This is a genomic window from Sinanaerobacter chloroacetimidivorans, assembly GCF_018128545.1.
Taxonomy (GTDB): domain Bacteria; phylum Bacillota; class Clostridia; order Peptostreptococcales; family Anaerovoracaceae; genus Sinanaerobacter; species Sinanaerobacter chloroacetimidivorans.
Genome location: NZ_JAGSND010000018.1, coordinates 1 through 57,671, shown reverse-complemented (window position 1 = coordinate 57,671; position 57,671 = coordinate 1). Strand labels below are relative to the sequence as shown.

Below are 57,671 nucleotides of genomic sequence, written 5' to 3'. Positions count from 1 at the left end.
ATGCTGACGCATGTTCCGCATGGGGCTCTGCCCCCTATCGGCGGCATCTGACGATGCCTGTCACCCCCGGAACGGTGATCCGTATATCGCTCTATTTCAACATTAATCGTCAATTGCAGTAAAATCTACAAATCAGATATTTGTGATTTCTTTGCATAAGTTCGCCGACAATTTTTTTCAAAAATTGGGCGAGCTAGTATGCGATATACTCTAATCAGGAGATTCCATCTCCCGATACCCTCTTGGTCAGGGGTTCTCTCCCCTTTACTTTCATTAGATGCAAAAAAGTACCCTCGAGACCAACTTTGCTTCGAGGGTACTTTTTTACATTGGTGGAGAATAGGGGGATCGAACCCCTGACCTCCGCATTGCGAACGCGGCGCTCTCCCAGCTGCGCTAATTCCCCATAGTTTACAACTTTCCAGATTGTGTTATTTGCCTTTTCCTGGTTGGGGTTTCTTTGATGGCAGCTCCCACCGGATAAAATCCCGGCCTTACCCCTTAGCCGCCATGAGTTAAATATAGCACTCTGCCCTATAATTTTCAATTCTATTTTATAAATTTAATAAAATTTTTCCAGTAATTTATTAAGCAAAGTCAGAAGCTGTTTTACTTCCTCTTCGTATAAAAATACTGTCCCGGAGCAATAGGAATTTAGCTGCTCCGGGACAATTGTTTTCCCAGCTTTTACAGATTGGGAATATGAATGGCTCGTTTTTCCCCTGCCAATGCCGATTCTCTTACTGCCTCACCCAGCGTGGGATGGGCATGGATGGTGGAGATCAGCTCTTCCAGAGTGGCTTCCAGCCTGATTGCCAATGCCCCTTCGGTAATGAGATCCGTAGCTCTTGGCCCCAGGATATGCATTCCGAGAACCTCTTTATATTTTGCATCAGCAATGATTTTGATCATTCCCTCACCGCCGTTCATGATAAGTGCTTTGCCGTTTGCTGCCAAAGGAAACTTTCCAACAATATAATCAATCTTCTTTTCCTTTGCTTTTTCTTCTGTTAGTCCCACTGCGGCAAACTCAGGCTCCGTATAGACACAGGAGGGATTGGTTTGCTCCAGATAAACTCCTGCATGACCGAGCGCATGCTCTGCAGTGAGTTCTCCCTGTGCGGAAGCAATATGAGCGAGCATGACAGGACTTGCACAGTCTCCGATAGCATATACATTGGGCTGGCTCGTCTGCATCCATTCATTTACTGTGATTCTGCCCCGCTCCGTTTTAATATTTGCCTTCTGAAGCTGCAAGGACTCCGTATCAGCGCGCCTTCCCACGCAAACCAGAACCTTTTCACCTGAAATGACTTCTTCCTTGCCCTGGGCCTCCACCCGCACTCCGGCACACTTTTGCTGATCTTCGATGGACACCACCTTGGTAGCGGTAAGAATCTTAATCCCCTTTCGCTCCAAATTTTTTCTCACTATCCTTGTTAGTTCCCCATCCATCATAGGAAGAATCTCAGGCATCATTTCAACAATAGTGATTTTTGAACCAAAGGCAGAATAGGCAGTAGCCAGTTCAATGCCGATGACGCCTCCCCCTATGATCACCATAGACGAAGGTACCTCCTCCAAACTCAGCGCTCCGGCGCTGTCTATACAGCAAGGATGTTCAATACCTGGAATAGGAGGAAGAAAAGGAACAGAACCCGATGCTATGATGATTTTGTCAAAGGTAGCTGCTTGTACTCCATTCTCTGATCGAATCCGCAGTGTATCAGCTCTTTCGAATTCCGCAGTTCCCTTTATATATTTAATCTTATTTACCTTCATAAGCCCTGTAACACCGGAGACCAGCCGTTCTACCACTTCCGCCTTATGAGCCTGAACCTGCTTGAAATCAAGCTTGGGTTCTGCCATAATGCCGACATTGCTTCCGTTTTTGACCTCTTCATAAAGACCGGCACTGTGAAGCAGTGCCTTTGTAGGAATACATCCCACATTCAGGCAGGTTCCTCCCAGCTTATCCTTTTCAATCAAGGTGACCTCAGCTCCAAGCTGAGCGCCCCGTATAGCAGCCACATATCCTCCCGGACCGCCTCCAATTACTGCGATTTTTACCATAATTCCGCCTCCTATAGCATGAGCAGATATGGATTTTCCATATTCCTCTTTAACTGGGACAGAAATTGCGCAGCCACCGCTCCGTCCACAGCTCTGTGATCTGCCGTCAGAGAGACCTTCATCAAGGGCTTCATCACGAAAGTACCACCCTCATAGACAGGAGCTTTCTGAATGGTATTGACCCCTAAAATAGCCACCTCCGGCAAGTTGATAATGGGAGAAAAGCTCTCGATACCGTACATGCCCAAATTGGTGATGGTAAAGGTACCTCCCTGCAGGGCATCCGGAGCCAGGTTTCCGTTCTTTGCATCCTCCGACAAGGAAAGAAGCTCCGTTGAAATTTCCGTGATTCCCTTCTGATGAGCATTTCTGATCACTGGTACCAGAAGGCCATCCGGGAGTGCCACAGCAATTCCCATATTGACGTAGTTCTTGTAAATCAGGTTCTCTCCGTCTATGGTACAATTCAGCAGCGGAAATTCCAGCAGAGTTCTGGCTGCAATATAGGTTAGAATATCCGTATAGGATATTTTGATAGTTTCCTTTTTCATTCCATCTTTCATGGACTGGAGGGCTGACATGTCGATGCTGATGTCATAGGTTACCGTCGGGCAGGTACTGTGGCTGGCACCCATTCTCTTTGCAATAACCTTTCTCATAGCGCTCATAGGCACCACGGCCTCCGTCGCTCTTTGCTTCGGTTGCGGTCCCTGCTTCACAAAGGCAGCCACATCCGCCTTTGAGATCCTTCTGCCCTCAGCAGAAAGCTCAGTCAGATTCACATCTAGCTCAGCTGCCATCTTTGCCGCTACAGGGGTTGCCTTTACTTTGACAACTCCCGACGTATCTCCCCCGGATACCGGGAGATCCTCCTGATATTCCTCCACATCTTTCAAAATGATGCGTCCCTTGGGTCCTGTTCCCTGGATTTTTTCAAGGGTAATCTTTTTTTCCGCCGCCAGTTTTTTTGCAGCAGGAGATGCGATAATCCTCTCTGCTTTGCCGCCCTCTTTGGGTGTTTCCGCCGTGGTACCACCTGCTCCTGCCAGACCGCTGATATCCTCTCCGGCGGTTCCGATAATCGCCACCGGCTCCAGGCAGGGAGCAGTTTCACCTTCGGGTATGATAATTTTAAGAAGAATACCATCTTCTTTTGACTCAACATCGTTTGTCAGTTTATCTGTTTCTACTTCATAAAGGATTTCTCCCGCACGTACAGAGTCTCCTTCCTGTTTATGCCATTTTGCTATGATTCCTTCTGTCATTGTCAGACCCAGCTTCGGCATAACCAATACACTTGCCATCTATTTTTCCTCCTTACTAAGATTCCTAAATTAGGGCTTACCTTCCTTTCAAAATCAGATCTTCGGAAGCCGCTCCTGTCGGAACCGTCCCTCACGACAGGCCTTCTCCAGGGTTCCTCTGACGTCTACACGCCAGGGACCTTCTCTCGTGATGCGAAGGACCAGGGAATCTTCCTCACGCAGCAGCAGTTCCCGCTCTCCGTCAAGGGCTGCCATGCAGGTTCCCTTCCGCTGATATTCGTAATCCTGGTTCAGCATCAGCCTTCCATGCTCTCCCACACCAAATCCCTGCAGTAAACCTGCGGCTACCGGTGCAAGGACACCATCGGCGGAATGGTTTGCTTGCAGCAGATAGCCAAAGTCATCCTCCGGGGATACCATGGCAAGACTGCCCGGAATGGCTGAAAATCCAATACTGGCCGGATGACATCTTGTTACTGCAATCTCCCTGATTCGTCCAAGATCCCAAACGGCCCTGGCTCCTACACAATGGTCCATTGTAATCACTGCATCGATGAGGGCAATATCTGCAAGCTTTCCATTTACATAGAGTTCAATCCGTTTATCTTTGCAGCATACCTCCTTTGGGGAGGCTGCTCCTGCCGCAAAGGCTGCGGCCATGCCTGCCACCGTCCCCTCCACCATCATGGGGTATACATTGTTCGTTCCTGTGGAAACTGGCAGAATCGGAGTCTCCCTGATGCCCTTGGCTACTGCACGGCTGGTGCCGTCTCCTCCCAGAACGACTACACATCCGACTCCCAGCTCTTCCATTTTCTTTGCCGCTGCGGTGGAATCATGGGTACAGTCCTTGCAGGTCATCTCCAGCATCTTACATTCGGCCTGCAGCCTTCCTTCCGCTAAAAGCTCTTTCGTTACCCGCCAACCCATTTGAAAGGAATCTGGCATGAAAAAGATATGTCCTACCCCAAAACTTTGCGCCGCCAGCACGATCCGTTTCAGAATATTAATTTTCTCCTGATTATCGATTACCGTTGCATAGGACACCAGTCGCCGGATATCCTTCCCGGATGCCGGATTTGCAATGATCCCAATGGAAGTGCCCACTTATACGATCTCCTTTACGGCCTTTACCACATCCTTCGCATTCGGCAGCACATACTGCTCCAGGCATACGGCAAATGGAATCGGGGTGTTCAACGCGCCAATCCTGATGATAGGGGCATCCAAAAAATCAAAATATTCTTCGGAAATCATAGCGGAAATTTCTCCTCCATAACCACCCCGTTTATTTTCCTCCGTTATGATGACCACCCGGTGGGTCTTTTCCAGAGATGACCGTATCAAAGCCTTATCCAGCGGGTACAGCGTCCGTGGGTCCAGCACTTCGCAGCTGATTCCGTCCTTTTCCAGTTCTGCGGCAGCGGTCAGTGCTTCCTGAACCATTTTACCGGTAGCAATGACGGTGACATCGGTGCCCTGACGTTTTATATCTCCCTTTCCAAGAGGAATAGGGCTGAAATCGATGACCTCCCCTTTTTGTGCATACATAGCCTTATGTTCTACAAACATGACAGGATCATTATCATCAATGGCGGACAGCATCAGACCCAGAGCATCCTGGGGAGTGGAGGGATAAACCACCTTCAGTCCCGGAACGTGAGTGAGCCAGGCTTCCAGCGATTGGGAATGCTGAGCTGCTGCGGATACACCGCCTCCGGCCGGCAAACGTACTACCATGGGGAGGCTGATGTGTCCACCAAACATATACCGCATCTTGGCTGCCTGATTCACAAGCTGATCCATGCCCACCGTAAGAAAATCAATAAACATCAGCTCCGCAATAGGCTTCAGTCCCGTTGCGGCTGCTCCTACAGCACAGCCGATGATAACGCCTTCCGAGATCGGGGTGTCCCTTACCCGTTCCGCTCCAAATTCTTCATACATTCCGGCAGTAACACCAAAGCATCCGCCAAAGGCTCCTACATCCTCGCCGAATACCAATACATTCTTGTCTTCCCGCATTCTTATGCTCATACCTTCCCGGATTGCTTCACCATAGGTCATCTTCTTCATCGTACACGTACCTCCTCAATGATATCGTAATAAATATCCTCAACTGCTTTGGAAATCTCCGGTTCCGGGCTTTCAAGAGCAAAGGCTACCGCCTCTTCGATTTCTTTGTCAATAGATGCGTCAAGCTTCTGAATGGACTCCTTCGTCAAGATATTATTTTCGGTAACAAATCGGACGAGTTTTGGAATAGGATCTTTTTCCAGCCATTCCTCCTGCTCCTCCGTAGGCTTGTAAGAACCTGGATCTCCTTCAAAATGACCTCGGTGCCGGTAGGTTTTACATTCCAAAAGTGTAGGTCCAAGTCCGCTTCTCGCACGTTTTACCGCTTCCTCAGCCGCTTCGGCTACGGCAAAAATATCATTTCCGTCCACGGTAATTCCCGGAATGCCGTATGCAGCGCCCCGATCCGAAACATCCTTGATGGCCTGATGTTTTGCTTGACTCATGGAAATCCCGTAGTAATTGTTCTCACACACGAAAACTACCGGAAGCTTCCATACGCTTGCCAGATTCAGTGATTCGTGAAAGGTTCCTTGATTGGTGGAAGCATCGCCGAAAAAGCAGGCACACACTTGGTCCGTTCCCCGGTATTTTGCCGACAAACCAGCCCCCACAGCAATGTTGTGCCCGGCCCCTACAATTCCATTGGCGCCCAGGATCCCCTTTGAAGCATCCGCAATATGCATGGAGCCTCCTTTTCCCTTGCAGTATCCCGTGGACTTCCCGAAAAGCTCAGCCATCATAAATTTCAGATCTCCGCCTTTGGCAATAATATGTCCATGCCCCCGGTGGGTACTGGTGATATAGTCGTCTTCTCTGAGGTGCCTGCATACTCCCGTAGCCACCGCTTCCTCACCGATATATAAATGTACAAATCCCGGAATTTTTCCTTCTGCAAAAACATTCATGGCAGTAGTTTCAAATGCACGAATTTTCTTCATACTGATATACATATCTCGTATGACCTTCTCATTTACTTTCATCATTCTATCTCCTCTTTTCCATTCAATAATCCTTCCTGACCGATAATCCAGACCTCGATGCAGGCAACAGCCACTTCGATACTGTCATCCTTGTCCCCGAATCCCGGAAGGTAAAGGCCCGGGACCCGAAATCCTCCCTGGACCGCTTTCACGTTGACAGTTCCAACAGGCAGGCAGCGCTTCACCGATTCCTTTTGAATTTGATCAGGATCCGATACCGCTACCGTAACCTCCACTCTAACCTTTTCATCAAAATCCCGGATGTGCAGAACCTCCTCGAGACCGCACAGGCAGCTTTTTGAGATGGCATCATTTACCGCTTTCTGAGCCGCCTTGTTCACATCCTGGCCGTGAAAATCCATTCCAAGGCCAAATTCTATTATGTATCTGCCTATCTTCCCTCTCTCCTTTCCTTCTGTTTATTACCGACTTTATATAGCAGATATCATGCCAAGGCTCCAATGTATGTATCAATTTCGAAAAAATACTGAAGTCATCTAGGGGAAAAAGGAATTTTACTTACTTTACATAAGGAAAAAAAATAAGAAAAAGAATAATTCAGATAAAAAAAATATATTTCTTAAATTAATAAGAAATATATTTTCTCGTTTTCGTATATTTTTGTATCAGTGACTCGAAAAATATCTCACTTTCGTAAATTTCATTTAGATACTCTTACGAATTTCTCTTGTACTGATTCCGTACTTTTTTAGCCTGCGGTAAAGGGCTGCCCTGCTGATAGCAAGTCTTTCCGCTGCAAGGTCAACATTTCCGCCGCAGCCTCTCAGGATCTCCTGTATATTTTCTCTTTCAATCTGTTCCAGGGTCAATACACCATATCCTCCGGGTCCGTTTCCTGATCCCTGTAACTCTATAGTCTCCAGGGTATCATACAGCGGCACTTGGACCGAAAGGGTATCTCCCGTACTGATATAGAAGTTACGTTCAATGTAGTTCTGGAGTTCCCGGACGTTGCCGGGCCAGTTGTAGGACTGAAGATGCCTGATGAAGCTTTCCTCCATACTCTTTTTCTGTTCGGGATACCGCTCATTAAAATGTTCTAAAAACTGCAAGGCACAGTAAGCGATATCCTCCGGCCGTTCCCGAAGAGGAGGTATGTTTAATTTTAAAACGTTAAATCTAAAGTAGAGATCCTCCCGGAAGGTCTTCTGCAAAACTTCTTCCTTCAAATTCCGGTTGGTGGCCACAATAATTCTGATGTCCAGTTTCTTTTCATATTTACCTCCCAGACGCTGGACACTGTGAAGCTGTGCCACCCGCAGCAGCTTCGCCTGAAATTCCAGGGGCATTTCACCGATTTCATCCAGAAAAATAGTTCCGTGATCAGCTAGTTCAAATTTCCCCGGTTTTCCTTCCTTTAAGGCACCGGTAAAAGCTCCTTTTTCATATCCGAAAAGTTCGCTTTCCACCAGATCTCTGGGAATAGAGGAGGAATTCACCGCCACAAAGGGGCCTTCAGCACGATTGCTTGCGTTGTGAATCGCCTGGGCAAACAATTCTTTTCCGGTACCACTTTCTCCTTCAATTAGGATACATCCATCATATTTTGCATATTTTTTGGCCATTTGTATCGTCCGTTTCATCAACGGATCCTGGGCATAGATATGGTCAAAGGTGTAGGATGCATGGTTTCCGGTTACTTTGTTTACCGTTTGCAGCAAGCTTTCCAGCTTATTAAAGGAGACGGAAAAGCCGTTTAACTTTCCATCGGAAAGAATCGGAACCACGCTGGCACTGCAGGCAAATACCGGCTTATTCAGCTTCAGCTTGCAGTCCGTCCGGCTGTACTGCTTTCCTGACGTCCTCCATTCCGGATTATCCCAGGCAACCTCCGGCATAATATCTCGGAAGTCGTGATTTGACAATTCCTCCAATTGAATGTTCAGGATACTTTGAGCAGAACGGTTCATCCAAATGCTGCGAAAGGTATGATCCAGGAGAATAATACCGTCTGAGGAGCTGTCCAATGCGGTACGCATCAGTTCCATACTGTGCCTTTGCAAAATTTGAGTCTCAATGGCAAAAGACGCCGCCGTAACGATACCCAGTGAGTGGCTGTGAACGGCTTCCGCGCTGCCCGAAATGTTGATGCAGCCCACCACTTCGCCGTTGATACCGTGGATAGGGGCTGCAGAGCAGGTCCACTCATGGTGGGTAAGGCAATAATGTTCGGCTCCGCTCATCTGAATCTGTATATTCTGGTCCAGAGCAATGCCGATAGCATTGCTTCCCACCTCCTCATCACTCCAGAGCATTCCGGTCTCAAAGCACAGGTTTTCCGCCTTCTCATTAATGGTTCGATCACCGATAGTATCCAGGATATAGCCGCAGCTGTCTGTCAGCACCAATAAAAAATGTGAGTCTATTACAATTTGAAACAAATTCTTCATAATAGGGCCGGCGATCTCCATCAGCCACCGGTTTTCCTTCAGAATGCTTTTTAAAATAGAATCCGGTACCTTTTTCCCCCGCCCATCAAAGGGATCTACGCTGACCTGCCGGCATTTCCTCCAGGAAGCTGCCACTGCAGCCGGTACCTTCTCGTCCAGCTTATCATGATAGATAAAATCCTCCCACCGCCGCTTCTTTTCTTCCAGTGTCATTCTGCCCCCTCCTTATGTTATTTGTTTCTATATTATCGATTATGAGAATTTTATCACAAATTACATGGTTTCGGTTATATTATTTACGAAATTGATAAAAAAAGACAACCTGACTGCAATTGAATGATTGCCGGTTGCCCGTGGAGGAGAGAAGAATATATAAACAGTCAAAAGACTGGTTTCACACTTTATGATACTTTTTTAAATTCGCAGATAGGAAACTCCTACCTTTGACTGATCCAGACAGCATTTTCTACATTTTCATCAATCTCAGTATCAAACAGGATATCTGCGAAAAAGGTTTCACTACCTTCGAAATAATAATACTCTTCCATATTTTCAATCACTCCTTTCTTCTTTGCTATGGTTTCAGTATACTCTGCATATATTAGAATATGATTATAGTTTTGTTAATTGTTCTTAACATAAATTTTTTTTGAATCGTATTTAAATTTTTATATATCACGAATGAAAACTATAGTGTTTTTTTATTATAATGTTTTCAGAATATTATTTTATGATCTATAGAGATTTCTAGTATAAAAGGCAGCTGAAAGCTGCCTTTTATACTGTCCTGACTATTCAGAATTAAAAAATGGTGGGCGATATTGGATTCGAACCAACGACTTCCACCTTGTGACGATGGCACTCTAACCGGCTGAGTTAATCGCCCGCACACCATTGAAAACGGAATTGGAAAATATACCCTAATTATCTGCTCTTTTTTCTTTTCTGTCAATATCTTAAACCTACAAAAAATAAAATTTCCTGTTATTTGTTGACAGCAGGAAATTTTGGTTATAATATAAATATGATATCAAAATGATATCATGTCAGAATAGACAGAAAGGGGTTTTTTATATGTCTGATAATGCTACAACAATAGAGAAAAAATTACACTACGAGGAAATCATTCCAAAAGCATGGAACGGCATGCTCATGCTGATCGGAAACATTGTTCTGATGCTTGCCTCACTGGCAGGATTTATTTACGGTATGACTTTAATTTCCGTGTCCAATACGCCGCCTAACGTGGCCATTGTAGTAATAAGCGCCGTTTATCTTTTCCTCATCGGCCCCATCCTTTTCGGCGGACTGAAAATATTGAAACCAAACGAAGCTTTGGTTCTTACCCTCTTTGGAAAATATTACGGGACACTGAAGGGAGAAGGATTTTTCTTTGTAAATCCGTTTGTCTCTGCCTTTAATCCCGCAGCGGCTTCTTCTGCATCCGCTGCCTCCCAAGTGCTGGAACAGGCCGTGGGAACCACAGGGAAGCATGGTCAGGCAGCGGCAGCCTACAAGAGAAGCAGCAAGATCATTTCTTTAAAAACCATGACGTTGAATAATGAAAAACAAAAAATCAACGATGAACTGGGCAACCCGATTATCATAGGAATTGTGGTCATCTGGAGGGTAGTCAATACCGCGAAGGCTGCCTTTAATGTAGACAATTATACGGAATTTTTATCGATTCAATGTGATTCTGCTCTGCGGAATATTGTGAGGCTCTATCCATATGATGCCCCCGTTGAAAACGGTGAAAAATCTTTGAGGGGAAGCAGTCAGGAAGTAGCGGAGCGTTTGAAGGTGGAAATCCAGTCCAGAGTAGAAATTGCAGGGCTTGAAATCACCGAGGCAAGAATCACACATCTCGCCTATGCGCCGGAAATTGCGGCTGCAATGCTCCAAAGACAGCAGGCATCTGCCATCATCGCCGCCAGACAGATGATCGTGGAAGGTGCCGTTGGCATGGTAGAGATGGCCCTGGATAAATTAAATGAAAAAGAAATCGTTCAACTCGATGAAGAGAGAAAGGCTGCCATGGTCAGCAATTTATTGGTGGTCCTTTGCGGCAATAAAGAAGCACAGCCAATCGTAAACAGTGGTTCCCTTTATTAAAAAAATGTGCTATCTTATTAATATTATGGGCGGAATCCTTCCGCTAGGATCGATTTATTAATTTACACAGTCATCGATGGGGAGCTTATGGAAAGGCGGTATAATTTCAGATGGAAAATAAAGAGAAAGATAAAAAGCAATTGTTGCTGCGATTATCACCGTCTCTCTGGCAGGAACTGGCCGCCTGGGCGGAAGACGACTTTCGTTCCATCAATGGGCAAATAGAGTATCTCCTGACAGAATGTGTGAAGCAGCGCAAAAAAACGAGGAAAAATTCCGAGGAATAAAAAAAGGCAAGCTGAAAGACAAAATGATTTGTCAGAAGGCTTGCCTGTTTTATTATGAGATGCCAATGTCTACGCAAAGGATCTTTCCGCAATATCTTTGCGCTTTTTCTAACCTGTGGGCCGGTTTACATCGATGAAAGACAATGGTGTGGTCTGCAATGACGGTATCCGGATCAGCCTCGCCGGTATCTCCGTTCAGTCCGCTTGGAACATCCAAGGCGTAGATAACTCCAAAGGAACGGTTTATCAGTTTTGCCGCTTCCCTGGCCGATTCTTTCAGTTTCCCGTGATATCCCGTTCCGTAGATTGCCTCTACGATGATATCCGCTTCACCGGCGGACGTCAAATCGATCACCGGAATGGACAGCTCATCACACAGCTTCTTGTTTTTTACCGCATCCTCGGTTTTGGGTTCCCCATCCACCAGCACCAAGGTAACATTACCGCCCCCTTCAGATAACTTTCGGGCTGCAACAAAGCCATCCCCGCCGTTATTTCCTCTTCCGCAAAAAACAAGTACCCTTTTGCCCTGTATCTCTTCTCGACCCAGGATAAAATCCGAAGCGGCGGTGCCTGCATTTTCCATCATTTGATAATAGGATAGGCCCCCTTCTGCAGCTTTTCGCTCGATCTCTTTCATTTCTGCACTAGTTATAACATCTTCGTCGCCCAATTGCCCGTTTAACTCCTTATTTAGTTGTCCATTCCTCTGATCTGTCATCTCTTTTTGTGTAATCCCAGCCATCCAACCAGTTTCTCCTTTCCTAATTCAATAATAGTAATTTATAATAAGTACCCCCAATTTGATATCGGATTCCGGACGGATCTCCGACTTCCCCCGGTACCTGCCTTACCTTTTCTTTCTTTAACTGCTCAAAAGCCATTTTATATGCTGCCGTTCCCCGGATATCCGGATTCTCCTTCCTCAAGCTGTAAGCATACAGTTCCAGCTCTCCTGCGTATACCTCTCTGCCTCCAACGGTGGCGATGACCGTTCTGTCCTCAATCCAAAGCTCCGGATCAACCCCTCTTGCCGGTTTTGGAAGGGGGTTTTCAATAAATCCCCAACGGTCGTTTACCCTGATACCGATAAGGCCCTCGCTTGACGGTGTGACGGACCTGAAATTGGCAGGAAGAAGGATGTTTCCAAATCGATCCTTTAGTCCTTTCTTGACTAAATCATCACGAAAGATATCCTCCCCCGTTTCTTCGGTATAGATTTTCAGACCCTCATTGTAATCATATTCGAAATAATTTTCCTCCGGAACATATTCCAGGATATTGCCATTGCGGTCAATCCTCGCCCTTTCCCCGGTTTCAAGGGTCACCAGCGCGTAACCGTTTGTAAAGCTATGTGCATCCAAATAGCCCTGCTTGATGGTTTTCTCACCATTTTCATCAAGATAACAGAATTTATTAGATTCCTTATCATGTGCGGGGAAACATCCCTCACTGAAACCCTCCCAAATATCATACTTCTGATAAATGCTCTCCGGCAGCAGCAGCTTGCCTTGCTTGTCAAGGTAATTCCCGTGGGTTCTTTTATAATATTTTGGGTCCTTTACTTCTACGTAAGCATAGCCATCTGAATATTTACCGATCCATTCATAGTCGGTCTCAAACAATACCTTCCCCTGATCGTCAATGACGATCCACTGCCCGTCTCTTTTTACCGGGGCAACGCCTTCGTTAAAATCCATAGCGGAATCATAAATCATAGGGATCTTTTGCCGCCCCTCTTTATCAATGTACCCCCACTTGCCTTTCCTCTCCACCGCAGCCAGACCTTCGCTGAAATTCCAGGCGGAATCATATTGGAAAGGGATCACGGATTTGCCGGTTTTATCAAGGTAGCCATACTTGCCTTGCTCACTCAAAGGGACAAGTCCTTCTGTAAACTGCGGCCAGCTTCCTTCATATTCCGGTTCGAGGACCCAGTCAATGTTCTCCGTAATGCTGATCGGATCACTGTTTTTCCAATCCATATAGGACAGGAGTCCGAAGATAAAAGCCACAAGCAGGCAGAAGGCCACAATTCCTTGTGCAAGCTGGGTTTTCAGGTATCTTCGCTTGCGATCGTGGTCAGAAAAATAATCTTTATTTACCCGGAGCAGCGTCCATATTTCAAAAGCAATAATAAAAAAATAAGCGGCGATACAATAGGTAACCCAGAAAAGAAAAGGGAATTTCCTATTCTGAAAGAGCATACTGTTTGTAAATACAAAAATAAATACAGGGATGCCGGTATACCAGGGTCTCTTTAAATTAGCCCGGTCAAAAAAGAAAAGTTTTTTTAAAGTATCTGTTCTATGAGTTTTATTATTTTTATAATTTAGAGTTTTAGCAGCTCTTTGTTCTTTTTCGGTTTCTGCAGAAGAGGGCTTCTCTTTAAAAAGATACCCTTCCACCAGCTTGACGGGCAAAACAATTAAAATAACGATAAGCGCCAGATAAAAAGGTGCATTTACTGTAACCATGTTTTCCTCCTGCTTACTGAACCATGCATTCTACTTTCGTCCATTTTCCATTTTCGTACTGATAATAGCTTATGATGGTTGCCGTAATATCAGGAAGCGTAACATATACGAATTCTTCCGTTTTTAACACTCCCAGTTCCGGATTTACGGTAAAGGAATGTTGAAGCTCTTCATCGTCTCCTTCCAGAAAAGTGATTCTGGTTAGAGTTTTATTGATGGCTTCCTGCCCCCAGGTCTGATAGCCTTCCACGTCATAGGATGTTAAAGGGGCTAAAATATACTCTTCAGATTCCTCTTTCTCTCCATCAGGAAACTTTTGAAAGCCTATAGCCGCCACAGGGTAATCTTTCGGATATTGCTCCTGATCGTAGAGATAGGTGAAGGTACGGTTTTGCAAAGTCGTATCATTTCTATTTTGTATATCCTGCGGATCTATGATTTCAATTTTAGTGCTATTCTCCAGGGGGGATAGATCTATCTGCTGGAAATAATTGTTTTGCCAAGTATAAAGCTCCCAGTACCCGGCACCAAAGGGCATTCCCCGGTAATCGACGGATACCAGAAGGGAAACCGAATCCGTTCCCTCCAGATTTATAATCTGAAGTCCGTAATCAACACCGGGCTCTGCATCTTTCAGTACTTGCTTCTCATTCGTTCTTACATGCTGTTCCTCATACCTGAGCCTGGCATTTCTACCTTCCTCCGAAACCAACAAAGAAAAGCTTCGTTCCTCCTTTCCGTCCCCATCCAAATCCATCGGAACGGTTATTGAGAAATCTTCCATTTGTAACTTTCGGTTTCCGGACTCGTCTGCTTCATAAGCATCCGTACTCCGGCTCAGCAAAGGCATCTTCCAGATACCCTGAACGATCTCAAATCGGCAGGCCGAAAAAATCAATGTAAGAATTAACACCGTCGACAGAGAAAGAATCCCCTTTTTCTTTTTCTTTTTGTCAAAGATATGATGGATGCGCATTTTCATCATTTCTTTCCCACCATGAAAGTTGGTTGAAACCAAAGGCCCATGGTAATCATCCATCTGCATCAGCTCCAGAATTCTCTCGCTGTAGCGTTTTCTCATGTCATCGTCCGCATCTTTCAAGGCCTCTTCATCACAGGATATTTCGATATCCCTGTTTGCAGCTTTCGTCATGAGATAGATCACGGGATTAAACCAGTGAACAGCATTGACGCAAAGCAAAACCATCTTAAACCAGAGATCATTCTTTCTGAAATGAATCAATTCATGTCTGATGATAACTTCCAGATCTGCTTTTTCATACTCCTCATGAGGCAAAAGCAGTACTGGTTTCCTGAGCCCTACGATCATAGGACTGGAAATTTTCCTGCAAATCAATATGTGAATGGATTTTTGAATTTCCATACTTTTTTTCAGTTCTTCAAAGGTATGAAGGATTTGTTCATCGGCTGTCTTACGGTACCATCGTTTTGCAGAATGCCGAAAGGACCAGTACATCCCCAGCCTCCATAGCAAAAAGGATAAAATACCGATCAAATATATAGTTGACATAATATTACTGACAGTTATCTTTCGGTTGACGTTTTTTCCCATCGATTGGTTGACGTTTTCTCCCGTCGAAAGGGTTCCATTATCGTTTGCTGACAACGGATCCTCATTTTTAGATTGGGGACCTTCCGCTTCTGTTCCCGCCTGGGAGATTCCGGGGGTATGATAAAGAACTTGAGGCTCCCGGTTTTGTACTTGATTTATAGAATAGGCAATTTCCCGATCCGGAAACTTCATCTCAAGAGGCGGCGCCGTGATTCCAAAATCAACAGGAAGCAGCAAACGAACCGAAAGCACCAGCCATATCACATAACGCCATTTGGCCGTATACCGTTCATTTACTGCCGGTGATAATATCATCAGGATAATGACAATCATAGAAACAGAAACAGAAATACCGGCCACGATAAAAAAAATTCGCTCCATTTCTATTCCTCCCCTGGTTTCTTCTCATGATTCAATTGTTCCATATAGCTCCTGAGCTCTTCCATATCCTGACTACTGATGGAACGTCCTTCATAAAGAGCTGCAACAAAACTTTTCAGCGAGCTTTTATGAAGTCTTTCCAGGAAGGATCTGCTTTCCATCTCAAGATAATCCTTCTCTGCTACCAGAGGCTCGTAAATGTTGAACCTTCCCTGCTTTTCTACGCTCAGGAATCCTCTTTCCACCAACCTGGATAAAAAGTTCAGAACGGTGGTTGCCACCCACTTCTTTTCACCTGCCAGCCGCTCCATAAGATAGGAAGAGGATACGGGTTCCCCTGCTTCCCATATAATCATCATAATTTCCAGTTCACTGTCCGGTAATCTCTTTATGATTTTACTCATTTTTCAATGCCCTTTCACTTTTTATTTTACAAATGTAAAATTTAATCATATTTTACATTTGTAGAATATGATTGTCAATGGCAAATTGTTAAATTTTGATTTTTCCACTCTGGGCTTCTTAAAAATGTTATACTGCTTATAAAAGAAAAACTTCCTTATTTGAAAAGACAGGAGAACAGCTATGTATCAGGAATTACGAGATCGATTGCATACGGAGTCAGAGCAAGGGTACAGAAACTTTCACATGAACTTAGTGCCCGGAATAGAGAACATTTTGGGCGTCAGGATGCCTACTCTCAGAAAGCTGGCGAAGGAACTGGCGAAAAATGACTGGCGAAGCTATTTAAAGGAAGCACCAGAGGATTACTATGAAGAAGTCCTTCTGAAAGGCCTTGTGATAGGCCTTTCAAAGTGCAGCTTGGAGGAGAAATTAAATGATATTGCAGATTTTGTTCCCAAAATTAACAATTGGGCTGTCTGTGACAGCTTCTGCAACAGCTTGAAGTTTACAAACAAGCATATGCCCGAGATGCTGGCCTTTATCGAGCCGTATCTTTCCTCTGAGGAAGAATTTGAAGTCCGGTTTGCAGTGGTTATGCTTCTGAGCTTTTATATAGAATCGAATCACATAGATCATGTGCTTTCTCTCCTCAATCAGGTGAAACACCAGGGCTATTATGTGAAAATGGCCGTAGCCTGGGCCCTCTCCATCTGTTACATCAAATTTCCGGAAAAAACCACACCGTGGCTGAAAACAAATCAACTGGATGATTTTACTCATAACAAAGCCCTGCAAAAAATCACCGAATCTCTTCGAATCGATCAGCAGACGAAAGGATGGATACGCAGTCTGAAGCGATAGCCTCTCTTTCTCATTGTCTATTCCTCATACAGATCCTTCAATATTTCAATCTCCTTTGCATAACCCGGCAATTCATTTGGGGTTTCCAGGTAAAACGGAAGCTGCCTCAGCTTCGGGTGATTGATAATATGATGGAAGGTTTTGATGCCAAGAGTGCCCTCCCCGATTTTTTCATGCCGGTCTTTATGGCTTGAGAAAGGGTTTTTACTGTCATTTAAATGAATGGCCCGAAGGCGTTCCAATCCGACAACCCGATCAAATTCTTCCAGCACGCCGTCCAGATCGTTTACAAGATCATATCCGGCATCATACACATGACAGGTGTCCAGGCAGACACCTATTTTGTCATTCCTCTCGACCTTATCAATGATCTCCCGCAATTCTTCAAAGGTTCCCCCTATTTCCGTACCTTTTCCGGACATGGTTTCCAATAAAACCGTAGTGGTTTGGTCTTTCTTTATAATTTTGTTCAGGATGGCTGCAATGAGTTCAATGCCATTTTCGATTCCTTGCCCCCCATGACTTCCAGGATGAAAATTATAGAGGTTATTCGGCAGATGCTCCATCCTCTCCAAATCGTCTATCATAACTTCCAATGCAAACTCTTTTGTCCTCTCACCTGTAGAACAGGGATTTAAGGTATATGGTGCATGTCCAAGCAATGGTGCAAATTCATGTTCTTCGCAAATCCGAATCAGCCCTGCCACGTCCCCCTGCTCAATTTTTTTGGCTTTGCTGCCTCTTGGATTTCTCGTAAAAAACTGAAAGGTATTGGCTCCGATTTCCAGTGCTTCTCTTCCCATATGACGAAATCCTTTTGAAGTAGATAAATGACACCCTATATTTAACATCTTACGACCTCCATTGATTGACTTTATTTCATTCATGCTCTCATACTTTTATTCTTTCATTATACCCACAAAAAAATGAACTAATATTCACTATCTATTTTTTTATCATATAATCATAAAAATTTAATTTCATGTCTATGAGTTTAACAAGATGTGTACCTGTATCATAAGATGTTAGAGGGATTTTATACTTCTAGGAAGCTGACTAAACATATCCCCTATGTATATTATAAGAATTCTGAAAGAATGAGAGATCTAAGAATAAGTAAGAAATCTAATGAAAGAGGAATTAACTATGTATAATATAAATCATCATTGTTGTGTACCCACCAGATGCTGTCGTGGACCGCAAGGGCCACGCGGACCTATCGGACCACGAGGGCCTCAAGGGCCGACCGGACCAACAGGACCTGCTGGTGCTACAGGTGCTACTGGAGCTACAGGTGCTACAGGACCTACCGGGCCAACCGGGCCTGCCGGTGCAACAGGTGCTACTGGCGCTACCGGCGCTACAGGACCTACCGGGCCAACAGGGCCTGCTGGTGCAACAGGCGCTACAGGTGCTACAGGTGCTACCGGTGCAACAGGGCCAACAGGACCTGCTGGAGCTACAGGCGCAACCGGTGCTACTGGTGCTACAGGACCTACCGGGCCAACCGGACCTGCTGGAGCTACAGGTGCTACCGGCGCTACAGGTGCTACCGGCGCAACAGGGCCTACCGGGCCAACAGGACCTGCAGGAGCTACAGGAGCTACAGGCGCTACAGGCGCTACAGGGCCTACCGGACCAACCGGACCTGCAGGAGCTACAGGTGCTACAGGTGCTACCGGTGCTACCGGTGCAACAGGGCCTACCGGACCAACAGGACCTGCAGGAGCTACAGGTGCTACTGGCTTAACAGGTGATACTGGACCAACGGGACCTGCAGGAGCTACAGGTGCTACTGGCGCTACCGGCGCTACAGGACCAACGGGACCTGCAGGAGCTACAGGTGCTACTGGCGCAACAGGTGCTACAGGGCCTACCGGACCAACAGGGCCTGCCGGAGCTACAGGTGCAACGGGCTTAACAGGTGATACCGGACCTACCGGGCCAGCCGGTGCTACAGGTGCTACTGGCTTAACAGGTGATACCGGGCCTGCCGGAGCTACAGGTGCAACGGGCTTAACAGGTGATACCGGGCCTGCCGGAGCTACAGGTGCTACTGGCTTAACAGGTGATACCGGACCTACAGGGCCTGCCGGAGCTACAGGTGCTACTGGCTTAACAGGTGATACCGGACCTACCGGGCCTGCCGGTGCTACAGGTGCTACTGGCTTAACAGGTGATACCGGACCTACAGGGCCTGCCGGACCTGCCGCAGGCGGTGCGATCATACCGTTTGCATCCGGCGGACCGATCACAATGACCACTGTTGAAGGTGGATTAGTAGGAACTACAGGTATCCTGGGCTTTGGAAATTCCGCTTCAGGAATTAGTATTGTAGGCGGAACCATTGACCTAACCGGCACTGTTCTAGGACCGACTATCAACTTCGGATTCTCTGTGCCTCGTGACGGATTAATCACTTCAATTGCAGGATACTTCACCTATACTGCCATATTAGACTTATTCCAGTCAACGGCCACGATAACTGCCCAACTATTTGTTTCCCCTACACCAAACAATATCTTTGTACCAACGGGTGCAGCTACCACATTGGATCCTGTGTTTACAGGAGTTGTTGGTCCTGGGGCTTTCAGCAGCGGCCTGACTTCAGGCCTTGCAATACCCGTAGGCGCAGGGGATCGCCTGTTGCTTGTATTCTCTGCAACAGCTGCAGGAATAACCTTGGTCAACACAATCATAGGCTATGCAAGCGGAGGCATTACCATCGAATAGTTTTATATGACCGCACGGACCCGTGCGGTCTTTTTTATCCTTCAGACAAGGGCGCCTAACTTTCCGGCTCTTTTCATAAGTCATCAGCACACTTCAGAAGTCATGGCTTCTCAGAAGTCGCAAATCTTGAGCTGCCAATTATAGCAATCAGCTCAATTAACCTTTTCTCATCAAATTTTAGGTCCAGCAATTTTGCTTCCAGCTTTTCCGGCAAATTGATATCCAAAGCATCTGTGAACACCTTAATTTTGAAGATTTTGCCATCTTTTACCAGCATGTAAAGATCCGTTTCGCCCCAGGGGAAGCGGTGAGAAAGCTGCAGATTAAACTCTGGCGATTCTCCAAAATTCCACTCCCAGCTTTCGTACTTTTTCTTCAGCTCATGTACAGCCTCCAGACAAACATGGTGATCTCCGATTTCCTCTTCGTCCATCCAATAAATGAACGAGTCAGGCCCCTGAGGCAAAAACATATCGGTTAGATCTGTCCTTAAGCCCTCGATAGAGAGCTCCCGATTCAATTCTTTCATATTAATGACTCTGGATTTTACAGAATCAATGCCTTTAGACTGCAGCTTCTTTTGTGAAACGGTCAGAATCTGTCCCAACCTCTTTAAATCCGAATCCACCAGTAAGGTCCCATGATGACAAAGGATCTCATCTTCCACAAAGAAAGCATTTCCCGATACTTTATACCCTTGTGCTAAGATATCGTTTTTACCGCTGAAAACAGCTTCTATTCCATTGCAATCCAGCGCTTTAATAATCAGACCGATGTTTTCTTTTATTTTTTCCTCTGTAAAAGCTGATATAAACGTAAAATTCAGATTCCCCAAATCATGATAAACGGCCCCGCCTCCGGACAGCCGTCTGATCAGCCTCCCCTTTTGACGGTCAAGCGCTTCAAGGTCGCATTCCTTCCATGGGTTCTGATTTCTTCCGATCACTACCGTATTTTGATTTTGCCATAAAAAGAGGATCTGATCGCTGGGACCCGCATGACGAACCAGATACTCTTCAAGAGCTAAGTTAAAACAAGGATTGCAGCTGCGTGAAAGATATACTTTATACAAAGTGAATTGCCTCCCCAGTGATACCCAGTATTGCTTCATGCACAGACTCTGCTGTCGTTGGATGTGCAAAAACGGTGTGATGCAGCGTTCTATAGTCCATTTTGCTTTGGATAAAATACGTAAAATTCGAAATCAAATCCGTTGCTCCGGGCCCTATCACTGCAGCGCCCAGTATCTGGTGCGTTTCTTCCCGGTACAGAATTTTTACAAACCCTTTTGGCTCTCCCTGACTTAATGCTTTCCCGTTTGCAGCAAACGGAAATTTGCTGATTTTATATGGAATCCCGGCTCTTTTGGCTTCCTTTTCACAAAGACCGACTACACCAATTTCCGGTGATAAAAATACTGCGCTTGGGATAGCGGTATAATCCATAACGCTTTTGCGTCCCATGCAGTTTTCTGCTGCAATAATGCCCTGGTGGCTGGCAACGTGAGCGAGCTGTATTTTATTGGTGATGTCTCCGATTGCGTAAATCGCCGGATTGGAGGTAGCCATATGTTCATCCACATCAATCCCGTTTTGCTTCGCATTCAGATCGACACCTAATTCCGCCAAGTCGATAGAGGATAGATTCGGCTTTCTGCCGACAGACATCAAAACGGCCTCCCCGACCACATAGTGTCTTTCCCCTTCTTGTGTAAAAGCGGTGATGGCCTGGCCGCCCTCTTCCATATCTATTTCCTCTACCTTTGCTTTGGTATATAAACGGATACCGCGCTGGCCGCACTCTTCCTTGATAACCTCAATGATATCTCCGTCAAAGTTGAACAAGATATCGTCCAGATACTCAATTACCGTTACCTTGCATCCAAAGGAACTGAATATAAAGGCAAACTCCATACCAATCACTCCTCCGCCCACCACGGTGAGAGATTCCGGTACCCTGGCCAGATTCAGGATTTCCTCATTCGTTAAAACAACCGGCAGCTCTGCCCCCGGAATATTCAATTTTGCCGGTGAGGAGCCTGTGGCTATGATGATGTTTCTGGCCTGAATGGCAGCTTCGATTTTATTGTTTTTCACGGATATCATATCCTTTGTGACTTCCGCTTCCCCTTCGATTACTCGAACTTTCCAGTAATCCAAGAGGGATCGTATTCCATTGGTTAAATTGGAAACTACTTCATTTTTTCTGCTGACAATCTGTTTAAGATCAACGTCTGCCTGATTGACTTTAATACCGAACTCTGTACTTCTTTGTATTTCATCATAAAGATGTGCACTTTTCACGAAGCTTTTTGTAGGAATGCACCCCGTATTCAAACAGGTACCGCCAAGCTTATTCTTTTCGATCAGCACGACGTTTCCGCCCAGCTGAGCGGCTCGAATCGCCGAAACGTACCCTCCGGGACCTCCTCCGATAACAGCGATATCGCAGGAAATATCCTCTTTCTTTGGTTTTGCCAATCCAAAGCTATATCCTTTATTTGCCTGGGTCTTATTCATTTGTGCCGGCTTTTTCGTTACTTTTTCCCCGTCTATCTCCGCGATCGCCGCACCAATTTTGATTTGCTGGCCTTCTTCAATCAGAATGTTCAATAGGGTTCCTTCATATTCAGATTTTACAAGAAAATTCCCTTTTGCCGATTCTGCATTAAAGAGTCCGTCCCCTTCCTCAATTTTTTGGCCGGCTTTGATTAAAATCTTACCGACCTTTGCAGTTTTATCCTCACCGGATAATTTATTCAATATGATCTGTGTCATCTTAGTCATCTTATTCACCTTAAATTGTTATTCACTCTAAAAATGTGATTTACCCTTAAAGAGGAGGCATTCCGCCTCCTCTCTTCCACTTCGATATTTGAGGCTATTGAAAATCCTTTTCGAATTCTTCAATGCAATCCTTTAAAAGCGTTACCGAATACGCCATGGAAGGCCCCCCTCCGAAAGCAACTGAAACCATTGCAGCTTCCAGGATTTCTTCTTTCGTTGCACCGGCTTCAAAGGCTTTATATGTATGATATACGATACAGTACTCACATCGATTGTAGCAGCCGATTCCAACACTGATTAATTCTTTTGTTTTGATATCCAGCGCATTGGGCTCATATGCAGAACCCAGCAGCCCCATAAAGGCGCCTACCATATCTCCATTGGTTTGTGCCAGATTTTCAAGTCCTCCCACAAAAGAATTCAACATTTCTCTTACATTTTTACCCATTTTGTTTACCTCCACATAATCTTTGTTAAATAATTAATTACCATGCTAATTATTAGTATAGCAACTAATTTTTATTTGTCAATAAAAGAATTTGTTGCCACTGTGTTTCTAAACTTATTTATGGTAAAATCAACTAAAACATAAATATATAAGATGGGGGTGCAAAATAATGGCTGTAGATGCGCAGTATTCATCAGATGTGGAAGCAATATTATCGCATAGATATGATGGCGGTGCCGATCTTTGGACGACTCCTGACAAACGCCTGCTGAAAGGGGCCCCGTTCTCTGCGTTGGAGAGTGTTCTTTACCTCTTAGAATTGGGGATGGAAGTTATCGACCCATTGCTTCAGGAAGCTGCCGAATTGATTTTGGGTACCTGGCGGGAAGATGGACGTTTCAAGCTATCCCCACAAGGTGCCATTTACCCATGCCATACCGTCCACGCCGCCGAGGTACTGTGCCGCATGGGATATGCCTACGACGTCAGGCTGCAAAAAACCTTTGAGCATCTTTTGGATATCCAGCATACCGATGGAGGCTGGCGCTGCAGCAAGTTCAGTTTTGGCCGGGGTCCGGAAACAGAGTTTTCAAATCCCCTTCCGACACTTACCGCCCTGAATGCGTTCCGCTTCAGCAATTATCTCAACAACGAACCGGCGCTTGACAAGGCTGTGGATTTTTTGCTGGAGCATTGGACGATTAAGAAACCTATCGGCCCGTGCCACTATGGAATCGGCACATTATTTATGCAGGTCGAATATCCCTTCCGTAATTACAACCTTTTTGTTTACGTCTACGTTTTGTCGTTTTATAACCGGGCAAAGAGGGATAAACGATTTTTGGAAGCTTTGGAAGCACTGCAGTCCAAATTAGTCGATGGGCAGATTGTTGTTGAGCGTGTTGTTCCAAAACTGGCAGGGTTTTCTTTCTGCAAAAAAGGGAAACCAAGTTCGTTGGCAACCATGCGTTATCATGAAATTATGAACAACCTTGGAGGAAGCAGATGACCGCTATTACAAGACATTATGGAGATATTCCTATTCATTACGGTAATTTACGTTGTAATTTGCATTGCCCCATTTACACATCTCATTAAGCACAGGTATTAATGAGTTCCCTTTTTCAGACAAAAAATATTCAACCTTTGGAGGTATTTGAGGATATTCTTTCCTTATAATAATTCCGTCACTCTCTAATTCTTTAAGTTGAGCAGTTAACATTTTATAGGTAATGTTAGGAATATTTCGTTTGAGTTCATTAAATCGTAATAAAGTACAGGAAGCTAACTGGTACATGATTTCCATTTTCCATTTACCACCGATAATACTAAGTGTATATTGGAAGTGAGCTTGCTCTGACTTGCATGGTACTTTCATACGGATTACACTCTCCTTTTGGTAAGTATGCTACTAAAAAGTGCATACTTGCTTTTCATATTAATGATATTATAATAACAACTGTAAATAATAGCTATACTGATTTGTCAAGCAGGTGAAGTTATAATAAATATTTCAAATCTAATTAGGAAATGGATTTAATGTCAACCATCGACCTTAATAATTCTATTTTCAAATTAAAAATAGGAGAGAAAAAAATGTTGGATTTACATGATTTCAAGATGCCAAAATTAAAAGAAGAGGATTGTAATAGGGATTCCATCAGAAAAGATTATATAAGACAAGAATGTCAAATTGCTGTTAAAAATTTAATGAAAAATAATTTTACGGCTTACTATTGTGATTCAGTCACGGAAGCAAGAAATCTTGTTTTAAGTTTAATCCCCGATAACGGAATCATTGGTTGCGGGGACTCCCATACAGTATTTGCTCTTGAATTGGATGAGGAGCTGAAAAAAAAGAATTGTGTTGCTATTCCTCATACCTGTGCAGTCAATAATTACGCGATGGAGCATAATAGCCCTGGATTCAAAATTATTGGAAATAAGGAAGAAATGAGAGATATACTCATGCAATATCTCGTCGCTAATGTATTTATGCTGGGTGCAAATGCAATAACTATAGACGGTCAAATCATAAACATTGACGGAACAGGAAACAGAATCGCCGGAAGCCTTTACGGTTCAGATAGGATCATTGTTATAGCAGGTGTTAATAAATTGGTAAAGGACTTGAATTCCGGATTAGACAGGATTCGTTTTGTCGCAGCACAGATGAATAACATCAAGTACGGCAATGATTTGGTTTGTAATATAAGCGGCATATGTAAAGAGTGCAGATCCGATCAGAGAAACTGTAATATAACAAGCATCATACACAAAAAACCTGTTGATTCGGATTTTCATGTAATTATCATCGGTGAAGAATTAGGATTCTAATGAGATCATAATATACTATAAAAAAGAGCGAATTAGGTTAACGATATTTCCTTTGGTTATAAAGAAAGAGTATAGAAAAATCTGTACTCTTTTATTGTTTAGTCCATATCGCCGACGGTCATCGTTTAATATTATTCAGCATTTTATGAATGACATTCTGAAAGGTTGACAGTTCTTCCTCTGTTATATTTTCCAAAAGCAAATCGCTGAAATACTGGCCCTCGGGCATCAATTCTTCCATCTTGTGATACCCTGCTTCCGTAAGCTCCAGGAATTTGATCCGTCTGTCCTTCGGGTTCTCAACACGCTTGATCAATCCGTCACGTTCCATTCGGTCTACCAGCCTTGCCAGAGAAGAATCCTGTACATTCATCAGAACGGCCAACTCCTTCTGACTCATTAATTGATCTGAATTGGCAAGGAAATATAAGGCAATCCATTGGATTCTGGTAGATCCCTGCTTCTCCAGCCGTCTGTTAAAATCTTCGGAAATGGTCTTCGTTGCCTTATCGGTAACAAAGCCTATACATTTAGATAAATCAAAGGTCACAACGTTCACCGCCTTGTTTGCTGTATGTTTTTCATGTTTTCTAAATAAGATTACCCTAGATATGATTCCAAGTCTTATGTTTTCTAAATAAAATTACCACAGATATGATTCCAGGTCAATAGATTCAAGTCGGCGGGGATCCGGATTTTTCTCAACTTGCCTTCCGAAAGAATAGCATGCAGTTTTGCGCATGCATATTCTATAACAATAAGATTCTATGGGTATGGAGGAATATATTATGGAAGAGGATTTCCAATCAATCAGCGGTACAGTTACGGCCATCAATGATTTCAATGCGAACAATACGGGTTTCATCGGCTGCACTAAGATCATTTCCGTAGAAGGTGATGATGGTTCTGTTACCAACTTTATTGCGACACCTGATACTTACTTTGTTGACCACGTCATGCTGCAGGCAGGAGACAGAGTTACCGGATTTTATGATGCCAATGCGGCGACACCCTATATCTTTCCGCCTCAATTTCAGGCACTGGTCATGTCAAGGGATACGGAAGGTCGAACTGTAGCGGTAGATCATTTCAATAATACACTGGAAAGCAGCGATGGAATGCTTCGATTAAGCCCTGCGCCTTCTACTAGAATCATGCTGGAAAATGGTCAGGCTTATACAAGGCCACTGGGCAACCAGAATTTAATCGCTGTATATAGAATTACAACCAGAAGCATCCCTGCAATAGCAACACCGGACCAGATTATTGTCATGTGCCGGTAATTCAAAACTACCGCCAATCACTTTTGTGGTTGGCGATAGTTTTATGCTAATAATTAGCTGAAAGACGGATTAGCATTTGCTTTTAATAATAGGCATTTTCCGTCTTTCATCATAACTCACATCGATAATATCTGAGAGGTCTCTCAGAAGCACGTAATTGGTATCATTTTTCAGGATGCTGTTTACTTCTTTGAGATTTCCGTTTATTTCCACAATGATTTTTCTCACCACTTCATCTAATTCCTCCTTGCAAATCCGCAATAAAGGCAATGGATCCATCCAGCCTCTGGGATTTGCTAAGAATTTCATACAGACTCCAAAGTGCAAATGGGGTCCTGTACTGTCTCCTGTTGATCCCACATATCCGATTAGTGCCCCGGCCTTTACCAGATCCCCTGCTTTGACAGTTCTTGTCGACTGATGAGCATAGAGGGTATCAAATTCATCGTTATGGCGAATTACGATATAATTGCCATACCCCTTTTTATCGTTTTGCATCTTGGAAACAATGACTTTTCCGTCTGCTGCCGCATAAATAGGGGTGCCCATTGGCTGGCTTATATCGATACCTTCGTGAATCAGCATCGTTTTCGTTATCGGATGGATCCGTGCTCCAAAAGCCGAATCGCCGGTTATCTCAGTGAGATTCATGTTTTTTATGGGCAATGCCGTTAATTTGATTGCCATAAAGAATCTCTCCTATCCTGACAGCTTAGCGCTGTATTCTTCATTATATTCCGCCTCCCAATTCTTTGCTTACCCGGCAGCAAGGACGCTTCTATTTTTTAATATCATTATTTTTCACAAGTATTTTACCATAAAGATTTTTGATATCACAGCCACGTGAAAATCATCATCAGCAGCACCAGAAAAAAAGGAACCGCAAGAGCTGCCAATATTCCAAGGAGTGCTTCAGAATTCTCGTCTTTATCGATTTTATGACGGATATAAAGGGTCAAACCGGAGCTGACTGCCACTACAAATAGGAGGATATACGTCAGCACCGAAACATACAAAGAATTTGAACCAGAGGCAAAAATAAAGGCGGCAAATGACACAAACCCGGCAGCAATTTCCAAAATGTAATTAGCCTTCCGTAGTTTTCTCGCCTTCAGCGTCTCAGACCTTACCTTCTGATCAGCCAGAACAGTTTCCAGCAAAGCATTGATACAACCGGATACCGTAAAGAAAACAGCAATCAATAAAAAGATCCCTTGATTACTGTCGTATAAATACTTAAAAATGAAGTAAAAGCAAATAAGGAAAATTAACAAAAGATTTTGGATCAGCAGGAGCCTCCTTCGTGCGGGAGATTCATTCAATTGACTTTCCTTCAGCATTTTTTGTTCCAACCAAAGAAAATAACTTTTTTTCTGTTTAGATTCCATAAAAACCCCCTCCTTTCTATGGATATCGGATGTACAATCCATTAAAATGGCTTTTACACCAAAGACACGAAAAATGAATGTACGTTTACCATAAACAGTATAACTCGAAGCTCCAGCAGCGGCAACTTCATTTTCCCAATTTGAGGAAATCAAAAAGAGGCTGCCATGACAGCAACCCCATTGAGTATCGATACTTTTTTACTGTAAACCCCTGTTTTTATGACTGTTTTAATTATTGATGAATTTGATATTCATTTGCCTTCTGGACTCTGGCGGCTTTCATTTCCGCCAGAATACCGTCTTCTATCAGTAATTCTCTTTCCTGCTTCCAATGGTTTTCGTCAGATTCTGCCATAGCCTTGGCCTGATCCTCCGTAATAATTCCCTCTTTCACCAAGGAATCCAGTTCAAAATCGAATCCTCTTGTAATTGTGACGATTACCGAACGGGCCTCACTGACTTCGGATGCCTGAGCCTCCTCGCTCTCTGTTATCAACTGGATATCCTTACTTTCGATTAACGGCCGGGCTTCACCGCCTTCGATGATTTCGTTTTTATGGATGCCGGATACCGAAAAATTTCGCAAATACTCGGCAACCTCATCTGCCTTTTCTTTACTTAATATGCCTTCTGACTGGTAACGCTCGGTTCTTTCCTTTACGCTTGCTTCTAGTCTCTCCTGCGCTTGTTGTTTTAGAAATTCTCTGATTTTGTCCGCATCATCCTCAGAAAGAATACCCGCGTTCACCATTTCTTTATAGGGATCCGCTATGGCAATCGCTTTGGTTTGCAGAAATTCCGCCCGATCCCCTTCGTCCATGGTTTCCATCTTTTTTATTTCTTCCATTTGGGCCTGTGCCTGCTCTTCGAGATAAGCTTTCATTTGATCTGCTTTCTCCTGGGAGAGGATCCCTTCTCCCACCAATGCCTCATAGTCACCGGCTATACTGAATGCTACAACTCCTTTATCCTCTGCTGCATGGACGATACTGAACCCCATTGCCCCTTTTACTTCTGCAGTATCTGCTGCACCTGTACCGTATAGGGTGACCGTTCTGGAAACCTTCTGTACCAGGTTATCATTTTCCTCTGCAAAGGCGGAGACGGTGGTGAGTAACATAAGGCTCATAATCGCTGCGCCGACTCCTAATATCATCTTTCTTTTCACGTTTCATCACTCCATTCTGAAAATGTATTAAATTTTGCCCTTCCGGATGAGCATACCTGTATTATAGCCCTGCTCTTTCACAGAATGATTCTCGTATTGTTACAAATTCAATAAGGTTATGTCACGTTTTTGTCAACATTCTGGACTCTATTCCTCAATTTCATTATAATGAAGTCATTCTAAGAAGTCAGGAGTGTACCATGGAAAAGAAAACAATCCTCATTGTAGATGATGAGATTAAGATATTGATATTGTTGAAAGATTTTCTGGAGGCAGAAGGTTTTCTGATCCTCACCGCCCAGGACGGAAAAGCGGCTTTGGAAGTGTTTCAAAAGGAACAGGGAAGAATTGATTTCATAGTTCTTGATGTCATGATGCCGGAAATGGACGGCTGGACTCTCTGCCGGGAAATCCGGAAACAGTCCATGGTCCCCATACTCATGTTAACCGCAAAATGTGAAGATTACGATGAAGTTCATTGTTTCAAAATCGGAGCGGATGATTATGTACCAAAGCCCGTTCGGCCTGCCGCACTAATTGCAAGGATTCATGCCCTTTTTCGGAGATCAGCTGCCGAAAGCGCAGATGCCAATATCCTTCGGTTCGCCGGTTTACAAATTAATAAAGACTCCCATATTGTCACCCTGGAGGGAAATCAAATTACGCTGAGCCCCAAGGAATATGCCCTGTTATTGCTGTTAGCAGAGAACAAAGGGAAAGTCATATCCCGGGAACAGCTTCTAAATCAGGTTTGGGGCTATGATTATTTTGGCGGACTCAGAACCGTTGACACGCATATTAACCGTCTGCGCATTAAGTTGGAAAACAACGGGAGCCAGATTGCTACGGTAAGAGGCTATGGCTACCGTTTTGAAGAATAAAGAAGAGGTATAGGATGAAACTCTCGATCAAACATAAATTGTTATTATATATGATGGCTTCCGTATTCCTGTTCGGTGGAATTCTCTTTTTCTGCAATACATTTCTCGTAGAAAAATATTATTTGGAACAGAAAAAACAGGATCTGAGAGAAAGCAGCAAGAAGATCGTCAGTATGCTGGAAGCGGCTTCCGGCAGCTCTATGGATGCAAAAGCAGTCCTGAGCCGGGGGATTCAGTCCGCACTGTTTAAAATAGAAAGGTCACAAAGTCAAACAATCTTTATCAGCTCCGCGAAAGGAGACCTTTATTTCCCAGCAATGGAAGTGGTCAGCCTATATTCCGCCGAACCGCTGGCGAAAACCCTTCCCGGTACGGTTTCCCTCAGCGGCGAAACCGGGTCCGCTTCGCTGCACATAGCAGAGAAAGATATGGCTGTCGCACGGGTGTCCAGCTTTCTGGGATCACAGGAAATCCTTTCGTATGATGATGATCATTCCTATTTTTCTCTGTCAAAAGACAGCAAGCTGAACATCAATACACTCCAATACCATACCACATTGGAAAACGGCATCCAGCTGCTGGTTTCCATGCCTATGAGCGCCATCTCTGAGGGAACTGCCATCATTAACCGTTTTCTCACCGTCATCGGACTGACCACCATTGCCTTTACCATACTTTGGGCCTGGTTTGTATCTTATCGCTTTACTGCTCCGATCACCCAGATGAACAGAATCACAGATAAAATGCAGGCATTGGATTTCTCCGAGTCAATCCAAGCGAAAGGAAAAGATGAAATTGCACAGCTTTCTCAAAATATCAACAGACTTTCCAATACGCTGGATTCCACCATCGGGGAATTGAACCGAAAAAATGAAAAACTGGCTGAGGATATCAACAAGGAACGAAAAATTGACAAGATGCGAAGAGATTTCATTTCCAACGTGTCCCATGAGCTGAAAACGCCCATCTTCCTGATCCAAGGATATGCCGACGGTCTGAAGTCCAATATTACTTTGGAAGAAAAAAAGAATTTTTATTGCAGTGTGATTTCCGAAGAAGCGGAAAAAATGGACGGACTGGTACGGGATCTCCTGATGCTGGCGAGAATGGAATCCGGTGCAATGGAGCTCTATGAATCAGATTTTGAACTAAATCACTTTTTAAGAACCATTACCGAAAAGTATGATCTGGTAGCCCGGGAAAGGGGGATCACCATCGAGCTTCATGAAGGTCCCGAGTTGCTGGTACATGCCGATCCGGTGAAAATAGAGCAGGTGGTGACAAACCTTCTTAACAATGCCATGGAGCATACCGAAGGCGAAAAAGTGATCAAAATCGGCAGTTTTCTGGACCCGGAGGGAAGCAGTAAGGTCAGGGTCTTCATCCGCAATACGGGGAAAGCCATCTCCCAGGAAGACATGGATAAGATCTGGAACAGTTTTTATAAAATTGATCCGGCCAGAATGAGAAATATTGGGGGAGCAGGCTTGGGCCTCTCCATTGTGAAGGCGATCCTTACGGAACATCACAGCGATTTTGGTGCCTTAAACAAAGAAGATGGCGTTGAATTTTGGTTCGAACTCACCGTTCTCTAAAAATACAGCTTTTTAAAGTTGAACCGGCTACTCTTTAAAAAACAGCAATTTTTTAAAATTAAATTTCTTTTTCGTTACAAAAGATACCGCCATCAGGAATAGTATGGGTATAAAAAAGGAGCATCCGATCCCGTAAAAATAATTCCATTCTTCATCGGGTATGGCCAGCCAGGTGAAAAAACCGCTGCCGATACCCAAAAGAATCGAAATCCAGGCGGTGTTTCTCATCTCTTTCTTTGAAAGGATTCCCATAATGATTGCGCCGCATGGTGCGGCAAAAAAGATACCGCTGAAGGTATCGATGGTTAAAAGGGAAACCTTCTCAAGGGCTATGGAGATCAACGCACAAAGAAAGGCAATCAGAAGCGATACCAGCCTTCCGAATTTCAATTTTTCATCCTCTGAAGCATCGGCTTTCAATTTGCTATTATAAAAATTTAAAGTAAACAAGCTTTGAATTCCGATCAGGCAATGAATGATGGAGGTACATCCGATACAAAAGATCAGAAAGGCAAAGAGGACCTGGATTCCCGGTCCGAAATATTCGGTGATTACCTTTGTGGATATGGCAATGCTCACATTTACGGCTTTAGAAAAGTCAAAGTTTTGAGACAGGGTTGCATATCCGATAACAAAGGAGCTTAAAATGGCGATGGGGCTCCAAATCAGGACACCTCCCGTGAAAAAGGACCGAATAATGGTCTTCTCATCTCTTGCTGCATGCGCCTTCATATAGTATCCCGGATCCAGCAGAATCTGTCCCAGCGCGATCATAACTGCCAGGAAAGCATACATGATTCCGGATTTGGAAAGCAGATTTAACGCTTCAGGATTATAATTATTGTTTTCCGCATTGCTTTGCACCACCGATAATCCTTGATATAGTTCCGGGATATCGAATTTCCGTATCACAAACAAAATAAAGGCCAAAAGGCAAATGGAGATCAGAAAGAAATTGAACAATTCATTATAGAGGACTCCCCTCATGCCGCGCCACACGACATAGATACCACAGAGAATGACGGTAATAAAGGCGATTTTTTTGAAGGATACCAGAAAAAGGCCGTTAAAGACCAGGGCGATACCGGCAGATTGCTCCACAATGACATAGACAGCCACTAATAGAGCAAAGACATAGTATAGATCTTTTAAGAAGGCATTATATCTGACACCGATGAAATCTATAAAAGTAACACTTTCCGGCATGAGTCTTTTCATTTTTACCAGTACCGGAATCAGCAGGGCAAACCCCATTGCGGCACCTAAGGAATAGGCCATGCCCCCGGATATACCATACCGGAAGCCGGCTTCTCCGGATCCTACAATAGTGGTGACCCAAAGCCATGAGGTGAAAATGCTGGGAGCAAGCAATCCAAAAGGCACCTGTTTTCCCGCAAACAGGTATTCATTCAGCGATTGATTATTGGATGGGAACCGGCGGCCTATGACCTTTCCCGTCAAAAGCAGCAATGCCATATAAATCCCAACGATACCATAACCAAATAGTCCTTCCATCTTTCCTCCCGATTGTGTTTTTTCCTATTTATGAAAGTGAAATAAGAGCAGCGTGTGTTGCCACTGCCCTTATCTCATCTGCTTAGTATGCTTTTGTTAATTCGGAAAAAGTATCCGGCCTTCTGTCTTTAAAGAAGGTGTAATACTCGTATCGTAACCGGATGGGTATATCATAATCCAATTCACCGGAGATCATTCCCTCCCGTTCCTCCAGCAGTTCCTCAACAGCTTCACCGGTAGGCCCGATGATATTGCTCCTGCCAAAAAATCCAAGAGTCTCATCAAAACCGATACGATTTGCAGATACCAGATACATGCAGTTATCCATGGCTCTTGCTCTCGTTACGAGATCCCAATCCTGCTGGTTTTTCGTTACAATGTCTGTAAGGTACGGTTTTTCCCAATTCGTTGACACGATCAAAAGATCCGCCCCCTTAAGGGCCAGGCTTCTGGCGACCTCCGGAAAGGCCGTATCCCAGCAGATCATCATGCCCAGTCTGCCGATGGAGGTATCGAAAACAGGGTAAGAACACCCTGCCCGGAAAAACTCCTTCTCGCTTGCAAAGAGATGGACTTTTCGATAGACACCCTTCACTTCACCCAGATTATCGATGAGGATTGCTGAGTTGTATAAGACATCCCTTTTATCAGAATCTCTCTCCGGGAATCCGTAAACGATATGCACTCCATATTCCTTAGCCAAGGCACCGATGATTTTCATACTCGCTCCATCGGGTACCGTCTCCGCCATTCTCTGGAAATCCTTTCCGCATTCATACCCTGAGATAATCAATTCCGGGAAGACAATAAGGTTGGTCTTGGGGTAAGTTTCCATGGCTTCTCTGATAAAGGAGCACATTTTTTTAATATTCTTTTCTGCATCCCGAAGGACTGGTTCCATCTGAACACAGGTGACATGAATCTTCAAAGCAGCTTCCTCCTTCTATTTCTTCGTTGACATCATTTTTTTAATTTCGATCAATGCAGGGATGGAGATTAATAAGAATCCGGCTAAAAACCATACATAGGTTCCCCAGAAATAAACGCTCATAAATGTTTCACTTACCATCATTCTCACTCCTCACTTACTTCTACTTTATGATTCGGTGTATAAGTCCGAAGCTGATTAAAATCAAATTCATATTTTTGTCCCAGCGACCCTACGATGACCACCACCGCCGGCACGAACAGAGACAACATATTCCCGATAAACCAGTTGATATCATCGTTGGGGATCAGGAACCAGGCGCACAAGCCTGCGATCAGTCCGATGAAGATAGAGCTTACCGCAACCTGAGGCGATGTCTTTTTCCAATACATACCCGCCAGGAAGGCGCTGGTCGGCGCAGCAAAAATGATTCCGCTGAAAATGTCAAGCTTTAACAGGGAGACTCCCTCCAGCAAAATAGCGGCAATTCCTACCAACAGTCCAAGTGCAATGGTAATTTTTACTCCGAAGCTCATCTGCTGTTTTTCTGAAGCTTCTTTATTTACATATTTTTTATAGAAGTCTACCGTAAACAAGGCCTGGGCTCCGGCGAGGCAGTTACCCCCGGTGGTCATACCTGCCATGAAGATCATCAGTACGAACATGATACTTCCGACCCCGCCGCCATAGATTAGTTTCATAATATAGGGTGCCGCTTCCGATGTCAATTCTATTCCGTTTCCGGGACCCACTCCCAAAGCCAAAGTGGAAACACCGAACACATTACCGCTCAGGATCGGAATAGGAGCCCATGCAAACAAAGTTCCGATGATGTACGCTCTCAGCAGCGATTTTCTGCTTACCGTAGAAATAGCCTTGGAATAATATCCCTGGTCCAGAAGAACCTGACCCATGGCTATGACCACTGCCGTTACACCGTAACGAAGTCCTGCCGCGGACGTCATGGACAGCGCTTCCGGATTGTAGTTGATATTGTCCGGATTATTGGTAACGTCCAGCATTCCGTTATATAAGCCGTCAATCCCCAGCGTTTTCAGAACCAGGGGAACCGTAACCAGCAAAACGAGAGAGATGATAAAAAATTGAATGACATCGTTGAAAATGGATCCTCTTAAGCCGGCTTTCGCTATGTATACCGTAACGATCATCACCGGAATAAAAGCGGCTAGCGCATAAGGAATCCCGAAGATGTGATTAAAGGCAATCCCAATTCCTACCCCTTGTTCGGTAAAGACGTAAAGAATAACACCGATACCAAAGACAAAAAAGATCTTCGATACGGTTCGGCCGTACCGCTGTTCCACAAATTCGGTAAAAGTAGTGGCCTTCGGCATCGTTCTTCGAAGATGAAGCACTAGCGGAATAAATACAAAGAATGGTATACAGGCACCCCAGGAATAGTTAAAACCGCCTGAAACGCCGAACCACATGCCGGCTTCCGCCGCCCCCATAATGGTGGTGGTCCATACCCAGGACACCATGACGCTGGCTGCGATCAATGCATAGGGAATGCTCCTGCCTGCCACCACAAAATCATCCACACCCTCAATGGGAAATTTTTTGGCTACAGCCATGGAGATTCCAATGAAAATCACTGCAAATCCAAAAAGTATGAAATAACCCAGATAACTACTAACCATTTTTTAACCTCCTTATTATGTAATAAAAAAGAATATACGAAACCTCCTTCCGTGTCCATTTATGTCCATATTTGTGCATATATGTATATATACCACAGAAAATTAAATCGTACAATAGCTTTTTTGTAATTTTCTGAATTTTTATTCACAAGTTTTAAATAAAAAAATAAAGCCGGGTATCTGTACGCTCACGGTCAAGTGCTGCAGACAGAATCCCGACTTTGTTTTATTTTCGAGTTATGAGCGATCCACGCTTTCACGTTTGGTAAAAAGCCTTTTTCTCAAATTTCGGAACTTTGGAGACCAGAAATAGGTTTTTTGAACATCCTCTTCATCCGGCCTTTTCGTAAATAGAGACACAAGGATCATAACGAAAGCATTCATCAAAGAGCCATAAACTATTTTATCAACGGTAAAGGGAATAAAGCCCAGGCCCCATATAAAGCAATAGCTCCCTCCTGCAGCCATTCCTGAAAGAGCGCCTATGGTATTGATCCTTTTAGAAAACCAAGCTGCCAGATAGGACGGCAGCAAGGTGGATGCTCCAATGCCGATGCCAATAATCCAAAGGTATAAAATATCTTTAATATTCAGGGCGAAGGCAAATCCCACCGCACCTGCAATGATGACAAAAAATCTTGTCCAAAAGATCAGTTCTTTATCATTGGCTTTCTGATTCAAAAACCTTTTGACAATATCGTTGGAGAAAATGGTTCCCGTTGCCAGCAGGTAGGAGTCCGCCGAAGACATAATTGCCGCACAAATGCTGACCAATACCAGAATCCCCAGATTGGAAGGCAAAAGCTCCATAATAAAGGTGTAAACAGCAAATTCCGCATCCATTTCGCTGTTGAACAGCACCCTTTGAAATACCCCTAAATAAGCCGGAAACAAAAGTAAAATCAAAGTGATGGTCAAAGGGATCAAATAGCCCCAAAATGCCGTTTTGTCATTTTTTGCCGAGTAAATTCTTTCCCAGTCTGTCTGATCACTCATCAGAAAAAAAGAGCCGAAGCTTAAAAAATACAACACAATATGGTTTAAAATCTGGTCTCCGCCCATCAGGTTTAAAAAGCTTTCCTGATCGTTGGATTGATAAAAACTGATGATTTGTTCAACGCCTCCGCTCAGTTTCACCGTAAAGAAAAGAAGCAGGATAAGGCCCAGGGTCTGCAGCGTTCCTTGGAAAATATCTGTCACAACCACACCCCATAAACCGCTTAAGGCGGTATAGGCTGTTATCACCAAAAAGGTAATCAGAACGGAGAGATTCCGGTCAATGCCAAAAGCATAGGTAATTAAAATGGATAAGGCACTGAATTGCATCCCCACCATAGTAACATTCCTGATAATCAAACCCAAGGATACAGGTATCCTGATGATCTCGTTATATGCCGGATAGCGCAGGGCCGCCATATCGCCGATACTGATCTGATTTAAGGCGCGGATTCGGGTAAGAAAGAGGATTGCAAAAACAAAACAGGTAAAATAGGGGACTGCTATGATCCAATACTGTCCCACTCCGCTGAGATAGGTGGAGGTGGATAGTCCGATAATGGTTCCTCCTCCGATCCAGGTCCCAAGATAGGTAAAAATAATATAAAGCAGTGTCAGCTTTCTGCCGCACAGGCTGTATTCCTCATAAGAATTGAGCGCTTTTTTTATAAAAAAAGCGCTCAGTATAAATAAGATAACAATGTATATAACGACTCCGTAAATTGTTAACTGGTTCATGATCAGACCTGCTTATCTGTATCAACCTCTCTTTTATGATTGCTGTTCAACCAATCAATAACCTCACTTTGCTCAAACCTGATATTAGATCCAATCTTAATAAAAGGCAGCCCCTTTTTCTTCAGGTTATAAATTGTGCTTCGTGTAACCTGCAACATTTCGATGAGGTCCTCTATTGTTAAATATTTATAATCTGCCGGCATTTCTCCACCCCATTTAATAATATATTTACGCCATTGTACATATATATACTCGAGTATACATCGATGTCAGCCAGATTTCAAGCGTAAACAGCAAAGATCAGGCGATGTTTTCATAAATAAAGTTATCGATCAATCGTGTTTTTCCGATATAGGCTGCCACTGCCACCAAAACGGGAGCTTCGATACACCTTACCGGCTCCAAGGTTTCCAGATCCACAATTTCAACGTAATCAAGGGTTGCTAGCCGTTCCGCACAGATTTTTTCTTTCATTTCCTGAAGAATCTCTGCTGCTTTTCTTTCACCGCTGACAAGCTTATTCTCTGCAAGCGTTAAAGCTTTCCGTAAAACGGCTGCTGCTGCCCTTTCCTCTTTGCTAAGATAGACATTCCGAGAGCTTTTTGCAAGTCCGTCCGGTTCTCTTACGGTTTTGCAGGCAATGATTTCGATATCGAGATTTAAATCCCGAACCAGTCGTTTTATAACGGCTGCCTGTTGTGCGTCCTTTTGACCGAAATATGCCCGGTCAGGTTTCACGATATGGAACAGTTTTGTCACCACAGTGCTTACCCCTCTAAAGTGATCCGGCCTGCTTTTGCCGCAAAGAGTCTCCGTTATGCCCGTTATCTGGACAAAGGTTGAAAACCCTTCCGGATACATTTCCTCCCTGCTTGGATAAAAGATCAGATCGGCACCTGCACTGAAGCAGATCTGCCGATCCCTCTCAAGGTCTCTTGGATAACTGTCCAAATCTTCATTCTTCCCAAATTGCATCGGGTTGATAAAAATACTTACCACCACACGGTGATTCTCTTTTGAAGCTTTGTGAATCAAGCTTTGATGCCCTTCGTGAAGGTATCCCATAGTCGGTACAAATCCGACGTTCAAACCTTCTGCTCTCCATGCATTAACAGTTTCACGCACTTCCTGAATGGTTGTTACAATTTTCATTTTTTCCTCCTGTCCGGTGAAGTTTCATTGAATACCGCCCGTACATTAAATTTTATCACAACACATTCTGGTTTTCAATCCGGGTAACATCTGCCAGGCTCGGAATTAAATGTTCGGAGCTAAACGCTCGGAGTTAAGCATTCGAAATTGATAAGCAGTTCTTTAATTCCTCGATGCCCTTTCCCGTTTTAGAAGACGTGACAAAATAGGGTCCTTCCAACCCTATTTCCTTAAAATTACGATATAATAATTCCAAATCATTTCTCTTTTCTTCCAGATCCGCCTTCGTGATCACGCCAACCTTTCTGCAATTGAAAGCACCGGCAAAATTCGGAGGGAAGCTGAAGCCGGTTTGATCGAAGGACTGCACGAAAAGAATCATATCAGCATCCTGGGAGGCTGCTATGATGTATCGGTGCATCAGGGGGCTTTCCAGGTACTCCCCCGGCGTGTCAATGGTGTGGGTACCGTAGTTGATGGTCTGACTTTTCAGGACCTCTATGTTTTCCGAGTTCAGCCAGTTGGCCAGACTGGTTTTCCCCGTACGGGAACTTCCAATGAGCATCATTTTCTTTTTCATGTTTTTGTGATTTGGCAGGGAGTAAATCCCAGCATGGTTTCCAGAACTCCGTTAATTTGATTCAAGGCAGCAAGAACGCCGGAAACATCCCCGGTGATGATCAGGGCCCCGGTGAACCGATCTAAAAATCCGATACTTACAGGAGCTACCTTGGTGGCAATATCCGCAGCAATGATGGAGGTTTCGCTGGGTGTTAAAGTAACAATGCCAATGGCTCCGCTCTTTTCCAAACCCAGCCTCTGATAGATTTCTTCATCAGGGGCGGCAATCATATGGGCCAGGGTTACCTGCTTTCCGGGGACAAATTCCTGTATGATTCTTTGCTTTTCAGACATGATACTCTCCCTTTCATAATCAATCGATATCCGGCCGCTTCTTGTCGATCTTTTCCCCGATGGCGATAAGAGCCACCGCTACAGCAGAAGTATCTCCGAAGATTGCGATCATGGCAAAATGCTGGGGACAAATGCCCTGGATTTCCTCTACCATGACACCGGAGGTCTTTTCCGCAATATCACATGCCGCAACCATATCTGCCAGAGGTCCCTGCACAAGTCCGACTGCCTCAGAAGAAACAGGTTCGCTATTTCGCGAGCGCAGACTTTGGGACCGCCTGGCGAGCATATTGATGGTTGACGGGGATGGTCTTTTAATAAATTGGATTTTCAACAAGGCCATACACCTCTTTACTTGTTCTGGCTCAGCCAATTGGCCGGATATACCACATAGAATACTTTGCAAAAACTCGGAGATCCAAATACCACACTGGTTCCCTTGGGGATATGAAATACATCACCGGGTTTCATCGTGTAGAGTTTACCGCCAGTCTTTATGGTAAACTCACCTTCTACTACATAATCCACTTCATCATAGCTCAAGGTCCAGGGAAGTTCTGATTTTTCAAAGGTCATAAACCCGGCGCCAAGGTTTCCTTCCCGTTCCGTAATCACATCCGTCATCCCTATTTTTTGTCCCGGCGGTGCTTCTGTGAAAGGTTCCATGATCACCTTGTCACCCTCTATTTTCATAGCTATAGGATTTGGGCAAATCGGTTTCTTCTGTTCCAGAATTACCTTTGTAATAATGTTTTTTAACATCTCTGCATTTGGAATTCCTGCAGCAGATTTTTCCGTATTTTTCTCAGCTTCGCAAACAGGAATACCGTTTCCGGTTTCCCTGCATTCGGTGATGCCGCATTTCTGTTCCGAGCTGCCGGTGCTTACTCCCACAATGGGCTCCTCTTTGTCCTTTAAAAAGATTACCAATCCTTTTTCTCTTGCATAATCCTTTGCCGAGGGGCTCAGAATGCTTTCCGCATCCAGATAAATCGTATTGCCGTTTGCAGATAACTCCCGAAGTTTGTTTAATGAAATACATGTTTTCAATTCTATCACCTCTGTATGATACTAAATCAGATTTTCAAGCAGCATCGGGTGAGGCCTGGGGATCACAATATCCCTTACAAGCTGGCCCCTCTCGCCTGCCAGTCTACTTCCTTCGGAAACAGCTGCCTTTACCGAAGCCACGTCACCAGTGAGAACTACGTAGGCTTTTCCTCCGATGCCGAAGGCGATATGGACTCGTAAAGGCTCTACTTCTCCTGTTTTTAATGCCGCATCGGCAGCCTCTATCAGGGTGGCTACACTAAAGGTCTCAATGATTCCAATGGCTCTGCAATTTTCTACGGTGGCCGTTCCCGCTATGGCCGGAATCAAAGAAGGATGGATATTGGGAATCATAAAACTGTCTACCAAGCATTCCGGGGCCTTCTCCTCTCCCATTCTTACCGCTTGCTGGACACCGGAGGTATCTCCCGCCACGATGCTGATATATTTACCGGGACAGACCGTTTTGCTGACCAGTAAGGTTATGTCCGCTACCTTGCACATGGCGTCGGTGCTGTCGATTCCCTGTGCGATACTATTAAATTCAACCATGCCGATAGCATTTATTTCCATTCCTCTTCACCGCCCTTCTCAATGGTTATTTCTTTATCATTGATTTTGCTGACGACACCGTCTATACTTGCATGAAGATTGGCTCCCAATTGTCCTTTCTTGATTCTGGCGATCAAATCCCCTTTTTTCACCGGATCCCCCGGCAGGACCACAGGTTCAGAAGGCACCCCCACATGCTGCTTCAGATTGATTCTCACTTTATGGACATCCGGAAGGTCTTCCAGAAGCGGAGCATCCAAGTGGTAGTAATTCTTTAAGCCTGCGCGGTTTGCAATTTGCCTGGATGGTACAAGTCTGGCATTCCATAAGGGGTCTTCGTTGCTCAGAACACCCTCATATTTGATTCCCAGACTCACCAGTTCCTGTTTGATAGCCTGATTGACTCTGCGCGGAGAGATATTTACAGGGCAGCTATAGAGTTCACAGACTCCGCAATCCGAGCATAGAATCGCCCCCTTTATGGTCTGGCTCTGTGTCATTTTCCCATAATTCACCGCCCGTATGCTCATATGAGGCTTTAAGTCCCTATGGCCGATGATGTTTCGCGGACATAAATCCGTGCAGAGCTGACATTGCTCACATACCGTCCTTGCCACTCTCAGGATGTGCGACATGGGTTGTGTTTTGATTTTTACCAGAACATGATCTTTTGGCAAAACCACCAGGCCTCCGCTGGTTTTCGTTACAGTGCTGTCCAGGTCTGTGAGCATTTTCCCCATAAAAGGCCCGCCGTCAATATAAGCGTCCTCTCCGGAGATATCATTTCCTGTCATCTCCAGTAGCTGCCTATAGCTGATTCCTATGGGAACAGTAACGGTAACGGGATTTTTTACATTTCCGGTTACCGTAATGGTTCTGGTCACTACCGGCTGGCCCTTCATGGCCCGGGCTACATTGATCAGGGTTTGCGCATTGCTTACCACCACCCCAATTGAAATGGGAATGGAAGCAGGAGGTACTGATTTTCCCGTTGCCATTTTGATCGTTATAAACTCATCCCCGGCCGGGTAAACATCTCTGAGATAAAAAATCCTCATCCTGTCATTAAGCAATGGCTCCAATTTCTGTACCGCTTTTCGGTACTTCTCCTTCAAGGCAATAATGCCTTCCCCCGCATCCACTGCCGTCATGGCACATTCCAGACCTTCGACCAGATCCTCTCCATAACGTTCCGCCAATTGCTGATCCACTCTGAGCAATGGTTCACATTCTGCAAGATTGACAATGACGGTTTCCGCCTTGGTCCTGTACTTGATGTGCGTAGGAAAACCGGCTCCGCCGGAGCCCACCACACCGTAATCTTCAATTTTCTTAAGAATTTCTTCTTTTTTCATTATTGAAACATCTCCGAATCCACGATCCCAACGATGTTGGCATCAATTGGCAAATGGGTATCACCTTCTGATTGCCGGGCGGAAGAACCGGATACTACCATGACAACATCCCCTTCTCCGGCGCCGATTCGGTCACCGGCTACCATGGTATTCCCGAAGTCGGTGACTTCCGTGACGTTTCCTCCGGAATCAAAGGAAAGGTTAATCGGCTGTACAACCAGAAATTTGATACCCCGGAGCGCTTCTTCTTTTCTTGTAGACCAGATTTGACCTACCACCTTTGCCAAAATCATCTTACTTCTCCTTTACGACAAATTTGTATCCCCTTTCTTCCGGCCAGATCGGCAGCAAGAGACGTCACGATACATTTGCTATCTACTGTAATGACGATACCCGGTTCCATGTCCAGCAGATCCTTTTCCGTCAAAGCCCGTTTCTCCCAGAGTCTTGTGTCCCGAAAGTCCGCAGCTCCGGACACCTTTATTCCAAAGCTTTTTATCGTTTCCAGATAGGCCAGGAACAGGTTCCTATAGGACTCCGATTTTATTTCCGATAGATTGCTGACATGGATCAGCTCCAGGTTTCCTTTGCCTTCTAGTAATTGATTCTGAAACAGCTTCAGGATCGGTTCATCTGCCAGACCCAGTGCAAGCTTTGCAATAAAATTGAAAGATGGGTTATAAAGCTTCAGATTTTTCCATTTCCCGTTTACCGCTTCCTCGTCACTTAAAAATCCATGATTCCCCTGGCAGAATTCCTGACAATACACAGCGGCTTTGCAATCTTGCGGAAGTTTGTCATAGGTTTCCTTCTTTTCGATCAGTATCAGATCCTCCTTCTCTTTCTGAGGTTCCCCCTTCATCAGTTCCAGAAATCTTGGATCCGTCATGATTAATTTTACCAGGGCTGCAATGATTTCCTGTTCCATATCAAGCCTCCCATATCAAAACTGCCTTATCTCCGTTTTTGGCCAGGGCAGCATTGGCTTCGTCAAGATCAATATGTAAATCGGTTTTATACGTATCGCTGACTCTTACCGCTACCTGATCCAATCTGATTGGCCGTTTTGTTTTTAAAGATACATTGATCAAGTCTTTGTCCTGCAGGCCCATCTTTTTTGCCGTTCCCGGGTCCAGGTGTAAATGCCTTTTCGCTATAATTACGCCTTTTTTTAGCTCTAGTTTATTATTCTGACTGGTTAAAATAATTCCCGGAGTGCCTTCTACATCTCCTGAATTCCTTACGGGAGCCTGGATTCCCAACTTTATACTATCTGATACACTGAGCTCTACCTGGGATTCTTTTCTTACCGGCCCTAAGATCCGTACCTTTTCAATACTGCCCTTGGGACCCCGAAGGGTCACCGTTTCTTCCGCAGCAAACTGACCGGGCTGGGACAGATCTTTTATTTTTTTCAGTTCGTATCCTTTCCCGAAGAGCGCTTCCAGGTCCTCCCTGCTCAAGTGGACATGCCTGTTGGATACACCGATGTTGACTTCAAATACTGTCACCTGTGCTGCCTCATCCCTGATTCTGGCTTTCTCCATACAAACCAGAATATAAAGAATGCTGGACAGACGATTGCATCCGGTTATGAGGTCTTCCCGTTCACATTTCCCCTCCTTGGACACAAAGGCAGCGATGGCGGCCAATTCCACTTCTCTGGATTTTGCGCGGAGAACGTGCAGCTTTGCCACACTGATTCCGTGTTTCCTCGACACAAAGGAATGGTTTACTCCGAAATATTTCATCGGATTATGACTGACTTCCCGCAGCTCTGCCTGGTCAAATCCAAAAACTTTCAGAAAGACAAATTCCTTATTGCCGACCTCGGCTTGCATCAAATTCCTTGCAAAAACCACCACTTCCTCCAGTTTCTCCGCCATTCCGGTGAATCCTTTTTCCTGAAACCACAGTTGGGTCTCCACAAGCTGAGACAGAAAGGAATCCAGTTCTCCTCGGAATCGGATAATCGGATTTGATTTCAATACAAGCTGATTTCCTCTTAAGTGGGTCATATATTCTGTTTTTTTCTCTTGCAGGCCATGAGGCTGAGGGCTGACCGGTACCGGCCTTTCATGAGCTGCCGGGCGGCTTGCCGAACCGCCATTGATACCGGGTGCCGGGCGGCTTGCCGGAACAGCATTGATACCGGATACCGGCGGAGCCGCCGGGACAGCCTTGGCACTATGAATTGACGAATTGTAAGTCAATCCGGTAAAATCCAAAATACCTTCTCCTTCAATCTCCACCGAAATCCCTTTATTTTTAAGAAATTCCCGTGCCGGAGGCGTGATAACACTGCCCGGCGGTATTTTGATCATCGTTTTTTTATCCTTATACCAATTGGCCCTAAGATCCGCTTCTGTTACGATCAAGTTCATCACCACTTTCGCGAGATTTATCCGCACTGAACAAACCTTTTATTCATTATTTTCAGTGTTCGCTCCGCAGATCTATTTATTATCTCCTACCGGCAAGATGCCTTCCACTTCCATATGAGGTCTTGGGATTACATGAACACTGATGAGCTCTCCCACTCTTTGAGCTGCCGCCGCACCGGCATCCACCGCCGCTTTCACTGCACCCACATCTCCTCTGACCATTACTGCAACATAACCGCCGGTTACATGTTCTTTCCCTGCAATCTTTACATTAGCAGCCTTCAACATCTGGTCCATGGCCTCGATGGAGGCAATGAGACCTTTCGTCTCGATCATTCCTAAAGCAATTGTCTTTTCCATTTCTGGTTCCTCCTTCTCAATTTAAACCGGTTACTTTTTATGTAACGCTTTTATGACTTCCGCGATAATATCCGCAATGACTTTTTCATTGATTCCTGCGATTCCTGTACCATCGGATGGACAGGGAACCTGCTCATCTGCAGAATCCCTGGGCTTCACAAATCCCCTGGGAAGCTCCGGAACTCCCGTATGCCAGGCTGCCCTTTTTATATTCAGCAGATGCATTGGTGTTACATTCTCCGAAACGCTGGATCCTCCCCAGGTACCGCAGCCCAACGTAAAGGACGGTGCAAGATTGGTGGTAGCCCCAACCCCTCCAAGGGCAGCAGGAGTGTTGATCAGAATTCTGAAAATCGGTTTCTTTAAGACGAATTCCGTAATGACCTCCATATCTGTACAATGGATGGCAAGGCTATGACCGATCCCTCCAATTTCTAACAGTTGAATACACCGCTCGCATCCCTCGTGCCAGTCCTTTACCGTATAATATCCCAATACGGTCGAGAGCTTTTCATAGGATAAAGGCCACTGAGGTCCTACGCCGAAAAGCGGAGCAATGAGACATTTAGCCGTGGAAGGAACGGAAATCCCCGCAAGCTCTGCGATAAACTGGGGCGGTTTTCCCACAACCTTCGGATTCACCCCATGAGATGGCAGAATCACCACACGAGAGACCTTCTCGGTCTCTTCTTTGGTCAGGAAATGGCCCCCCCGATTCACCAGCTCCGCCATGAGCTTTTCCGAGATGCATTCTTCAGCAACGATAGCCTGCTCCGAAGCGCAGATGGTTCCGTTGTCAAAGGTCTTTCCCATGAGAATATGTTCTGCAGCCTTCGATAGTTCCGCACTTCTGTGAACAAATGCAGGAACATTCCCTGGTCCTACTCCGAGAGCCGGTTTCCCGCTTGAATAGGCCGCCTTCACAAGAGCGCTGCCACCCGTTGCCAGGATCATAGCCGTATGCTTGTGCTTCATTAATTCCTGGGTACCTTCCAATGAGGGCATCGTGATGCATCCGATGCAGCCTTCCGGGGCGCCCGCCTTGATTGCCGCCTCATGCACAATTCTGGCTGCTTCTTTGGTACAGGCAGCCGCAGAAGGATGGGGCGAAAATACGATGGTATTTCTTGTCTTCAACGCAATCATGGCTTTGTAGATTACCGTTGAAGTGGGATTTGTGGTTGGAATAATGCCGGCTATGACACCTACCGGCTCTGCAACCTCCCAAACCTTCTCCGCATCATTTTTCCGGATGATTCCCACGGTCTTCATGTCTTTTATGTAGTCATAAAGAACTTTGGAAGCAAAATAGTTTTTAAAACACTTATCCTCATATTTCCCCATTCCTGTTTCTGAAACTGCCGATTCCGCCAGCATGCAGGAATTTCTTTCGCCTGCCTCCGCAATGGCCAGGCAGATCTGGTCCACCTGTTCCTGGGAAAAATTTTTTAAGATATCCTGCGCTTTCTTTGCCGCATTCACAAGATTTCTGACCTCCTGGAGTGTAGCTAGATCTCTGTCAAGTTCCAATTACATCACCTCGTCTCAACCGCCTAAATATTTCAAGGGATTTAAAGCCACGTCGATAACCGCATTCTGAAATGCCTCGCAAGCTGCTTTGCAGGCACTTTGAGAGCCGTGGAGCAATGCACCGCCAAAATTTGTCTCCGATGGAGGACCATAGAATACCTTCATATCCACCTCCGCTGCTTTTAAGGCAGCATCCAGGCCGAACATGGCTTCCAGGGGGCAGGCAATGAGATAAGCAATGGGATCTCCTTCCGGAATACCGCAGGCCTTGGAAAGATAGCTCCCCGTTCTGGAAATGGTGTGTGCATACCAGGCCGTATCTCCTCCGTCATGGGTATAAAAGAAAGCTTCATTTTCCAGGGTATCGATACAGGCATCGATACCGGCTCTTACTTCAGCCGGATTAGGCCCCGCAAGAATCCCTATGATTTCACCGCTTCTCGGCCCTGAGGCGTGGCCTGAACCGGCATAAAAGCTCTTTGCGTAAACAACTTCTACCTCTGCTCTTTTTGTTGCCTCATCCAACGCCGTATAAGTGGCATCATCTATGGTTGCGGTAATCATTCCTATCGATCTTTGATCTGCGGTTAGACCCAGCTCTTTTCCTAAATCCGGTGATACATTGGGGATCAGTCTTACTGCTAAAACCTGTGGTTTGATAGGCTCAATCAACATGTATCTGGCACCTCCTCTGTTATATTTTTAAATTGACTCCGGAAGCTTTCGCATCCAGAATTCTCTTTACCAGGGTTGCAATATGAGCTCCGGCTTCCACTGCCGGGGTTCCGCCCTTATGAATATTGCTTAATACGGTCCTCTCGCTTTCGATCATCCCCAGTCTCGGGTTGTAGGCAATATAGGCACTCATGCTTTCTGCCGTTCCCAGACCCGGTCTTTCCCCGATAAGGATCAGACACACTTCCGGTTGAATGGCCTCTCCAATGGCATCCATCAGCCCTACCCTTGCATATTTTGCCATAAGCGGTGTTCCCAGTTTGATCCCCATCGACTGCAGTCCCTGCAATAATGCCGGATACAGATTCGGAATGTTGGCTTCCACGGCCTTGCTTGACAATCCATCAGCAACCACGATCTGAACCTGAGGCCTTTTCTCACATTCTTTCCGAATTGTATCCAGGCTTTCGTCATCCAGGATTCTGCCCCTTTCCGGCCTTGTCAGATATTCATCCTTGTCCCTGCAAGCGGATTTTACATAAAGCATTTTATATTTCACTGCATCTTCTTCCGATATTTCTCCCATGACAGAATCCTGCGCCACGGCATGGTCGGCCCGAAATCTCAGCAGAGTTTCCGTCAGGGGTCTGGGACCCGCTCTCCATACACCTACTCTCGCTGAAGTAGATTTCTTCATATCCATATACAGTTCTTTATTCTTTGGATTCGGAACCAAAAGCTGGGTCTGCAAATCGACGGCGGAGATGTCCGCCACATCGGCACAGTCCTGACACGCTGTTCCCGTTTCTGTACCCTTTGATTCGTCAGAACTCCCGGATGGCGCCTTGCTGTTTTCTGTCATGGCAATTTCTTTTAAAACCTGCTCTACGATGAGCTTTACATTATCTTCTAAATTCATTGCAGCCACCTCCCTTCTACTTTGTAAAAATGCTGGCGTCACCAGCCATCGGTGTCAGCTTTCCGTCCTTCAGAATGCCCATTTTTTCGCACCAGGCATTGAATTCGGGAAGTGGTTTTATTCTCAGAACTTCTCTCAATGCAGCCACATCATGGTAGCTTGTGCATTGATAATTCAGCATGATGTCGTCTCCCATGGGAATGCCCATAAAATAGTTACAGCCTGCTGCAGACAACAATACCGCCAAATTTTCGATGTCGTTTTGATCGGCTTTCATATGATTGGTATAACAGGCGTCACAGCCCATAGAGATACCGGTGAGCTTCCCCATGAAATGATCCTCAAGACCGGCTCTGATGACCTGCTTGGAGTCATAGAGGTATTCCGGCCCGATAAAGCCTACTACCGTGTTCACCAGGAATGGGCTGTAGTGCCTTGCCAACCCGTAACACCTTGCTTCCATGGTTACCTGGTCGGAGTCATGATGACCGTTGGAGGAAAGCTCGGACCCCTGACCGGTTTCAAAATACATGATATTGGGACCTGTACCTTTGCCATACTTGAGTCCCAGTGCGTAGGCCTCATCCAAAAGCTCTTTGTTGATACCAAAGGCTTCATTGGCAGTCTGTGATCCGGCTATGGACTGAAATAGGCAATGGGTGGGCGCACCCTTTCTGCAGGCTTCCATTTGGGTGGTAATATGGGCCAAAACGCATATTTGTGTAGGAACTTCCCACTGATCAATAAATTCGTACATGGTGTTCAGGGATCGCATGGTGGCTTCCACCGAATCGTCTACCGGATTTAATCCTACGATGGCATCTCCTGTACCGTAGGAGAGACCTTCCCTGATACTTGCCAGAATCCCTTCCGGGGAATCCGTGGTATGATTGGGCTGAAGCCTGGAGGCCAAAGTGCCGGGAAGGCCGATGGTGGTATTGCAGTGAGCTGTTACCTTTATTTTGGAAGCCGCGAGAATCAGATCAAGATTGCTCATCAGCTTCGCCGCAGCAGCAACCATCTCCGAGGTCATGCCTCTGCTGATTCGCCTGATTTGATCTCCTTTGGTTTCCGTATCCAATAGGTACTCTCTCAGTTGAGCAACAGACCAATTTTTAATGTCACTATAGATGGTCTCGTTCACATCGGCATCGATCACTCTGGTTACTTCATCGATTTCACCGGGAACCACAGGATTCATTCTGAGATCTTCCAGCGTTAAATCCGACAGTACAATTTTGGCGGCGATCCTTTCCGCTGCGTCTTCAGCCGCAATACCTGCTGAAATATCTCCGGATTTCAGTTCATTGGCCTTGGCCAGAACCTGTTTTATATCCTTAAACTGGTATGTATGTCCGAACAACTTTGTTATTAATTTCAATTGTCTGACACCCCCTTTTTAATTATTTTTGAATAGTAAAGTCTTTACTACTACCGGCAATGCTTCGGCATCATGCAAGGCTTTCCCGATATCGATATAGTCACCGGAAAAGGCTTTGATTCCATCGATACAGACCAAATCAATATTTCCCAGCCTTTTGACGATCCCTTGACCGATCACCTTGGCAGTATCCTGTTCCATGATGATGACTTTGGGAATGCTGGGGATCCGTGTCAGCTGACCGGCAAGCAATTCCGTCATTGCATCGATATGCCAGAAATCAAGGTTTTCCTGTGTTGGAACCGTTAATGCCACGCAGGTATGCAGAGAATCCAAGAACCGTTTGGCCGGGTCCACCCAATTGTACAGACCATCCTTCCTCTCCGGCATTACAATGGGAATATTCCGAATGGGAAGACAATCCTTTTTTACCGAAACTGTGGATCCGGACACATTAACGGTATGGATGCCAGCGCCCATAACGGTAGCATGAATGGTTTCCGCCCCATTGACTACTTTAAAGGCATGATAAGCCCCTCCATTTTTGTAAGCCTCTGCCAGCAAAGGTCCCACATCTCCATGAATCCACCAGTCACTGACGGGCTTCTGGTAAATATATCTGGATACTCCTCCGGAAAAGATTATTTTATCCGGCAGAAGCTCCGGCAAATCGTCATTTACGATGAGCGCTCGGGTTATTTCAGAGGGAGTCTTGGAGAACAGCACCTCGTCCACAGACAGCACCATCTGTGTTAAAATACGGTCTATCTGCTTTCTTTGATTGTCGGGACTCTCCTTCTGTAAATCCTTGCAGGAAAGCGTTTCTGCGATCAAAGCCGCCGCATGAGCCATATATTTCACCTGATGGGTGACAAGATCCACCTCGATCAATCTTCCGCCCACTTCCAGACAGGCATTTCCGATACATTCGCCGTTTTTATAATAAGCAATATTGGTTGTTCCTCCACCGATGTCAACATTCGCACAGATACATTTTTCCTTGCGGGATATCTCTTCGGCCCCGGATCCTTTTCCGGCGATAATGCTTTCCAACTCCGGGCCTGCGGTTGCCACCACAAAATCTCCGGAAAATTCGGCTAAAGCATGTACCAGCTTTTCCGCGTTCTCTTTTTTGGCAGATTCTCCGGTGATGATAATGGCTCCGGTATCGATATCCTTCGGCGAAATTCCTGCTTTGTTGTATTCTTCGCGAATAAGCTCCTTGACCGCTGCTTCATCAATGGTTTGTCTGTCAACAAATGGGGTGAATCGTGTTTCAGAGGCATAAAACAAGCTTTTATTGCTGATCTCAATTTGGGGAATTCTGCTTCCCGGCATTACATTTGACAAAGTCAAATAGGATATGATTAACTTTGTAGTTGTGGTTCCGATATCGATTCCTACACTTGTCAATATGCTTTCTTTCTTCACCTTAAGATCCTCCTGTCTGCCTGTAATATCTCCTTTATACCGTTGCTTTTTCCTTTGGTTCTTTTGCGGATTTTTCCACCGTCAATTTTGGCAGTATCTGCTCAAGATCCTGATGGGGTCTTGGAATGACATGGCAGCTCACCAGTTCACCGACTCTTTCGGCTGCTGATGCTCCGGCATCCACTGCTGCTTTTACCGCACCCACGTCACCTCTTACCATAACGGTGACCAAGGCACCTCCTACTTTGACTTTCCCGATGAGAGTAACATTTGCAGCTTTTACCATGGCATCTGCCGCTTCAATCGCTCCTACCGCTCCTTTTGTCTCAACCATTCCTAATGCAATTAATTCATCTCTCATTGCCATTATTTTTTTCCTCCTCTCAGAATTTCTGATAAATTTACGTTCTTAGGTGAAGAGAATCCTCTTCACCTAAGAACCATAGGGTTTCTTTTTTATACGGTCACTTCAGCTTTCCAACGATAAGGAAAGGTTTGGCCGGATGATCCGGCCAAGCCTTAAAATCCAAGAATTTTTAAGCTGCGTCCAGATCGGAAAGCACATCGAATTCTTCGTCAAAGGGCCTGATATTCTTTCTTCCGCCGATAAAGAACCATAAATAGGCAACCACATAGATGGTAACCGTTGCCACCAGAGGATTGATGCTGATTGCTCCGAAGATCATATAAGCAATGCTGGATTCAGGCAGCGGTACGGAAACCGTAGTCACGAAGAGGCTGATGAGGCAGAAAAGACACATAGCCATACTGATTGCAGCTACCAGGATACCTCCGGGCACCTTGAAAGGTCTGTTGAGGTTGGGTTCTTTTGAACGAAGTACAAAGAAAGAAATCAGGGAGATAAAGTACAGTCCTACAGATCCGAATACGGAAAGGGTGATTACTACGGAAGTAAGACCGGTGGTGGCTGCCAGAATTCCGATGACGCCGGCGATGATCAACGCGGCGGTAGGTGTATGCCGTTTTGCGTTAACGCCAGCGATAAACTTAGGCAGGTAACCGGTTCTGGCCATGGCGTAGAGCTGTCTGGAAGAACCTACGATAATCCCGTTAAGGGAAGCAATTAAACCGAATAATCCAAGGAAGTTTACGATAATGGTCAGTGCTCCCTTGCCGTATACGGCCTCCAATGCTGCAGGAAGCGGGAAGTCAACGGCTGAAACCTGGTTGTAATCTACAATACCGGCTGTCAGGAAGAGGGTAAAGCACATCATGATGAACAGTGTCAGCATACCTGTCAGGAATCCTTTCGGAATATCCTTCTGCGGATTTACCATTTCTTCCGCTGCCATGGCTCCTCCTTCCAGGGCTAAATAAAACCAGATGGCAAAAGGCACAGAGGCCATAATCCCGGTCCAGCCCCCTGGAATGTACTGCAGGAAGCCATCAAATCCATTGTTTTCTGCCAGCGGCTGTAAAAAACTGTCCATGGAGAAGTGCGGCGCGGCTGCAGCCCAGAAAATGCACAGACCTACCAATGCAACGATGGTTACAATCAATTCAAATACCGCAGAGGTATGCATTCCTAAAAAGTTAATAAATACAAAGATTACGAAAACGACAATGGTAGCGGGGATAGCAGGTATGATCGGTATCAGATTGTGTATGTACCAACCTACCGCAAGCGCAATAGCCGGAGGTGCAAATAAAAATTCAATGAGACAGCTGATTCCCGCAAAATAACCTGCTGCCGGTCCCATTGCTCTTCTTGCATAGGCAGAAGGCCCGCCGGCGTGAGGAATCATGGTAGCCATTTCAGAATAACAGAAAATAAAAGTAGCATAAAAAATGACAACCGGGATACAGGAAAGGAATAGTCCGAGGGGACCTCCTGTTCCATAGCCATAGCTCCATCCGAAGAAGTTCCCGGAAATGACGAGTCCTACTGCCAAAGCCCAAAGATGAATCGGTTTAAGTGTTCTCACTAGCTTCTCATTGTTCGTAGATTTTTCTGTCATGTTTTTTTCCTCCTTCATAAAAAAATAAAAATCCATACAGGCAAAAAACAACGAAAAAAGGGCTCACAATACAAGACTTTTATAAAAAAATCTTGTTTTGTGAGCCCTATTGCTCTATTCCTTTGTCTGTATTATGTTTGTATACTATCACTTACAGCATTGTTTTGCAATGTTTTTTTTAATAATCTGGTCGCAGATCATTAAAAGGGGCTTTCTGCTTGACATAGCTTCTTTTAAAATTTCCTTATGCGCTTCATATTCGCTGATACCGTTCTCCAGTGCGTAAATCCCTTTCGCAATGCTCAGTTTCTTCTGGTTATCGATCCTTTCTTTATAAGATTCAATTTTCTTAGACAAATTCTGCATATCATTCCATCTGCCGTACGCGATTTGAAGAGCCGGTATGATATCCTCCTGGCGTATCGGTTTATTCAAATACCCGAAGACACCAACCTTTTCCGCTCGATTGATCAGCCCGGTTTGATGGTAAGCAGTAATCAGAACCGTAGGGATTCCCATCCCCTTCAGCTGGTTTGCTACATCAATTCCATCAAGCCCCGGCATTTTAATATCCAGCAATGCGATATTCGGATTGGTCATTCTTGCCAATTCCAGTACTTCCAATCCATTCCCTGTCTCAGCACATACGATGTGTCCTTCTTTGGTCAGATGCTCTCTCATGTCAAGTCTGGTCAATGCTTCATCGTCTGCCAGCAATACCGACAAATAGCCCATGAAATTCCCTCCAAAAAGTTATTTCGCAAAAATAATCTCTGCCTTTGTCTCACCGTTTTCCTTGCCGATAGTAAATGATCCTCCTAATTGTTCCTGAGATAACGCCTTCACAATTTGCAATCCAAGTTTGTTTTCGTCATTGATGTCATAATGCAGTTCATGTTTTCCACTGTCGTAAAATTCCATGCAAACTTTTCCGTTGTTCTCTTTAATATTTATGCGAATTTCGCCCGCTTCATCACTTTTTATTCCATGCTTCATAGAATTACTGATGACTTCATTGGCGATAAGAGATACCGGAATTGCCTGGGTACTTGAAATTACAATGTTATGACCTTCCACTGCAGTCATGATGTTTTGATTTTCCAGTTTAAAGTTTTCCAGGGTAGCATTTAAGATGTAGCTTAACAGATCTTTTAAAACGATTTTGTCGATATTTTGTCTAGAGAAAACATTGTGCGCGATGGCTATGGACATGATTCTGTTGATACTGGCTGTAAAGGCATTTCGTGCCTCTTCTGAATTGGTTCTCCGCATTTGAAGCTGCAGGATCGCAGCAATATTTTGGAGATTGTTTTTGACTCGATGATGAATTTCTCTGATCAGGATATCTTTTCCCTGAATTTCCCGCTCTTTGATACGAAGTTCCGTCATATCCTGTACAATGATTACGGCTCCTTCCAAATCATCCTGTAATCCGAGGGGATGGATATGAAAACTGTATACTTCGTCCATGTATCCGATTTCCGTAGGACTGCTGATTTCCTCCAGCATTTCATCCAGGTCATGAAAGCTTCCCAGAAATCGGGAAAGATCGTTGCCCATGGGTTCCGGCGCTCCGCCCTTGACGTAGAGGTCATGAGCTGCTTTATTGGTATAGATGATTCTGCATTCCCGGTTTAACACAAAGATTCCGTTGTTAAACCAGTCGGCGAAATACGATTCTGCAATATTCAGCTCAATCAGAGATTTCTTCAGAAACTCCAGTGTCACTTTCAGATCGTTTACTTTCTGTTCCTGTTCAATCTCTAAAGTGATATCCCGTTCCATGATGAGAACCCCGATGATCCTCTCACCGTTTTTTATGGGAACCACAGTCTGGGCAATAGGCACTCCTTCCTGACTGACTCCTCGTATGGCTCTGGAGATTTCCCCGGTTTTCATGGTTTTATAGACACCGGGCTCATTCTCTCGATAAGCAAGGTCCCCCACTACACTTTTATTGTATAAGGATTTTTTTTCAGGCCTTGCCCAGGCTAATACGACGGAATCCTCTCCATTGGCAGTAAGAGCGTCAATAAAAATATCGTTTGACGTGAGCATGGACATAGCGTCTATCTTCTCACCAAACTCAATCAGGATTGCGATATCCTCCTCGCTTAAATTTGTGTAATCTTTACACAGTTCCTTCATGATTTCTTTCATAAACCAAATATACTATTTTTATTTTTTAAATTCAAGAAATTTATTTCTGGTCAATTATGGGAGAATTTTCTTGAATTTACAGAGTCTACATTCATTATATATTTTTAAATGCTGAAATAAACTCTTTGATCGCATCAGGCTGTAACGGTTTACTGAAATAATACCCCTGGATATTATCACAGCCCATAGCCTTCAGGATTTTCACCTGATCTTCATTTTCCACACCTTCTGCAATGACTTCCATGCCAAGAGTATGTACCGTTTTGATGACACCTTCGATAAGCGGTTTATTATTGATATCTTCAATGTTATGAATAAAGAACTTATCCAGCTTCACATAATCGATAGGTAATTTTACAAGATGTATCAGGGAGTTATGACCTGTCCCGAAATCATCCAGTGAAATCTTTAGCCCTAAATTACTTAAATCCCCCAGCAGATGTCCGACTTTATTTTCGTTATCCACAATTGTTCTTTCCGTCAACTCGAACTCAAGTGCTGAAGGCTCAATCTTCTTACATTCCAATTGCTCCTTTATATAATCTATAATAGAGTCATCCTTTAAATCTTTAGAAGAAATATTGATGGCCACTTTCGTTATGAGATCTTCACTTTTCCAAGCTAGTAATTGATCTATGACATTTTCAACCACCCACTTTGTTATCTCATTTATATACCCTGTATATTCAGCTAATTGAATAAATTCTTCCGGATTTATATACCCTCTGGTACCGTTGTTCCATCTCAATAATGCCTCCAAACCAATAACCTCGTTTCTTTTCAGGTTGATTTTCGGTTGATAAACAATTGAAAACTCATTATTTTTTATTGCATCATAAAGTGAAATCATCACCTCATAGTTCTCTTTATTTTTTTGTGCCGTTCGATTCTCATAAATTGAAATATCTTCTTCATCTATTCTTTCCTGATCCAAAGACCGCCACAATTTCTTAAGCAAATCATCACTTTCGGTGCCGTGCAGTGGATGGTTCACAATTCCGCCTCTTAAAGTAAGGTCTACGGGCAGACCGTCTATCAGAACAGGCTCTCTAAAGTTATGTAAAAATTCTTTTGATTTACAACAGGCATTATCAATGCTGCATTCTCGTATAATTACAGCAAATTGGCTTTTTGCAATACAATAAATATTTATTTTATCGAAATGATTGGTCAGGATTTCCAGTACGTTGAATACTATTTTTTCCTCAACGATATAGTCTACATATTTGTTAATATAATCCAGATTTGTAATTTTAAATACAAGTAAGGAAAAGGGGATTCCCTTACTTATGATTTCATCGCAATCAAGCCTCAGCTTATTAAGATTCGGATAACCTGTTAAATAATGCTCATATGATTTCTTTATTAATTTCTGATGCTCTGTCTTAATTCGCTGAAATAAATAAGCGATTACTAAGCCCATTACAATAAAGAAAACTGTCCTTAAAAGCCAGCTTCTCGGCTCCTGCATGATCCCGCCGGCTGTGTTCATGGGCATAGCGGGTCCCAGTGTTATGCCTGCTATTATTGATGTCAGTAAACTGCCTCTCATACCAAATACAAATGCGGAAACGATAATGGGAATATACATGATATGGGTAAACGCAAACTCAGTGCCGCCTGTCTTGTACACTACAATATCTGTCATGAGTATGAGCATAACGATACAACACACTGAAAAGAAGGGCTTTCTTCTTAATTTCAACAATAACTTTAATAATGGATTAGATAATGGTCTCATCTTTTACGGAACTCCTTTTATTACTCCAAATTAGCTGCTACTATTTCTTGGACCATGGTCATTTCTAAATTTTTCAATAAAAGAATATATGAAAAAACACACTGGCTTTGCAGTGTGCTTTTAAAAAACCGGCGACGTCCTACTTTCCCAGGCAACGTGTCGAACTCCGTTCTCCACTCCTACGCTCGTTTCTCTCGCTTCGCTGTCCTGTTTTGCGCTATGGCTAAAGCCATGTAAAACAGGCACCTGCCCTGCCGATTGGCGGGCTATACTATTTAATAGCTGCCTGCGACACTACTCGTCTCTGATACATAGAAAAAAAGACATTCCATTCGGGATGTCTTTTTTCTGAAAAACCGGCGACGTCCTACTTTCCCAGGCAGCTGCCCGCCAAGTATCATCGGCGCAAAGGAGCTTAACTACTGTGTTCGAGATGGGAACAGGTGTAGCCTCCTTGCTATAGTCACCAGATCTCCTTGCTTGTCTTTTTCACTTACTGCTACGTTACCGACTCGCTCACGCTCGCTTACGTATGTCTATATACGCGCGCCTCGCGTTTGCTCGCCGTGCCTTGCATTAAGGAAAAAATACTGCGCAAGCTTAATCGTAATTACGACTTTTGAAGGTTCATTTTCAAGATAGTTGTTGTACCCTCAAAACCGAACAATGTCAAAATATCTATTCTTACTTGAAACCATTGGTCAAGCGTTCGACCTATTAGTA

Annotated in this window: 57 protein-coding genes, 2 tRNA genes and 1 rRNA gene; 9 read left to right on the top strand and 51 right to left on the bottom strand. The window is 44.6% G+C overall.

Features of this window, described 5'->3' with window-relative positions:
• Window positions 1-330 precede the first annotated feature (330 nt).
• The 10 genes from KCX82_RS18925 to KCX82_RS18885 form a co-directional block, all read right to left on the bottom strand.
• Window positions 331-406: transfer RNA gene (locus tag KCX82_RS18925), tRNA-Ala, on the bottom strand.
• Between the two features lie 281 nt (window positions 407-687).
• Complete coding sequence (gene lpdA, locus KCX82_RS18920; RefSeq protein ID WP_227020053.1) at window positions 688-2,073, bottom strand: dihydrolipoyl dehydrogenase; 1,386 nt, start codon at window positions 2,071-2,073, stop codon at window positions 688-690.
• An 11-nt stretch (window positions 2,074-2,084) separates the two neighbouring features.
• Window positions 2,085-3,377 carry a 2-oxo acid dehydrogenase subunit E2 gene (locus KCX82_RS18915; protein WP_227020052.1) on the bottom strand — a complete coding sequence of 431 codons (1,293 nt, stop codon included), beginning with the start codon at window positions 3,375-3,377 and terminating at the stop codon, window positions 2,085-2,087.
• A 54-nt stretch (window positions 3,378-3,431) separates the two neighbouring features.
• Entirely contained in the window at window positions 3,432-4,445 is a 1,014-nt protein-coding gene (locus KCX82_RS18910) for an NAD(+)/NADH kinase (RefSeq protein ID WP_227020051.1), read from the bottom strand.
• On the bottom strand, window positions 4,446-5,414 hold the full coding sequence (locus KCX82_RS18905; RefSeq protein WP_227020050.1) for an alpha-ketoacid dehydrogenase subunit beta: 969 nt from the start codon (window positions 5,412-5,414) through the stop codon (window positions 4,446-4,448).
• Window positions 5,411-6,400 (bottom strand): thiamine pyrophosphate-dependent dehydrogenase E1 component subunit alpha, encoded by a 990-nt coding sequence (locus KCX82_RS18900; protein ID WP_227020049.1) that lies wholly within the window; start codon window positions 6,398-6,400, stop codon window positions 5,411-5,413. Before KCX82_RS18900 ends, KCX82_RS18905 begins: the two co-directional genes overlap by 4 nt.
• The gene (locus KCX82_RS18895) at window positions 6,397-6,777 is read right to left on the bottom strand and encodes a Lin0512 family protein (RefSeq protein WP_227020078.1); all 381 of its coding nucleotides are present in this window, start codon (window positions 6,775-6,777) and stop codon (window positions 6,397-6,399) included. The genes KCX82_RS18900 and KCX82_RS18895 overlap by 4 nt, the downstream gene beginning before the upstream one ends.
• A gap of 285 nt (window positions 6,778-7,062) precedes the next feature.
• Window positions 7,063-9,021: a sigma-54-dependent Fis family transcriptional regulator gene (locus KCX82_RS18890; protein ID WP_227020048.1), complete on the bottom strand. Its 1,959-nt coding sequence runs from the start codon at window positions 9,019-9,021 to the stop codon at window positions 7,063-7,065.
• Window positions 9,022-9,245: 224 nt separating this feature from the next.
• The gene (locus tag KCX82_RS23040) at window positions 9,246-9,368 is read right to left on the bottom strand and encodes a hypothetical protein (RefSeq protein ID WP_264373328.1); all 123 of its coding nucleotides are present in this window, start codon (window positions 9,366-9,368) and stop codon (window positions 9,246-9,248) included.
• 249 nt (window positions 9,369-9,617) lie between these two features.
• Window positions 9,618-9,694, bottom strand: a tRNA-Val gene (locus KCX82_RS18885).
• Window positions 9,695-9,882: 188 nt separating this feature from the next.
• On the opposite strand from KCX82_RS18885, the gene KCX82_RS18880 reads away from it, so the two are divergent.
• Window positions 9,883-10,923 (top strand): SPFH domain-containing protein, encoded by a 1,041-nt coding sequence (locus KCX82_RS18880; RefSeq protein WP_227020047.1) that lies wholly within the window; start codon window positions 9,883-9,885, stop codon window positions 10,921-10,923.
• A 110-nt stretch (window positions 10,924-11,033) separates the two neighbouring features.
• Window positions 11,034-11,210 (top strand): type II toxin-antitoxin system antitoxin, encoded by a 177-nt coding sequence (locus KCX82_RS18875; protein ID WP_227020046.1) that lies wholly within the window; start codon window positions 11,034-11,036, stop codon window positions 11,208-11,210.
• Between the two features lie 52 nt (window positions 11,211-11,262).
• Here the strand turns inward: KCX82_RS18875 and KCX82_RS18870 are convergent, their stop codons facing one another.
• The 4 genes from KCX82_RS18870 to KCX82_RS18855 are packed head-to-tail and all read right to left on the bottom strand — an operon-like array spanning window position 11,263 to window position 16,045.
• Window positions 11,263-11,955, bottom strand: coding sequence for an NAD(P)H-hydrate epimerase (locus KCX82_RS18870; protein ID WP_227020045.1), 693 nt, complete (start codon window positions 11,953-11,955; stop codon window positions 11,263-11,265).
• A 19-nt stretch (window positions 11,956-11,974) separates the two neighbouring features.
• Window positions 11,975-13,687 (bottom strand): WG repeat-containing protein, encoded by a 1,713-nt coding sequence (locus KCX82_RS18865; protein ID WP_227020044.1) that lies wholly within the window; start codon window positions 13,685-13,687, stop codon window positions 11,975-11,977.
• A gap of 13 nt (window positions 13,688-13,700) precedes the next feature.
• Entirely contained in the window at window positions 13,701-15,641 is a 1,941-nt protein-coding gene (locus KCX82_RS18860; RefSeq protein WP_227020043.1) for a M56 family metallopeptidase, read from the bottom strand.
• Window positions 15,642-15,643: 2 nt separating this feature from the next.
• Window positions 15,644-16,045, bottom strand: a complete 402-nt coding sequence (locus tag KCX82_RS18855) for a BlaI/MecI/CopY family transcriptional regulator (protein WP_227020042.1) — start codon at window positions 16,043-16,045, stop codon at window positions 15,644-15,646.
• Window positions 16,046-16,226: 181 nt separating this feature from the next.
• Between KCX82_RS18855 and KCX82_RS18850 the strand changes: the two genes are divergently transcribed.
• Window positions 16,227-16,907, top strand: a complete 681-nt coding sequence (locus KCX82_RS18850; RefSeq protein ID WP_227020041.1) for a DNA alkylation repair protein — start codon at window positions 16,227-16,229, stop codon at window positions 16,905-16,907.
• 17 nt (window positions 16,908-16,924) lie between these two features.
• On the opposite strand, the gene KCX82_RS18845 is transcribed toward KCX82_RS18850, so the two are convergent.
• Complete coding sequence (locus KCX82_RS18845; protein WP_227020040.1) at window positions 16,925-17,758, bottom strand: deoxyribonuclease IV; 834 nt, start codon at window positions 17,756-17,758, stop codon at window positions 16,925-16,927.
• A 295-nt stretch (window positions 17,759-18,053) separates the two neighbouring features.
• Between KCX82_RS18845 and KCX82_RS18840 the strand changes: the two genes are divergently transcribed.
• Window positions 18,054-19,640 carry an exosporium glycoprotein BclB-related protein gene (locus KCX82_RS18840; protein WP_227020039.1) on the top strand — a complete coding sequence of 529 codons (1,587 nt, stop codon included), beginning with the start codon at window positions 18,054-18,056 and terminating at the stop codon, window positions 19,638-19,640.
• 100 nt (window positions 19,641-19,740) lie between these two features.
• On the opposite strand, the gene KCX82_RS18835 is transcribed toward KCX82_RS18840, so the two are convergent.
• From KCX82_RS18835 to KCX82_RS18825, 3 genes are all read right to left on the bottom strand, one after another.
• Window positions 19,741-20,712: a lipoate--protein ligase gene (locus tag KCX82_RS18835; protein WP_227020038.1), complete on the bottom strand. Its 972-nt coding sequence runs from the start codon at window positions 20,710-20,712 to the stop codon at window positions 19,741-19,743.
• Complete coding sequence (gene lpdA, locus KCX82_RS18830) at window positions 20,705-22,426, bottom strand: dihydrolipoyl dehydrogenase (protein ID WP_227020037.1); 1,722 nt, start codon at window positions 22,424-22,426, stop codon at window positions 20,705-20,707. The genes KCX82_RS18835 and lpdA (KCX82_RS18830) overlap by 8 nt, the downstream gene beginning before the upstream one ends.
• A 94-nt stretch (window positions 22,427-22,520) precedes the next feature.
• Complete coding sequence (locus KCX82_RS18825; RefSeq protein WP_227020036.1) at window positions 22,521-22,874, bottom strand: carboxymuconolactone decarboxylase family protein; 354 nt, start codon at window positions 22,872-22,874, stop codon at window positions 22,521-22,523.
• A gap of 169 nt (window positions 22,875-23,043) precedes the next feature.
• Between KCX82_RS18825 and KCX82_RS18820 the strand changes: the two genes are divergently transcribed.
• Window positions 23,044-23,883, top strand: coding sequence for a prenyltransferase/squalene oxidase repeat-containing protein (locus tag KCX82_RS18820; RefSeq protein WP_227020035.1), 840 nt, complete (start codon window positions 23,044-23,046; stop codon window positions 23,881-23,883).
• 30 nt (window positions 23,884-23,913) lie between these two features.
• On the opposite strand, the gene KCX82_RS18815 is transcribed toward KCX82_RS18820, so the two are convergent.
• A complete protein-coding gene (locus KCX82_RS18815) occupies window positions 23,914-24,252 on the bottom strand; it encodes a winged helix-turn-helix transcriptional regulator (RefSeq protein WP_227020034.1) in 339 nt (112 codons plus the stop codon).
• Between the two features lie 161 nt (window positions 24,253-24,413).
• Here KCX82_RS18815 and KCX82_RS18810 point away from each other — a divergent pair, with 161 nt between their 5' ends.
• Entirely contained in the window at window positions 24,414-25,211 is a 798-nt protein-coding gene (locus KCX82_RS18810) for a lactate utilization protein (RefSeq protein ID WP_227020033.1), read from the top strand.
• Between the two features lie 118 nt (window positions 25,212-25,329).
• On the opposite strand, the gene KCX82_RS18805 is transcribed toward KCX82_RS18810, so the two are convergent.
• On the bottom strand, window positions 25,330-25,761 hold the full coding sequence (locus KCX82_RS18805) for a MarR family winged helix-turn-helix transcriptional regulator (RefSeq protein WP_227020032.1): 432 nt from the start codon (window positions 25,759-25,761) through the stop codon (window positions 25,330-25,332).
• Between the two features lie 238 nt (window positions 25,762-25,999).
• On the opposite strand from KCX82_RS18805, the gene KCX82_RS18800 reads away from it, so the two are divergent.
• The gene (locus KCX82_RS18800; protein ID WP_227020031.1) at window positions 26,000-26,494 is read left to right on the top strand and encodes a hypothetical protein; all 495 of its coding nucleotides are present in this window, start codon (window positions 26,000-26,002) and stop codon (window positions 26,492-26,494) included.
• A gap of 69 nt (window positions 26,495-26,563) precedes the next feature.
• Here KCX82_RS18800 and KCX82_RS18795 read toward each other — a convergent pair whose 3' ends face one another.
• From KCX82_RS18795 to KCX82_RS18785, 3 genes are all read right to left on the bottom strand, one after another.
• Entirely contained in the window at window positions 26,564-27,181 is a 618-nt protein-coding gene (locus KCX82_RS18795; protein ID WP_227020030.1) for a M23 family metallopeptidase, read from the bottom strand.
• A gap of 146 nt (window positions 27,182-27,327) precedes the next feature.
• Window positions 27,328-27,882 (bottom strand): hypothetical protein, encoded by a 555-nt coding sequence (locus tag KCX82_RS18790; protein ID WP_227020029.1) that lies wholly within the window; start codon window positions 27,880-27,882, stop codon window positions 27,328-27,330.
• 232 nt (window positions 27,883-28,114) lie between these two features.
• The gene (locus KCX82_RS18785) at window positions 28,115-29,050 is read right to left on the bottom strand and encodes a hypothetical protein (RefSeq protein WP_227020028.1); all 936 of its coding nucleotides are present in this window, start codon (window positions 29,048-29,050) and stop codon (window positions 28,115-28,117) included.
• 200 nt (window positions 29,051-29,250) lie between these two features.
• Between KCX82_RS18785 and KCX82_RS18780 the strand changes: the two genes are divergently transcribed.
• Entirely contained in the window at window positions 29,251-29,931 is a 681-nt protein-coding gene (locus KCX82_RS18780; RefSeq protein WP_227020027.1) for a response regulator transcription factor, read from the top strand.
• A gap of 14 nt (window positions 29,932-29,945) precedes the next feature.
• The gene (locus KCX82_RS18775) at window positions 29,946-31,526 is read left to right on the top strand and encodes a sensor histidine kinase (protein WP_227020026.1); all 1,581 of its coding nucleotides are present in this window, start codon (window positions 29,946-29,948) and stop codon (window positions 31,524-31,526) included.
• Between the two features lie 27 nt (window positions 31,527-31,553).
• On the opposite strand, the gene KCX82_RS18770 is transcribed toward KCX82_RS18775, so the two are convergent.
• The 28 genes from KCX82_RS18770 to rrf form a co-directional block, all read right to left on the bottom strand.
• Window positions 31,554-33,041 (bottom strand): SLC5/6 family protein, encoded by a 1,488-nt coding sequence (locus KCX82_RS18770; RefSeq protein ID WP_227020025.1) that lies wholly within the window; start codon window positions 33,039-33,041, stop codon window positions 31,554-31,556.
• A gap of 82 nt (window positions 33,042-33,123) precedes the next feature.
• On the bottom strand, window positions 33,124-33,969 hold the full coding sequence (locus KCX82_RS18765; RefSeq protein ID WP_227020024.1) for a carbon-nitrogen hydrolase family protein: 846 nt from the start codon (window positions 33,967-33,969) through the stop codon (window positions 33,124-33,126).
• A gap of 15 nt (window positions 33,970-33,984) precedes the next feature.
• The gene (locus KCX82_RS23035; protein WP_264373327.1) at window positions 33,985-34,110 is read right to left on the bottom strand and encodes a hypothetical protein; all 126 of its coding nucleotides are present in this window, start codon (window positions 34,108-34,110) and stop codon (window positions 33,985-33,987) included.
• A 5-nt stretch (window positions 34,111-34,115) separates the two neighbouring features.
• Window positions 34,116-35,630: a sodium:solute symporter family transporter gene (locus tag KCX82_RS18760; RefSeq protein ID WP_227020023.1), complete on the bottom strand. Its 1,515-nt coding sequence runs from the start codon at window positions 35,628-35,630 to the stop codon at window positions 34,116-34,118.
• A gap of 237 nt (window positions 35,631-35,867) precedes the next feature.
• Window positions 35,868-37,364 (bottom strand): sodium:solute symporter family protein, encoded by a 1,497-nt coding sequence (locus KCX82_RS18755; RefSeq protein WP_227020022.1) that lies wholly within the window; start codon window positions 37,362-37,364, stop codon window positions 35,868-35,870.
• A gap of 2 nt (window positions 37,365-37,366) precedes the next feature.
• Window positions 37,367-37,567: a helix-turn-helix domain-containing protein gene (locus KCX82_RS23295; protein ID WP_227020021.1), complete on the bottom strand. Its 201-nt coding sequence runs from the start codon at window positions 37,565-37,567 to the stop codon at window positions 37,367-37,369.
• A gap of 97 nt (window positions 37,568-37,664) precedes the next feature.
• Window positions 37,665-38,516, bottom strand: coding sequence for a pantoate--beta-alanine ligase (gene panC, locus KCX82_RS18745; RefSeq protein WP_227020020.1), 852 nt, complete (start codon window positions 38,514-38,516; stop codon window positions 37,665-37,667).
• 133 nt (window positions 38,517-38,649) lie between these two features.
• A complete protein-coding gene (locus KCX82_RS18740) occupies window positions 38,650-39,096 on the bottom strand; it encodes a EutP/PduV family microcompartment system protein (RefSeq protein ID WP_227020019.1) in 447 nt (148 codons plus the stop codon).
• On the bottom strand, window positions 39,093-39,431 hold the full coding sequence (gene eutS / locus KCX82_RS18735) for an ethanolamine utilization microcompartment protein EutS (protein WP_227020018.1): 339 nt from the start codon (window positions 39,429-39,431) through the stop codon (window positions 39,093-39,095). Before eutS ends, KCX82_RS18740 begins: the two co-directional genes overlap by 4 nt.
• A gap of 19 nt (window positions 39,432-39,450) precedes the next feature.
• Entirely contained in the window at window positions 39,451-39,768 is a 318-nt protein-coding gene (locus tag KCX82_RS18730; protein WP_319633368.1) for a BMC domain-containing protein, read from the bottom strand.
• A gap of 14 nt (window positions 39,769-39,782) precedes the next feature.
• Complete coding sequence (locus KCX82_RS18725; RefSeq protein WP_227020017.1) at window positions 39,783-40,481, bottom strand: cupin domain-containing protein; 699 nt, start codon at window positions 40,479-40,481, stop codon at window positions 39,783-39,785.
• A 21-nt stretch (window positions 40,482-40,502) separates the two neighbouring features.
• Window positions 40,503-41,054 carry a BMC domain-containing protein gene (locus tag KCX82_RS18720; RefSeq protein WP_227020016.1) on the bottom strand — a complete coding sequence of 184 codons (552 nt, stop codon included), beginning with the start codon at window positions 41,052-41,054 and terminating at the stop codon, window positions 40,503-40,505.
• Window positions 41,045-42,388 (bottom strand): 4Fe-4S dicluster domain-containing protein, encoded by a 1,344-nt coding sequence (locus tag KCX82_RS18715; RefSeq protein ID WP_227020015.1) that lies wholly within the window; start codon window positions 42,386-42,388, stop codon window positions 41,045-41,047. The genes KCX82_RS18720 and KCX82_RS18715 overlap by 10 nt, the downstream gene beginning before the upstream one ends.
• The gene (locus tag KCX82_RS18710) at window positions 42,388-42,681 is read right to left on the bottom strand and encodes a EutN/CcmL family microcompartment protein (protein WP_227020014.1); all 294 of its coding nucleotides are present in this window, start codon (window positions 42,679-42,681) and stop codon (window positions 42,388-42,390) included. Before KCX82_RS18710 ends, KCX82_RS18715 begins: the two co-directional genes overlap by 1 nt.
• Window positions 42,678-43,316 (bottom strand): hypothetical protein, encoded by a 639-nt coding sequence (locus tag KCX82_RS18705; RefSeq protein WP_227020013.1) that lies wholly within the window; start codon window positions 43,314-43,316, stop codon window positions 42,678-42,680. Before KCX82_RS18705 ends, KCX82_RS18710 begins: the two co-directional genes overlap by 4 nt.
• 1 nt (window position 43,317) lies before the next feature.
• Window positions 43,318-44,799, bottom strand: a complete 1,482-nt coding sequence (gene pduL / locus KCX82_RS18700) for a phosphate propanoyltransferase (RefSeq protein WP_227020012.1) — start codon at window positions 44,797-44,799, stop codon at window positions 43,318-43,320.
• A 45-nt stretch (window positions 44,800-44,844) separates the two neighbouring features.
• Entirely contained in the window at window positions 44,845-45,132 is a 288-nt protein-coding gene (locus KCX82_RS18695; RefSeq protein WP_227020011.1) for a BMC domain-containing protein, read from the bottom strand.
• 30 nt (window positions 45,133-45,162) lie between these two features.
• Complete coding sequence (locus KCX82_RS18690; protein WP_227020010.1) at window positions 45,163-46,662, bottom strand: acetaldehyde dehydrogenase (acetylating); 1,500 nt, start codon at window positions 46,660-46,662, stop codon at window positions 45,163-45,165.
• Between the two features lie 15 nt (window positions 46,663-46,677).
• Complete coding sequence (gene eutL, locus KCX82_RS18685) at window positions 46,678-47,337, bottom strand: ethanolamine utilization microcompartment protein EutL (protein ID WP_465250683.1); 660 nt, start codon at window positions 47,335-47,337, stop codon at window positions 46,678-46,680.
• Window positions 47,338-47,356: 19 nt separating this feature from the next.
• Window positions 47,357-48,256: an ethanolamine ammonia-lyase subunit EutC gene (gene eutC / locus KCX82_RS18680; protein WP_227020009.1), complete on the bottom strand. Its 900-nt coding sequence runs from the start codon at window positions 48,254-48,256 to the stop codon at window positions 47,357-47,359.
• Between the two features lie 16 nt (window positions 48,257-48,272).
• Window positions 48,273-49,637 (bottom strand): ethanolamine ammonia-lyase subunit EutB, encoded by a 1,365-nt coding sequence (locus KCX82_RS18675; RefSeq protein ID WP_227020008.1) that lies wholly within the window; start codon window positions 49,635-49,637, stop codon window positions 48,273-48,275.
• An 18-nt stretch (window positions 49,638-49,655) separates the two neighbouring features.
• Window positions 49,656-51,068 carry an ethanolamine ammonia-lyase reactivating factor EutA gene (locus KCX82_RS18670; RefSeq protein WP_227020007.1) on the bottom strand — a complete coding sequence of 471 codons (1,413 nt, stop codon included), beginning with the start codon at window positions 51,066-51,068 and terminating at the stop codon, window positions 49,656-49,658.
• Window positions 51,069-51,102: 34 nt separating this feature from the next.
• Window positions 51,103-51,429 carry a BMC domain-containing protein gene (locus KCX82_RS18665; RefSeq protein WP_227020075.1) on the bottom strand — a complete coding sequence of 109 codons (327 nt, stop codon included), beginning with the start codon at window positions 51,427-51,429 and terminating at the stop codon, window positions 51,103-51,105.
• 175 nt (window positions 51,430-51,604) lie between these two features.
• Window positions 51,605-53,047: an ethanolamine permease gene (gene eat, locus KCX82_RS18660; RefSeq protein WP_227020006.1), complete on the bottom strand. Its 1,443-nt coding sequence runs from the start codon at window positions 53,045-53,047 to the stop codon at window positions 51,605-51,607.
• A 147-nt stretch (window positions 53,048-53,194) separates the two neighbouring features.
• Entirely contained in the window at window positions 53,195-53,782 is a 588-nt protein-coding gene (locus tag KCX82_RS18655) for an ANTAR domain-containing response regulator (RefSeq protein ID WP_227020005.1), read from the bottom strand.
• 18 nt (window positions 53,783-53,800) lie between these two features.
• On the bottom strand, window positions 53,801-55,207 hold the full coding sequence (locus tag KCX82_RS18650) for a sensor histidine kinase (RefSeq protein ID WP_227020004.1): 1,407 nt from the start codon (window positions 55,205-55,207) through the stop codon (window positions 53,801-53,803).
• Window positions 55,208-55,301: 94 nt separating this feature from the next.
• A complete protein-coding gene (locus KCX82_RS18645; RefSeq protein WP_227020003.1) occupies window positions 55,302-56,948 on the bottom strand; it encodes a bifunctional diguanylate cyclase/phosphodiesterase in 1,647 nt (548 codons plus the stop codon).
• A gap of 354 nt (window positions 56,949-57,302) precedes the next feature.
• Window positions 57,303-57,419 (bottom strand): 5S ribosomal RNA (gene rrf, locus KCX82_RS18640).
• Window positions 57,420-57,671 lie beyond the last annotated feature (252 nt).

Coding starts and splice junctions, on each gene's coding strand:
- lpdA (WP_227020053.1), bottom strand. CDS start 2,073: ATGGTAAAAATCGCAGTAATTGGAGGCGGTCCGGGAGGATATGTGGCT.
- KCX82_RS18915 (WP_227020052.1), bottom strand. CDS start 3,377: ATGGCAAGTGTATTGGTTATGCCGAAGCTGGGTCTGACAATGACAGAA.
- KCX82_RS18905 (WP_227020050.1), bottom strand. CDS start 5,414: ATGAAGAAGATGACCTATGGTGAAGCAATCCGGGAAGGTATGAGCATA.
- KCX82_RS18900 (WP_227020049.1), bottom strand. CDS start 6,400: ATGATGAAAGTAAATGAGAAGGTCATACGAGATATGTATATCAGTATG.
- KCX82_RS18890 (WP_227020048.1), bottom strand. CDS start 9,021: ATGACACTGGAAGAAAAGAAGCGGCGGTGGGAGGATTTTATCTATCAT.
- KCX82_RS18880 (WP_227020047.1), top strand. CDS start 9,883: ATGTCTGATAATGCTACAACAATAGAGAAAAAATTACACTACGAGGAA.
- KCX82_RS18875 (WP_227020046.1), top strand. CDS start 11,034: ATGGAAAATAAAGAGAAAGATAAAAAGCAATTGTTGCTGCGATTATCA.
- KCX82_RS18870 (WP_227020045.1), bottom strand. CDS start 11,955: ATGGCTGGGATTACACAAAAAGAGATGACAGATCAGAGGAATGGACAA.
- KCX82_RS18865 (WP_227020044.1), bottom strand. CDS start 13,687: ATGGTTACAGTAAATGCACCTTTTTATCTGGCGCTTATCGTTATTTTA.
- KCX82_RS18860 (WP_227020043.1), bottom strand. CDS start 15,641: ATGGAGCGAATTTTTTTTATCGTGGCCGGTATTTCTGTTTCTGTTTCT.
- KCX82_RS18855 (WP_227020042.1), bottom strand. CDS start 16,045: ATGAGTAAAATCATAAAGAGATTACCGGACAGTGAACTGGAAATTATG.
- KCX82_RS18850 (WP_227020041.1), top strand. CDS start 16,227: ATGTATCAGGAATTACGAGATCGATTGCATACGGAGTCAGAGCAAGGG.
- KCX82_RS18845 (WP_227020040.1), bottom strand. CDS start 17,758: ATGTTAAATATAGGGTGTCATTTATCTACTTCAAAAGGATTTCGTCAT.
- KCX82_RS18840 (WP_227020039.1), top strand. CDS start 18,054: ATGTATAATATAAATCATCATTGTTGTGTACCCACCAGATGCTGTCGT.
- lpdA (WP_227020037.1), bottom strand. CDS start 22,426: ATGACTAAGATGACACAGATCATATTGAATAAATTATCCGGTGAGGAT.
- KCX82_RS18825 (WP_227020036.1), bottom strand. CDS start 22,874: ATGGGTAAAAATGTAAGAGAAATGTTGAATTCTTTTGTGGGAGGACTT.
- KCX82_RS18820 (WP_227020035.1), top strand. CDS start 23,044: ATGGCTGTAGATGCGCAGTATTCATCAGATGTGGAAGCAATATTATCG.
- KCX82_RS18815 (WP_227020034.1), bottom strand. CDS start 24,252: ATGAAAGTACCATGCAAGTCAGAGCAAGCTCACTTCCAATATACACTT.
- KCX82_RS18810 (WP_227020033.1), top strand. CDS start 24,414: ATGTCAACCATCGACCTTAATAATTCTATTTTCAAATTAAAAATAGGA.
- KCX82_RS18800 (WP_227020031.1), top strand. CDS start 26,000: ATGGAAGAGGATTTCCAATCAATCAGCGGTACAGTTACGGCCATCAAT.
- KCX82_RS18795 (WP_227020030.1), bottom strand. CDS start 27,181: ATGGCAATCAAATTAACGGCATTGCCCATAAAAAACATGAATCTCACT.
- KCX82_RS18790 (WP_227020029.1), bottom strand. CDS start 27,882: ATGGAATCTAAACAGAAAAAAAGTTATTTTCTTTGGTTGGAACAAAAA.
- KCX82_RS18780 (WP_227020027.1), top strand. CDS start 29,251: ATGGAAAAGAAAACAATCCTCATTGTAGATGATGAGATTAAGATATTG.
- KCX82_RS18775 (WP_227020026.1), top strand. CDS start 29,946: ATGAAACTCTCGATCAAACATAAATTGTTATTATATATGATGGCTTCC.
- KCX82_RS18770 (WP_227020025.1), bottom strand. CDS start 33,041: ATGGAAGGACTATTTGGTTATGGTATCGTTGGGATTTATATGGCATTG.
- KCX82_RS23035 (WP_264373327.1), bottom strand. CDS start 34,110: ATGGTAAGTGAAACATTTATGAGCGTTTATTTCTGGGGAACCTATGTA.
- KCX82_RS18760 (WP_227020023.1), bottom strand. CDS start 35,630: ATGGTTAGTAGTTATCTGGGTTATTTCATACTTTTTGGATTTGCAGTG.
- KCX82_RS18755 (WP_227020022.1), bottom strand. CDS start 37,364: ATGAACCAGTTAACAATTTACGGAGTCGTTATATACATTGTTATCTTA.
- KCX82_RS23295 (WP_227020021.1), bottom strand. CDS start 37,567: ATGCCGGCAGATTATAAATATTTAACAATAGAGGACCTCATCGAAATG.
- panC (WP_227020020.1), bottom strand. CDS start 38,516: ATGAAAATTGTAACAACCATTCAGGAAGTGCGTGAAACTGTTAATGCA.
- KCX82_RS18740 (WP_227020019.1), bottom strand. CDS start 39,096: ATGAAAAAGAAAATGATGCTCATTGGAAGTTCCCGTACGGGGAAAACC.
- eutS (WP_227020018.1), bottom strand. CDS start 39,431: ATGTCTGAAAAGCAAAGAATCATACAGGAATTTGTCCCCGGAAAGCAG.
- KCX82_RS18720 (WP_227020016.1), bottom strand. CDS start 41,054: ATGGAAATAAATGCTATCGGCATGGTTGAATTTAATAGTATCGCACAG.
- KCX82_RS18715 (WP_227020015.1), bottom strand. CDS start 42,388: ATGAAAAAAGAAGAAATTCTTAAGAAAATTGAAGATTACGGTGTGGTG.
- KCX82_RS18710 (WP_227020014.1), bottom strand. CDS start 42,681: ATGATTTTGGCAAAGGTGGTAGGTCAAATCTGGTCTACAAGAAAAGAA.
- KCX82_RS18705 (WP_227020013.1), bottom strand. CDS start 43,316: ATGGAACAGGAAATCATTGCAGCCCTGGTAAAATTAATCATGACGGAT.
- KCX82_RS18695 (WP_227020011.1), bottom strand. CDS start 45,132: ATGGAAAAGACAATTGCTTTAGGAATGATCGAGACGAAAGGTCTCATT.
- eutL (WP_465250683.1), bottom strand. CDS start 47,337: ATGTTGATTGAGCCTATCAAACCACAGGTTTTAGCAGTAAGACTGATC.
- eutC (WP_227020009.1), bottom strand. CDS start 48,256: ATGAATTTAGAAGATAATGTAAAGCTCATCGTAGAGCAGGTTTTAAAA.
- KCX82_RS18665 (WP_227020075.1), bottom strand. CDS start 51,429: ATGAGAGATGAATTAATTGCATTAGGAATGGTTGAGACAAAAGGAGCG.
- eat (WP_227020006.1), bottom strand. CDS start 53,047: ATGACAGAAAAATCTACGAACAATGAGAAGCTAGTGAGAACACTTAAA.
- KCX82_RS18655 (WP_227020005.1), bottom strand. CDS start 53,782: ATGGGCTATTTGTCGGTATTGCTGGCAGACGATGAAGCATTGACCAGA.
- KCX82_RS18650 (WP_227020004.1), bottom strand. CDS start 55,207: ATGAAAGAAATCATGAAGGAACTGTGTAAAGATTACACAAATTTAAGC.
- KCX82_RS18645 (WP_227020003.1), bottom strand. CDS start 56,948: ATGAGACCATTATCTAATCCATTATTAAAGTTATTGTTGAAATTAAGA.